Annotated in this window: 60 protein-coding genes (2 of these 60 only partly in view); 39 read left to right on the forward strand and 21 right to left on the reverse strand. The window is 62.4% G+C overall.

Going from position 1 to position 55,477, the window contains the following annotated elements; all coding sequences use genetic code 11:
- A protein-coding gene (locus BLS60_RS09495) for an aspartate carbamoyltransferase catalytic subunit (protein WP_070880347.1) crosses the window boundary here: on the forward strand, positions 1-817 show its 3' portion. 188 nt of this gene lie to the left of the window's left edge; only the last 817 of its 1,005 coding nucleotides appear in the window; the start codon falls outside the window, past its left edge; the stop codon is at positions 815-817.
- Entirely contained in the window at positions 817-2,088 is a 1,272-nt protein-coding gene (locus tag BLS60_RS09500) for a dihydroorotase (protein WP_092367257.1), read from the forward strand. Before BLS60_RS09495 ends, BLS60_RS09500 begins: the two co-directional genes overlap by 1 nt.
- A 79-nt stretch (positions 2,089-2,167) precedes the next feature.
- Here BLS60_RS09500 and BLS60_RS09505 read toward each other — a convergent pair whose 3' ends face one another.
- Positions 2,168-2,569: an NINE protein gene (locus BLS60_RS09505; protein ID WP_092367260.1), complete on the reverse strand. Its 402-nt coding sequence runs from the start codon at positions 2,567-2,569 to the stop codon at positions 2,168-2,170.
- 139 nt (positions 2,570-2,708) lie between these two features.
- Here BLS60_RS09505 and BLS60_RS09510 point away from each other — a divergent pair, with 139 nt between their 5' ends.
- Both BLS60_RS09510 and BLS60_RS09515 read left to right on the forward strand, forming a co-directional pair.
- Positions 2,709-3,920: a putative DNA modification/repair radical SAM protein gene (locus BLS60_RS09510; RefSeq protein WP_070880350.1), complete on the forward strand. Its 1,212-nt coding sequence runs from the start codon at positions 2,709-2,711 to the stop codon at positions 3,918-3,920.
- The gene (locus BLS60_RS09515; RefSeq protein ID WP_092367263.1) at positions 3,920-4,780 is read left to right on the forward strand and encodes a TIGR03915 family putative DNA repair protein; all 861 of its coding nucleotides are present in this window, start codon (positions 3,920-3,922) and stop codon (positions 4,778-4,780) included. Before BLS60_RS09510 ends, BLS60_RS09515 begins: the two co-directional genes overlap by 1 nt.
- 43 nt (positions 4,781-4,823) lie before the next feature.
- On the opposite strand, the gene BLS60_RS09520 is transcribed toward BLS60_RS09515, so the two are convergent.
- Positions 4,824-5,969, reverse strand: coding sequence for a PilT/PilU family type 4a pilus ATPase (locus tag BLS60_RS09520; RefSeq protein WP_070880352.1), 1,146 nt, complete (start codon positions 5,967-5,969; stop codon positions 4,824-4,826).
- A 239-nt stretch (positions 5,970-6,208) separates the two neighbouring features.
- Positions 6,209-7,243: a type IV pilus twitching motility protein PilT gene (locus tag BLS60_RS09525; protein ID WP_070880353.1), complete on the reverse strand. Its 1,035-nt coding sequence runs from the start codon at positions 7,241-7,243 to the stop codon at positions 6,209-6,211.
- Between the two features lie 136 nt (positions 7,244-7,379).
- On the opposite strand from BLS60_RS09525, the gene BLS60_RS09530 reads away from it, so the two are divergent.
- From BLS60_RS09530 to BLS60_RS09580, 11 genes are all read left to right on the forward strand, one after another.
- Positions 7,380-8,066 carry a YggS family pyridoxal phosphate-dependent enzyme gene (locus tag BLS60_RS09530; protein ID WP_070880354.1) on the forward strand — a complete coding sequence of 229 codons (687 nt, stop codon included), beginning with the start codon at positions 7,380-7,382 and terminating at the stop codon, positions 8,064-8,066.
- Positions 8,067-8,102: 36 nt separating this feature from the next.
- Positions 8,103-8,921: a pyrroline-5-carboxylate reductase gene (gene proC, locus BLS60_RS09535; RefSeq protein ID WP_092367266.1), complete on the forward strand. Its 819-nt coding sequence runs from the start codon at positions 8,103-8,105 to the stop codon at positions 8,919-8,921.
- Between the two features lie 11 nt (positions 8,922-8,932).
- On the forward strand, positions 8,933-9,523 hold the full coding sequence (locus BLS60_RS09540) for a YggT family protein (RefSeq protein ID WP_092367269.1): 591 nt from the start codon (positions 8,933-8,935) through the stop codon (positions 9,521-9,523).
- 6 nt (positions 9,524-9,529) lie between these two features.
- Positions 9,530-9,826, forward strand: coding sequence for a DUF167 domain-containing protein (locus tag BLS60_RS09545; protein WP_092367272.1), 297 nt, complete (start codon positions 9,530-9,532; stop codon positions 9,824-9,826).
- 108 nt (positions 9,827-9,934) lie between these two features.
- Positions 9,935-11,917: a dynamin-like GTPase family protein gene (locus BLS60_RS09550; protein ID WP_092367275.1), complete on the forward strand. Its 1,983-nt coding sequence runs from the start codon at positions 9,935-9,937 to the stop codon at positions 11,915-11,917.
- Positions 11,918-12,061: 144 nt separating this feature from the next.
- Positions 12,062-13,201, forward strand: coding sequence for a homoserine O-succinyltransferase MetX (metX, locus tag BLS60_RS09555; protein WP_092367278.1), 1,140 nt, complete (start codon positions 12,062-12,064; stop codon positions 13,199-13,201).
- Between the two features lie 2 nt (positions 13,202-13,203).
- Complete coding sequence (metW, locus tag BLS60_RS09560) at positions 13,204-13,824, forward strand: methionine biosynthesis protein MetW (RefSeq protein WP_070880360.1); 621 nt, start codon at positions 13,204-13,206, stop codon at positions 13,822-13,824.
- Positions 13,825-13,838: 14 nt separating this feature from the next.
- On the forward strand, positions 13,839-14,243 hold the full coding sequence (locus BLS60_RS09565) for a DUF4426 domain-containing protein (RefSeq protein WP_070880361.1): 405 nt from the start codon (positions 13,839-13,841) through the stop codon (positions 14,241-14,243).
- Positions 14,240-14,833, forward strand: a complete 594-nt coding sequence (gene rdgB / locus BLS60_RS09570; RefSeq protein ID WP_092367281.1) for an RdgB/HAM1 family non-canonical purine NTP pyrophosphatase — start codon at positions 14,240-14,242, stop codon at positions 14,831-14,833. Before BLS60_RS09565 ends, rdgB begins: the two co-directional genes overlap by 4 nt.
- Positions 14,834-14,887: 54 nt before the next feature.
- Positions 14,888-16,084, forward strand: coding sequence for a radical SAM family heme chaperone HemW (gene hemW / locus BLS60_RS09575; RefSeq protein WP_208597290.1), 1,197 nt, complete (start codon positions 14,888-14,890; stop codon positions 16,082-16,084).
- Between the two features lie 78 nt (positions 16,085-16,162).
- Complete coding sequence (locus BLS60_RS09580; protein WP_092367287.1) at positions 16,163-16,486, forward strand: DUF3392 domain-containing protein; 324 nt, start codon at positions 16,163-16,165, stop codon at positions 16,484-16,486.
- A 60-nt stretch (positions 16,487-16,546) separates the two neighbouring features.
- Here BLS60_RS09580 and BLS60_RS09585 read toward each other — a convergent pair whose 3' ends face one another.
- Both BLS60_RS09585 and rph read right to left on the reverse strand, forming a co-directional pair.
- Complete coding sequence (locus tag BLS60_RS09585) at positions 16,547-16,921, reverse strand: DUF4870 domain-containing protein (RefSeq protein ID WP_070880365.1); 375 nt, start codon at positions 16,919-16,921, stop codon at positions 16,547-16,549.
- 26 nt (positions 16,922-16,947) lie between these two features.
- Positions 16,948-17,670, reverse strand: a complete 723-nt coding sequence (rph, locus tag BLS60_RS09590) for a ribonuclease PH (RefSeq protein ID WP_070880366.1) — start codon at positions 17,668-17,670, stop codon at positions 16,948-16,950.
- A gap of 184 nt (positions 17,671-17,854) precedes the next feature.
- Between rph and BLS60_RS09595 the strand changes: the two genes are divergently transcribed.
- The 5 genes from BLS60_RS09595 (at position 17,855) to BLS60_RS09615 (ending at position 22,465) form a co-directional block, all read left to right on the forward strand.
- Positions 17,855-18,718, forward strand: a complete 864-nt coding sequence (locus tag BLS60_RS09595; protein WP_092367450.1) for a YicC/YloC family endoribonuclease — start codon at positions 17,855-17,857, stop codon at positions 18,716-18,718.
- Between the two features lie 55 nt (positions 18,719-18,773).
- Positions 18,774-19,394: a guanylate kinase gene (gene gmk / locus BLS60_RS09600; RefSeq protein ID WP_070880367.1), complete on the forward strand. Its 621-nt coding sequence runs from the start codon at positions 18,774-18,776 to the stop codon at positions 19,392-19,394.
- Between the two features lie 197 nt (positions 19,395-19,591).
- Positions 19,592-19,855 (forward strand): DNA-directed RNA polymerase subunit omega, encoded by a 264-nt coding sequence (rpoZ, locus tag BLS60_RS09605; protein WP_070880368.1) that lies wholly within the window; start codon positions 19,592-19,594, stop codon positions 19,853-19,855.
- 60 nt (positions 19,856-19,915) lie between these two features.
- Positions 19,916-22,024 (forward strand): bifunctional GTP diphosphokinase/guanosine-3',5'-bis pyrophosphate 3'-pyrophosphohydrolase, encoded by a 2,109-nt coding sequence (gene spoT, locus BLS60_RS09610; protein WP_070880369.1) that lies wholly within the window; start codon positions 19,916-19,918, stop codon positions 22,022-22,024.
- Positions 22,025-22,084: 60 nt separating this feature from the next.
- On the forward strand, positions 22,085-22,465 hold the full coding sequence (locus tag BLS60_RS09615) for a RidA family protein (protein ID WP_070880370.1): 381 nt from the start codon (positions 22,085-22,087) through the stop codon (positions 22,463-22,465).
- Positions 22,466-22,505: 40 nt separating this feature from the next.
- Here the strand turns inward: BLS60_RS09615 and BLS60_RS09620 are convergent, their stop codons facing one another.
- Positions 22,506-23,363, reverse strand: a complete 858-nt coding sequence (locus BLS60_RS09620; protein ID WP_092367290.1) for an SDR family oxidoreductase — start codon at positions 23,361-23,363, stop codon at positions 22,506-22,508.
- A 167-nt stretch (positions 23,364-23,530) separates the two neighbouring features.
- On the opposite strand from BLS60_RS09620, the gene exbB reads away from it, so the two are divergent.
- The 6 genes from exbB (at position 23,531) to BLS60_RS09650 (ending at position 30,508) form a co-directional block, all read left to right on the forward strand.
- Positions 23,531-24,676, forward strand: coding sequence for a tonB-system energizer ExbB (gene exbB, locus BLS60_RS09625; RefSeq protein ID WP_092367292.1), 1,146 nt, complete (start codon positions 23,531-23,533; stop codon positions 24,674-24,676).
- Positions 24,677-24,680: 4 nt separating this feature from the next.
- Entirely contained in the window at positions 24,681-25,106 is a 426-nt protein-coding gene (gene exbD / locus BLS60_RS09630; RefSeq protein WP_092367295.1) for a TonB system transport protein ExbD, read from the forward strand.
- The gene (locus BLS60_RS09635; RefSeq protein WP_070880374.1) at positions 25,103-25,849 is read left to right on the forward strand and encodes an energy transducer TonB; all 747 of its coding nucleotides are present in this window, start codon (positions 25,103-25,105) and stop codon (positions 25,847-25,849) included. Before exbD ends, BLS60_RS09635 begins: the two co-directional genes overlap by 4 nt.
- Positions 25,850-25,998: 149 nt before the next feature.
- Complete coding sequence (locus BLS60_RS09640; RefSeq protein ID WP_070880375.1) at positions 25,999-26,922, forward strand: hydrogen peroxide-inducible genes activator; 924 nt, start codon at positions 25,999-26,001, stop codon at positions 26,920-26,922.
- A gap of 8 nt (positions 26,923-26,930) precedes the next feature.
- Complete coding sequence (gene recG / locus BLS60_RS09645; protein WP_092367298.1) at positions 26,931-29,006, forward strand: ATP-dependent DNA helicase RecG; 2,076 nt, start codon at positions 26,931-26,933, stop codon at positions 29,004-29,006.
- Between the two features lie 92 nt (positions 29,007-29,098).
- Entirely contained in the window at positions 29,099-30,508 is a 1,410-nt protein-coding gene (locus tag BLS60_RS09650; protein ID WP_070880377.1) for an aminoacyl-tRNA deacylase and HDOD domain-containing protein, read from the forward strand.
- 48 nt (positions 30,509-30,556) lie between these two features.
- Here the strand turns inward: BLS60_RS09650 and BLS60_RS09655 are convergent, their stop codons facing one another.
- From BLS60_RS09655 to BLS60_RS09670, 4 genes are all read right to left on the reverse strand, one after another.
- Positions 30,557-30,949, reverse strand: a complete 393-nt coding sequence (locus BLS60_RS09655; RefSeq protein ID WP_070880378.1) for an SCP2 sterol-binding domain-containing protein — start codon at positions 30,947-30,949, stop codon at positions 30,557-30,559.
- 174 nt (positions 30,950-31,123) lie between these two features.
- Positions 31,124-31,396, reverse strand: coding sequence for an HU family DNA-binding protein (locus BLS60_RS09660; RefSeq protein WP_042552490.1), 273 nt, complete (start codon positions 31,394-31,396; stop codon positions 31,124-31,126).
- A gap of 168 nt (positions 31,397-31,564) precedes the next feature.
- Positions 31,565-32,713 (reverse strand): NAD(P)/FAD-dependent oxidoreductase, encoded by a 1,149-nt coding sequence (locus BLS60_RS09665; RefSeq protein ID WP_092367301.1) that lies wholly within the window; start codon positions 32,711-32,713, stop codon positions 31,565-31,567.
- A gap of 37 nt (positions 32,714-32,750) precedes the next feature.
- Complete coding sequence (locus BLS60_RS09670; RefSeq protein ID WP_070880380.1) at positions 32,751-32,918, reverse strand: rubredoxin; 168 nt, start codon at positions 32,916-32,918, stop codon at positions 32,751-32,753.
- Between the two features lie 154 nt (positions 32,919-33,072).
- Here BLS60_RS09670 and BLS60_RS09675 point away from each other — a divergent pair, with 154 nt between their 5' ends.
- From BLS60_RS09675 to BLS60_RS09705, 7 genes are all read left to right on the forward strand, one after another.
- The gene (locus BLS60_RS09675; protein ID WP_092367305.1) at positions 33,073-33,621 is read left to right on the forward strand and encodes a chorismate--pyruvate lyase family protein; all 549 of its coding nucleotides are present in this window, start codon (positions 33,073-33,075) and stop codon (positions 33,619-33,621) included.
- 45 nt (positions 33,622-33,666) lie between these two features.
- Positions 33,667-34,557 (forward strand): 4-hydroxybenzoate octaprenyltransferase, encoded by an 891-nt coding sequence (ubiA, locus tag BLS60_RS09680; RefSeq protein WP_092367308.1) that lies wholly within the window; start codon positions 33,667-33,669, stop codon positions 34,555-34,557.
- An 89-nt stretch (positions 34,558-34,646) separates the two neighbouring features.
- On the forward strand, positions 34,647-35,336 hold the full coding sequence (gene phoB / locus BLS60_RS09685) for a phosphate regulon transcriptional regulator PhoB (protein ID WP_070880383.1): 690 nt from the start codon (positions 34,647-34,649) through the stop codon (positions 35,334-35,336).
- Between the two features lie 52 nt (positions 35,337-35,388).
- The gene (phoR, locus tag BLS60_RS09690) at positions 35,389-36,696 is read left to right on the forward strand and encodes a phosphate regulon sensor histidine kinase PhoR (protein ID WP_092367311.1); all 1,308 of its coding nucleotides are present in this window, start codon (positions 35,389-35,391) and stop codon (positions 36,694-36,696) included.
- A gap of 80 nt (positions 36,697-36,776) precedes the next feature.
- Positions 36,777-38,117, forward strand: a complete 1,341-nt coding sequence (locus BLS60_RS09695) for a hemolysin family protein (RefSeq protein ID WP_092367314.1) — start codon at positions 36,777-36,779, stop codon at positions 38,115-38,117.
- A gap of 233 nt (positions 38,118-38,350) precedes the next feature.
- On the forward strand, positions 38,351-39,109 hold the full coding sequence (locus BLS60_RS09700) for a porin family protein (RefSeq protein ID WP_070880386.1): 759 nt from the start codon (positions 38,351-38,353) through the stop codon (positions 39,107-39,109).
- Between the two features lie 171 nt (positions 39,110-39,280).
- On the forward strand, positions 39,281-40,024 hold the full coding sequence (locus BLS60_RS09705; RefSeq protein ID WP_092367317.1) for an endonuclease/exonuclease/phosphatase family protein: 744 nt from the start codon (positions 39,281-39,283) through the stop codon (positions 40,022-40,024).
- A 56-nt stretch (positions 40,025-40,080) separates the two neighbouring features.
- Here BLS60_RS09705 and BLS60_RS09710 read toward each other — a convergent pair whose 3' ends face one another.
- The 5 genes from BLS60_RS09710 to BLS60_RS09730 all read right to left on the reverse strand — a co-directional run bounded on the left by BLS60_RS09710 (position 40,081) and on the right by BLS60_RS09730 (position 45,522).
- A complete protein-coding gene (locus tag BLS60_RS09710; RefSeq protein ID WP_070880388.1) occupies positions 40,081-40,977 on the reverse strand; it encodes a peptidoglycan DD-metalloendopeptidase family protein in 897 nt (298 codons plus the stop codon).
- 245 nt (positions 40,978-41,222) lie between these two features.
- Entirely contained in the window at positions 41,223-43,244 is a 2,022-nt protein-coding gene (locus BLS60_RS09715) for a diguanylate cyclase (RefSeq protein WP_092367320.1), read from the reverse strand.
- Positions 43,245-43,246: 2 nt separating this feature from the next.
- Positions 43,247-44,110: an endonuclease/exonuclease/phosphatase family protein gene (locus tag BLS60_RS09720; protein ID WP_167357661.1), complete on the reverse strand. Its 864-nt coding sequence runs from the start codon at positions 44,108-44,110 to the stop codon at positions 43,247-43,249.
- Positions 44,111-44,134: 24 nt separating this feature from the next.
- Positions 44,135-44,764, reverse strand: coding sequence for a thiol:disulfide interchange protein DsbA/DsbL (locus BLS60_RS09725; RefSeq protein ID WP_070880391.1), 630 nt, complete (start codon positions 44,762-44,764; stop codon positions 44,135-44,137).
- A gap of 152 nt (positions 44,765-44,916) precedes the next feature.
- Positions 44,917-45,522, reverse strand: coding sequence for a c-type cytochrome (locus BLS60_RS09730; protein ID WP_092367323.1), 606 nt, complete (start codon positions 45,520-45,522; stop codon positions 44,917-44,919).
- Positions 45,523-45,923: 401 nt separating this feature from the next.
- Here BLS60_RS09730 and BLS60_RS09735 point away from each other — a divergent pair, with 401 nt between their 5' ends.
- The gene (locus BLS60_RS09735; protein WP_092367326.1) at positions 45,924-46,571 is read left to right on the forward strand and encodes an HAD family hydrolase; all 648 of its coding nucleotides are present in this window, start codon (positions 45,924-45,926) and stop codon (positions 46,569-46,571) included.
- A gap of 18 nt (positions 46,572-46,589) precedes the next feature.
- Here the strand turns inward: BLS60_RS09735 and BLS60_RS09740 are convergent, their stop codons facing one another.
- Both BLS60_RS09740 and BLS60_RS09745 read right to left on the reverse strand, forming a co-directional pair.
- Positions 46,590-46,841, reverse strand: a complete 252-nt coding sequence (locus tag BLS60_RS09740) for a DUF1161 domain-containing protein (RefSeq protein WP_070880394.1) — start codon at positions 46,839-46,841, stop codon at positions 46,590-46,592.
- Between the two features lie 77 nt (positions 46,842-46,918).
- A complete protein-coding gene (locus tag BLS60_RS09745) occupies positions 46,919-47,995 on the reverse strand; it encodes an aminopeptidase (RefSeq protein WP_092367329.1) in 1,077 nt (358 codons plus the stop codon).
- A 104-nt stretch (positions 47,996-48,099) separates the two neighbouring features.
- On the opposite strand from BLS60_RS09745, the gene BLS60_RS09750 reads away from it, so the two are divergent.
- Complete coding sequence (locus BLS60_RS09750) at positions 48,100-48,519, forward strand: PA0061/PA0062 family lipoprotein (protein WP_070880396.1); 420 nt, start codon at positions 48,100-48,102, stop codon at positions 48,517-48,519.
- A 63-nt stretch (positions 48,520-48,582) separates the two neighbouring features.
- Here BLS60_RS09750 and BLS60_RS09755 read toward each other — a convergent pair whose 3' ends face one another.
- From BLS60_RS09755 to BLS60_RS09770, 4 genes are all read right to left on the reverse strand, one after another.
- On the reverse strand, positions 48,583-49,008 hold the full coding sequence (locus BLS60_RS09755; RefSeq protein ID WP_070880397.1) for an OsmC family protein: 426 nt from the start codon (positions 49,006-49,008) through the stop codon (positions 48,583-48,585).
- Positions 49,009-49,102: 94 nt separating this feature from the next.
- Positions 49,103-50,098 carry an LLM class flavin-dependent oxidoreductase gene (locus tag BLS60_RS09760; RefSeq protein ID WP_092367332.1) on the reverse strand — a complete coding sequence of 332 codons (996 nt, stop codon included), beginning with the start codon at positions 50,096-50,098 and terminating at the stop codon, positions 49,103-49,105.
- Between the two features lie 150 nt (positions 50,099-50,248).
- The gene (locus BLS60_RS09765) at positions 50,249-50,470 is read right to left on the reverse strand and encodes a DUF1161 domain-containing protein (protein ID WP_070880399.1); all 222 of its coding nucleotides are present in this window, start codon (positions 50,468-50,470) and stop codon (positions 50,249-50,251) included.
- A 113-nt stretch (positions 50,471-50,583) separates the two neighbouring features.
- Positions 50,584-50,799 (reverse strand): dodecin, encoded by a 216-nt coding sequence (locus BLS60_RS09770; protein ID WP_070880400.1) that lies wholly within the window; start codon positions 50,797-50,799, stop codon positions 50,584-50,586.
- 132 nt (positions 50,800-50,931) lie between these two features.
- On the opposite strand from BLS60_RS09770, the gene BLS60_RS09775 reads away from it, so the two are divergent.
- From BLS60_RS09775 to BLS60_RS09790, 4 genes are all read left to right on the forward strand, one after another.
- The gene (locus BLS60_RS09775; RefSeq protein WP_092367335.1) at positions 50,932-51,474 is read left to right on the forward strand and encodes a sigma-70 family RNA polymerase sigma factor; all 543 of its coding nucleotides are present in this window, start codon (positions 50,932-50,934) and stop codon (positions 51,472-51,474) included.
- Entirely contained in the window at positions 51,471-52,439 is a 969-nt protein-coding gene (locus BLS60_RS09780; RefSeq protein WP_092367339.1) for a FecR family protein, read from the forward strand. Before BLS60_RS09775 ends, BLS60_RS09780 begins: the two co-directional genes overlap by 4 nt.
- Positions 52,440-52,546: 107 nt before the next feature.
- Positions 52,547-54,907: a TonB-dependent siderophore receptor gene (locus BLS60_RS09785; RefSeq protein WP_244153390.1), complete on the forward strand. Its 2,361-nt coding sequence runs from the start codon at positions 52,547-52,549 to the stop codon at positions 54,905-54,907.
- A gap of 357 nt (positions 54,908-55,264) precedes the next feature.
- Positions 55,265-55,477 carry the start of a sigma-70 family RNA polymerase sigma factor gene (locus BLS60_RS09790; RefSeq protein WP_092367342.1) on the forward strand. It continues 303 nt past the right edge of the window, so only the first 213 of its 516 coding nucleotides appear in the window; it begins with the start codon at positions 55,265-55,267; its stop codon lies beyond the right edge, outside the window.

The following is a 55,477-nucleotide window of genomic DNA, read 5'->3' on the forward strand; positions in this document are numbered from 1 at the left end:
CGTGTTCTTCGAGAACTCCACGCGTACCCGCACCACCTTCGAACTGGCGGCTCAGCGCCTGTCAGCCGACGTGATCAGCCTCAACGTATCGACCAGCTCGACCAGCAAAGGCGAGACGCTGTTCGACACCCTGCGAAACCTCGAGGCCATGGCTGCCGACATCTTCGTGGTGCGCCACGCTGATTCGGGTGCTGCGCACTTCATCGCCGAACATGTGTGCCCGAACCTGGCGATCATCAACGGCGGTGACGGACGCCACGCGCACCCGACGCAGGGCATGCTCGACATGCTGACCATCCGCCGCCACAAGGGCAGCTTCGAAAACCTGTCGGTGGCCATCGTCGGCGACATCCTGCATTCGCGGGTCGCACGCTCGAACATGCTTGCGCTAAAAACCCTCGGCTGCCCGGACATCCGCGTGATTGCGCCAAAAACCCTGCTGCCGGTGGGCATCGAGCAGTACGGCGTGACCGTCTACAGCGACATGGCCGCAGGCCTCAAGGATGTCGACGTGGTGATCATGCTGCGTCTGCAGCGTGAGCGCATGACCGGCGGCCTGTTGCCTAGCGAAGGCGAGTTCTACCGCCTGTTCGGCCTCACCGAACAACGCCTCGCCCTGGCCAAGCCGGACGCGCTGGTCATGCACCCGGGGCCGATCAACCGCGGCGTCGAGATCGAGTCGGCGGTTGCTGACGGCCCGCAATCGGTGATTCTCAATCAGGTCACCTACGGCATCGCCATCCGCATGGCCGTGCTGTCCATGGCCATGAGCGGCCAGAACGCGCAACGACAACTCAACTCCGAGGAGCACAACTGATGCGTACCCGTATCCTCGGCGCCCGCGTCATCGACCCGAGCAGCGGCCTCGATCAGGTCGCGGATCTCTATGTAGAAGGCGGCAAGCTGAGCGCCATCGGCCAAGCGCCTGCCGGCTTCGAAGCTGACCAGACGCTGGATGCTCAAGGCCTGATCGCCGCGCCCGGCCTGGTCGATCTGTCGGTGGCCTTGCGCGAACCCGGCTACAGCCGCAAAGGCAGCATCGCCAGCGAAACCCTGGCAGCCGCTGCCGGCGGCGTTACCAGCCTGTGTTGCCCACCGATCACCAAGCCGGTGCTGGACACCTCGGCGGTCGCCGAACTGATCCTCGACCGCGCTCGTGAAGCCGGCCACACCAAGGTGTTTCCCATCGGCGCGCTGAGCAAGGGGCTCGATGGTGAACAGCTCGCCGAACTGGTTGCCCTGCGCGATGCCGGCTGCGTGGCGTTCGGTAACGGCCTGAACAACTTCCGCAATGCACGCGCCCTGCGCCGCGCGCTGGAGTACGCAGCGACGTTCGATCTCACGGTAATTTTTCACTCCCAGGATCATGACCTCGCCGAAGGTGGTTTAGCCCACGAAGGCGCGACAGCCAGCTTCCTCGGCCTGTCAGGCATTCCGGAAACCGCCGAAACCGTGGCCTTGGCCCGCGATCTGCTGCTGGTCGAGCAGAGCGGTGTGCGCGCGCACTTCAGCCAGCTCACCAGCGCACGCGGCGCCCAATTGATCGCCGAGGCTCAGGCCCGTGGCCTGCCGGTGACCGCCGACGTGGCGCTGTATCAGTTGATCCTCACCGACGAGGCGCTGATCGACTTCTCCAGCCTCTATCACGTGCAACCGCCGCTGCGCACCCGCGCTGACCGCGAAGGCCTGCGCGAGGCGGTGAAAAGCGGCGTGATCAGCACCATCTCCAGCCATCACCAGCCCCATGAGCGCGACGCCAAGCTAGCGCCCTTCGGCGAGACCGAGCCGGGCATGAGTGGCGTTCAGTTGCTGTTGCCGCTGGCCATGACGCTGGTGCAGGACGGCCTGCTCGACCTGCCCACCCTGCTCGCCCGCTTGAGCAGCGGCCCGGCCGAGGCGCTACGCCTGCCAGCTGGAAAGCTGCAGGTAGGTGGCGCGGCGGACATCCTGCTGTTTGACCCGCAGGCTTCCACCGTGGCCGGTGACAGCTGGCATTCGAAAGGCCGCAATAGCCCATTCCTCGGCCACTGCTTACCGGCGCAAGTGCGTTACACGCTGGTCGACGGGCACGTAAGCTTCAAGGCCTAAATAGCCAACCTGCACAGCCCCGAAATCTCTTGCCTGATCAAGCCGCCGATACCCCGCACCGGGTATCGGCGGCTTCGCCTTAATAGCGCTCCCGCGCATTCTTGATCGACACCTGGTTGTTAAGCGTCCAGAAGTCATAGAGCACGCCAACCAGAAACAGCCCGCCGGTGAACAGGTAGATGATTCCGGTGATCCACTTGCCCTGGTACATCCGGTGCACGCCGAAAATCCCAAGGAAGGTCAGCAGTAACCAGGCGATATTGAAATCCGTCCGCCCTGCGGTGAAGCGCAGATCCGCTTCGCGATCCATCGCCGGGATCAGCAGCAGGTCGATGATCCAGCCGATGAAGAACAGCCCCAGCGTAAAGAACCAGATGGTGCCGGTCACCGGCTTGCCGTAATAGAAGCGGTGCGCGCCGAGGAAACCGAATATCCATAACAGATAGCCGATGATCTTGCTGTGGGTGTCGGGACGCTGCATCAAATTCTCCAGAATAAACTTACTCATGGGTTGGAGCTGCATCCAGGCCGCAGGTTTCCCTAAACGGCGACGAGACGACCTTGCATGTGCAGCGGGCATACCGAATACTGTACATAAATACAGCTATCGAATCGTACCCATGGAATTGATCGACAAGCTTACGGTACTCGCCGATGCCGCCAAATACGATGTGTCCTGCGCCAGCAGTGGCGCACCCAAGCGCAGCTCCAAAGGCCAGAGCGGCATGGGCGCCACCGACGGCATGGGCATTTGCCACAGCTTCACGCCGGATGGCCGCTGCGTCGCGCTGTTGAAAGTTCTGTTGACCAATTTCTGCCTGTACGACTGCCAATACTGCGTCAACCGCCGCTCCAGCGATGTACCGCGAGCACGCTTCACGCCCGAGGAAGTGGTCACGTTGACCTTGGATTTCTACCGGCGCAACTGCATCAGCGGGCTGTTCCTCAGCTCCGGCATCATCCGTTCTGCCGACTACACCATGGAGCAGTTGGTGCGTGTCGCCAAGCTGCTGCGCGAAGAGCACGAGTTTCGCGGTTATATCCACCTCAAGACGATCCCCGATGCGTCACCGGAATTGATTGCCGAAGCAGGCCGGTACGCCGATCGCCTCAGCGTCAATATCGAACTGCCCACCGAAAGCAGCCTGATCCGTCTGGCGCCGGAAAAAAGCGTGGCGCCAATCAAACTAGCCATGGGCACCATCCGCAATGGGGTTGAAGAAGCCAGCAGCGAGAAGCGCGCACCGGCCTTCGCGCCAGCCGGTCAGAGCACGCAGATGATCGTCGGCGCTGATGCCACCGACGACAGCACCATCCTGCACACCGCGCAGTCGCTGTATGGCGACTTCCGCCTCAAGCGCGTCTATTACTCGGCGTTCAGCCCGATCCCGCAAAGCCCCAAAAGCGTACCCTTCGAGGCGCCGCCACTGCTACGCGAGCATCGCCTGTACCAGGCGGATTTCCTGATGCGTGGTTACGGCTTCAAGGCCTCGGAACTGCTCGATGGCCCCGGCAATCTGGCCCTGGATATCGACCCGAAACTGGCCTGGGCACTGAACAACCGCCAGCATTTTCCCGTTGACCTGAATCGCGCCGACGTCAGCCTGATCGCGCGCATCCCCGGTATCGGCGTGCTCAGCGCCCAGCGCCTGGTGGCCCTGCGCCGGCAGAAACGCATACGCTTTGCGGACGTCAGCCGCCTGCGCTGTGCTCTGGAAAAGGCCAAGCCGTTCATCGTCACCCAGGATTACCGCCCCGTTCAGGCGACTCGCGAATCGTTAGTGATCCGTCAGCAACTGAGCGAGGCGCCGCGCCAGATGGGGCTGTGGTGATGTACCCGGTTCGCTTCGATGGCAGCTTCGCCGGCTGGCGCGAGGCTGCTCGCCACCAACTGCAGCGCGGCCTCGCGCCTCATCAATTGAGCTGGGAGGACGGCCGCCAGGAAGCGGACCTGTTCGGCCAGTTGGACACGATAGAGCCACCTGCCGCGAACGAATGCTCAGTTCGGGTACCGCGCGCGTTGCTTGACCAGCTGGAACGTGCCGCGCGCTTTCGTTGCAACGGCCGCTGGGCCTTGCTGTATCGCATTCTATGGCGCGTTGCACAGGGTGATCACGCAGCCATGATGGCCGGCGATGTCGACGGCAGCGAACTGCACATGCGCCTAAAGGCCGTGCGCCGCGAAGCCCATCATCTGCACGCGTTTTTACGATTCAAACCACGCGATGCAACGGCAGGCGGGCCGGAACTCGTGGCCTGGCATGAGCCGGCTCACGACATTCTAGCCAGCGCGTCGGGCCATTTCGCCGAACGGCTGGGCCGCCAGACCTGGATGATCGCGACACCAGACGATGGCGTGTACTGGGACGGTGAAAACCTGCACCACATCAACCCCTGCCCACCCGAATGGAAACAGTTGGCGCAGGGTACCGATGACCGAAACGAAGCGATGTGGCTGGCCTACTACGGCAGCACCTTCAACCCGGCGCGGCTCAACCGCAGTGTGCTGGAAACCAACATGCCGGTACGCTTCTGGCGCAACCTGCCGGAAGGTCCGATGATTCCCAGGTTGATGAGCCAGGCCAGAGCAGGCGCCCAAGCCGACGGGCAGGCGCAGGCTGTCTCTGTCCGGCCTGGAAAGCGCATCCAGGCCGAAGCGGAGCAGGTACTGCCTGTTCGGCCACCGGCCTGAATCGCTTCACGCCGCCTATCTCAGCCAAACAGGCTAGCTGAGTTCAGCGGAAACGCCGACCTGGATCTTCGTCGGTGACCTCCAGGGCCAGGCCCTGGGCCATGCTGGTCAGGTGTTCGCCGTCGGTTTCCGAGCCCAGCTTGATCATCAGGCGCAGATCGTTCGCCGAGTCGGCATACAGCAGGGCGTCTTCGTAGGTGATTTCACCCTGGCTGTAGAGGTTGTACAGCGCCTGGTCGAAGGTCTGCATGCCATGCTCGGTCGAGCGCTTCATCAGGCTTTTTAGCTCGTGCACTTCGCCCTTGCGGATCAGGTCCGCTGCCAATGGCGTGTTGATCAACACCTCGATCACCGCGCGACGGCCTTTGCCGTCTGGCGTGGGGATCAGTTGCTGGGCGACGATGGCCTTGAGGTTCAGGGAAAGGTCCATCCACACCTGGTTCTGCCGGTCAGCCGGGAAGAAGTTGATGATCCGGTCCAGCGCCTGGTTGGCGTTGTTGGCGTGCAGGGTGGCCAGGCACAGGTGCCCGGTTTCGGCGAAGGCCACGGCGTGATCCATGGTTTCGCGGGTGCGCACCTCACCGATGAGGATCACGTCCGGCGCCTGGCGCAGGGTGTTCTTCAGCGCTACCTCGAAGGAATCGGTGTCGATACCCACTTCACGTTGGGTGACGATGCAATTCTGGTGCTGGTGGATGTATTCGATCGGGTCTTCGATGGAGATGATATGGCCGCTGCTGTTCTTGTTACGGAAGCCGATCATCGCCGCCAGCGAGGTGGACTTGCCGGTGCCCGTGGCGCCCACGAACAGCACCAGGCCGCGCTTGGTCATGGCCAGTTTCTTGAGGATTTCCGGCAGCTTCAGGTCATCCAGCGTCGGGATGTTGGTTTCGATGCGGCGCAGCACCATGCCCGCCAGGTTGCGCTGGTAGAAGGCACTGACACGGAAACGGCCGATGCCGCGGGCGCTGATGGCGAAGTTGCACTCGTGGTTCTCGGCGAATTCACGACGCTGCTGCTCGTTCATCACACCGTGTACGGTTTCGCGAGTCATCTCCGGCGACAGCGGCGTCTTGGTCACCGGCATGATCTTGCCGTTGACCTTCATCGACGGTGGCACGCCGGCAGTGATAAACAGATCGGAACCGCCCTTTTCGACCATCAGGCGCAACAGTTTTTCGAATTCCATGGGTGCCTACCTACAATGCGCTGGAGCGACGTTCAGCTACCGGGCGGGTGCGCCGGCGACCAGGAGCGCGGACGATTGAGCATCGTCCGGCTTAATCTTGAACCTGTTCACGGTCTCGCGAGCTAGACCCTGCAAGGCCTAAACAGATGAGAAAGCGCGCAGTTTACGACTGTAAATGAGCACTTCGCGTCTGTTTTTAATGCAGCAGTGACGAAGCGCAGCAGGTTGTGAACTGGCTCTCAGAAGTTCTCTGGGGTTTTGGCCTTTTCGCGCGCGCTCTCACGGCTGACCAAACCTTTGGAAACCAGGGTTTTCAGGCACGCATCCAACGTCTGCATGCCCAGCGCACCGCCGGTCTGGATAGCCGAGTACATCTGCGCCACTTTGTCTTCGCGGATCAGGTTACGGATTGCCGGGGTGCCGATCATGATTTCGTGGGCAGCCACACGGCCACCGCCGATCTTCTTCAGCAGCGTCTGGGAAATCACCGCTTGCAGCGATTCGGAGAGCATGGAGCGCACCATGGATTTCTCTTCGGCAGGAAACACGTCGACCACGCGGTCGATGGTCTTGGCCGCCGAGGTAGTGTGCAGAGTGCCGAACACCAAGTGACCGGTTTCCGCAGCGGTCAGCGCCAGGCGGATGGTCTCCAGGTCGCGCATCTCGCCGACCAGGATGATGTCCGGGTCTTCGCGCAGTGCCGAGCGCAGGGCTTCGGAGAAGCCCAGCGTGTCGCGGTGAACCTCGCGCTGGTTGATCAGGCACTTCTTCGATTCGTGGACGAATTCGATGGGGTCTTCGACGGTGAGGATGTGGTGATACTTGTTGCTGTTTATATAGTCGAGCATCGCCGCCAGGGTGGTCGACTTGCCCGAACCGGTCGGCCCGGTCACCAGCACCAGCCCACGTGGCACGTCGGAGACCTTCTTGAAGATCTCGCCCATGCCGAGGTCTTCCATGCTCAGCACCTTGGACGGAATGGTCCGGAATACCGCACCGCTGCCGCGGTTCTGGTTGAAGGCGTTGACCCGGAAGCGCGCCACACCCGGTACTTCGAACGAGAAGTCGGTCTCGAGGAATTCCTCGAAGTCCTTGCGCTGCTTGTCGTTCATGATGTCGTAGATCAGCGCGTGCACCTGCTTATGATCCAGGGCAGGCAGGTTGATCCGGCGCACGTCGCCGTCGACCCGAATCATCGGCGGCAAGCCTGCCGAGAGGTGCAGATCCGACGCGCCTTGCTTGGCGCTGAAGGCGAGCAGCTCGGTGATATCCATGGGACTCCCTAATGACGGTAGAATGCCGCGTAACTCAGGATAGGGGGCCTTGCGGGATCACCATGCGGCTGCGCTAGCACGCCCTTCGGAGACCACCGTCAAGCCCGCAGAAACGCTCAGGCGGCAGGCGCAGGTAATGTCCACGATAGCAGAGAATATTGCAAAGGTCGGTGTGCGTATCCGTGAGGCGGCGCAAGCCTCGCAGCGAGATTTCGCGACAATTGGCCTACTCGCGGTGAGCAAGACCAAGCCCGCCGAAGCCATCCGCGAAGCGTTCGCAGCCGGCGTGCGTGACGTTGGCGAGAACTACCTGCAGGAAGCCCTCGACAAGCAGCAGGAGCTGGCTGACCTGGCGCTGACCTGGCATTTCATCGGCCCGATCCAGTCGAACAAGACCCGCCCCATTGCCGAACACTTCGCCTGGGTGCACTCAGTGGATCGCCTGAAGATCGCCGAACGCCTGAGCGATCAGCGCCCGCCCGAACTGCCGCCATTGAACATCTGCCTGCAGGTCAACGTCAGCGGTGAGGACAGTAAATCCGGCTGCCACCCTGACGAACTCGCAGCGCTGGCACAGGCAGTTACACAACTGCCCAACCTGCGCCTGCGCGGATTGATGACAATTCCCGAGCCTACCGATGACGTCAGCGCGCAACGTGCCGCCTTTGCCCGCTTGCGCGCGCTGCGGGACGCCCTGGACCTCGATCTCGACACCCTGTCCATGGGCATGAGCCACGACCTCGAAGCGGCCATCGCCGAAGGCGCGACCTGGGTGCGCATTGGCACGGCACTGTTCGGCGCGCGAGACTACCGCACCTCCTGAATGCCCGATCTCGACTCCCCAGATAGGAAACTCACCATGACCACTCCCCGCATCGCCTTTATCGGCGCCGGCAACATGGCGGCCAGCCTGATCGGCGGCATGCTCGCCCAGGGGCTGCCGACCAGCGCGATCCGCGCCAGTGACCGCGGCGCCGAACAACGCGAGAAAATCGCCCGGGAACATGGCATCGAGGTGCTGGCCAGCAATGCCGAGGCCTGCCGCGAGGCCGATGTGATCGTCCTGGCCGTCAAGCCACAAGTAATCAAAGACGTCTGCCTCGACCTGGCGCCACACCTGCAGGCCGGCCAGCTGATCGTCTCCATCGCCGCCGGCATCACCAGCGCCAGCCTGGAAAACTGGCTCGGCCCGCGTGCCGTGGTGCGCTGCATGCCCAACACGCCGTCGCTGCTGCGCCTCGGCGCCAGCGGCCTGTACGCCAACGCGCGGGTCAGCGCCGAACAGCGCCAGCAAGCCGAACAACTGCTCAGCGCGGTCGGCCTGGCCGTCTGGCTGGACGAAGAGAAACTGATCGATGCGGTGACGGCTGTCTCCGGCAGCGGCCCGGCCTACTTCTTTCTGCTGATCGAGGCGATGACCGCCAGTGGCGAAAAGCTCGGCCTGCCGCGCGACGTCGCCGCCAAACTCACCCTGCAGACCGCACTCGGTGCGGCGCAGATGGCATTGAACAGCGACGTGGATGCCGCCGAACTGCGCCGCCGCGTCACCTCCCCGGCCGGCACCACCGAAGCGGCCATCAAGACATTTCAGGCTGGCGGCTTCGACGCGCTGGTCGAGCAGGCCGTCAAAGCCGCCGACCATCGTTCGGCCGAGCTGGCCGAACAACTGGGTCAATAAGGAGACAATCAATGATCGGTCTGAACACCGCAGCCGTTTACATCCTGCAGACCATCGGCAGCTTCTACCTGCTGATCGTGCTGCTGCGCTTCATCCTGCAACTGGTGCGGGCGGACTTCTACAACCCGCTCAGCCAGTTCATCGTGCGCGCCACCCACCCGCTGCTCAAGCCGCTGCGCCGGATCATCCCGAGCCTTGGCGGCCTCGACCTGGCGTCGCTGGTGCTGGCGCTGATCGTGCAGTACGTGCTGATGGCGCTGACCTTGATGCTGATGGGCGTCGGCGTTGGCGATCCGCTGCTGATTCTGGTCTGGTCGCTCATTGGCGTCACCGCCCTGCTGCTCAAGGTGTTTTTCTTCGCGCTGATCATCAGCGTGATCCTTTCCTGGGTCGCCCAGGGCACGCACAACCCGGCGGCGCTGCTGGTCAACCAGATCTGCGAACCGCTGTTGATGCCGATCCGCCGCATCCTGCCAAACCTGGGCGGCCTGGACCTGTCGCCGATCGTGGCGTTCCTGATCCTCAACCTGCTCGACATGCTGGTGATCCGCAACCTGGCGGTCAGTACCGGCATGTTCAGCGGCCTGAGCCTGGCGATCTAAGCACGCATGAGCTTCCATCGCTGGGACGGCGATGCGCTGATTCTCGATGTGCACCTGCAGCCCAAGGCGAGCAACGACATGTTCGCCGGGCTGCACGGTGAGCGCCTGAAAGTCCGCCTAACCGCCCCGCCGGTGGACGGCAAAGCCAACGCCCACCTGCTGGCCTTCCTGGCCGAGGCGTTCGGCGTTGCCAAGAGCCAGGTGATACTGGAAAGCGGCCAGCAGAGCCGGCAGAAACGCGTGCGGATACAGGCCCCCAGGCAGCTACCTGCCGATCTCGGCCTGACCGTTCGACCTGCCTGAGCGACCATCAGCGCCATTGCCGCGCGCCTCCCATTGACGCCGACGGCGCCCTTCGCATAATGCTCGGCAGCCCGCATCGTCGCCCGATGCCTTGTCTGGGAATTGTCCATGAGCATGGAACGCCTCAGTGAACAGGTCGATATCTACGTCGACTGGAAGCGCCAACTGGTTCGCGAGATCACTCGTTACCGCAGCTGGTTGGCTCACAACCGGCTGAGCAGCGAGGGGGTTGAAGCCCGACTAGAGCGGGCGTTGCGCCTGCTGCGTACCGATCACATCACCCTGGCGTTCGTCGGCGAGTTTTCCCGTGGCAAGACCGAGCTGATCAACGGCCTGTTCTTTTCCGAATACGGCCAACGCATGCTGCCCTCCCAGGCCGGGCGCACCACCATGTGCCCCACCGAGATTCTTTTCGACCCTGGCGCCGAAGGCTCCTACATTCGCCTGCTGCCGATCGAAACGCGTGTCGCCGCGGCCAGCGTCGCGCAGTTCAAGCGCACGCCGCGCCATTGGGTGAACATTGCGCTGGATACCAGCGATCCGGACAACATGGCCAAGGCCTTCGCCCAGGTGGCGGCCAGCAGGAGCATGCCGGTGGAGAAAGCCATTGGCCTGGGTTTCCACCCAGACAATCTGGAGACTGCCGACGCATCCGGCCACGTGCTGGTGCCGGCCTGGCGCCACGCCATCGTCAACTTCGATCACCCGCTGCTGCGCCAGGGCCTGCGTATTCTCGACACGCCGGGCTTGAACGCCCTGGGTTGCGAGCCGGAACTGACCCTGTCGATGCTGCCCAGCGCCCAGGCGATCATCTTTCTGCTGTCCGCCGACACCGGCGTGACCGCCAGCGATCTCGACATCTGGCAGCAGCATGTGCAACCCCTCGACGACGAGACGAAAAGTTGCCTGTTCGCCGTCATGAACAAGATCGACGTACTCTGGGACGACCTCGCCGGTGATGCATTCGCCGCCAGCGCCATCGAGCGCGTGCGTGTTCAGGCAGCCCGCCATCTGGGCATCGACAGCGACGCCATACTGCCGCTGTCGGCCAAGCAGGCATTGCTCGCCAAGGTGCGTAAAGACCCGGCCTTGCTCGCCCGCAGTCAGCTGGCCACTCTGGAAACACTGCTCTGCGAGCGTATCGTCGCGCAGAAGGAGCAACTGCTCGAAGAGCGCGTGGTGCGCCAGGTACTGGCCATGCTCAACAACAGCCAGCACACGCTCGGTCTGCGTTTGGGCAAGGTCAATGAGCAACTGGAGCTGCTCGACGGCCGCCGCCAGGACAACGGGCAGATGCTGATGGAGCTGACAGCCCGCACCAAGGATGATCACACCCTGCACCACAAGCGCCTGCTGGCCCTGAAGACCAACCAGCGCCTGCTGCGCAATCAGGGCGAACGTTTGAAGGCTGCGGCAACACCGGAAAAGCTGGACACCCACCTCAACCGGCTTCGTCGTCAGCTCACCGGCAGCTGGACGACCCTGGGCATCAATCAATCCATCCTGCAATTTTTCACGGCTGTCGAGGACGATCTGCACAGCCTCTCCCACGACGCCGAAATGGCCAACCGCATGGTTGACGCCATCTACCGCCGGCACAACCAGGAGAATCCGCTGCAGGCCGTTGACGCCCCGAGCTTCGAGCTCGCTCGGTACGTGCGCGAACTGCGCCACCTGCAGAGCAAGGCTGATCGCTTCCGCCTGGGCCTCAAAACCCTGCTCACCGAGCAACGCACCCTCAGCCGACGCTTCTTCGCCACCCTGGTGCAGGAAGTCATCGGCATGCACCGCCGTCTGCGCCGGGACGCCGAGCAATGGGCCGACGAAGCGCTGATGCCGTTGATGCAACACAGCCTGGAACACAAGCAGTTGCTGGAAGGCCACATGCTGCGCCTCAAGGCCCTGGCGCAGGACACTCAGCACGGCCGCCAGCGCCGTCAGCAATTGGCGCAGTACAGCGAGGAGTTGCAGCAGCAACTGGTGCAGGCGGCCGACATGTTGCGCATCATGCGCCGCCCCGCGCCGATCCAGCGCCAGGGCAAGGTGGTGACACTGCCCGGCATGCCAATGCCGCAAGGCAACGCTGAATAGCCGGCGGCGCCCCTCGCCGACGGCTTCTCGCGGTACGGGGCGCCCGAGCAGCACGGCGACGAACGCGCTTACCTTGCCGCTGACAGGCGCGCTCTTTAGACTGCTGCTCTTTCTTTCGCACCTTTCATTATCCGAGCAGGGTCGATGTCGACTGCCTTTCCTGAAGATTCCGTTGGCCTGGTCACGCCGCAGATCGCCCGTTTCGCCGAGCCCCTGGCGCTGGCCTGCGGACGTAGCCTGGCCGATTACCAACTGACCTATGAAACCTATGGCGAGCTGAACGCCAGCGCCAGCAACGCGGTGCTGATCTGCCATGCGCTATCCGGCCATCACCATGCCGCTGGCTATCACAGTGTGGACGACCGTAAACCGGGCTGGTGGGACAGCTGCATCGGCCCCGGCAAGCCGCTCGATACCAACCGTTTCTTCGTCGTCAGCCTCAACAACCTCGGCGGCTGCAACGGCTCGACCGGGCCGTCCGACACCAACCCGGCGACCGGCAAGCCGTTTGGCGCCGACTTCCCGGTGATGACCGTGGAAGACTGGGTCAACAGCCAGGCACGCCTGGCCGATCTGCTCGGCATCACGCAATGGGCGGCAGTGGTTGGCGGCAGCCTCGGCGGCATGCAAGCCATGCAGTGGACGATCAGTTACCCGGAGCGCGTGCGGCATTGCCTGGCCATCGCCTCGGCGCCCAAGCTGTCGGCGCAGAACATTGCTTTCAACGAGGTCGCCCGCCAGGCGATCCTCACCGACCCGGAATTTCACGGCGGCCACTTTCAGGATCAGGGCGTGATTCCCAAGCGCGGGCTGATGCTGGCGCGCATGGTCGGCCACATCACCTACCTGTCGGATGACGCCATGGGCGAGAAATTCGGCCGTGGCCTGAAGAACGAGAAGCTCAACTACGACTTCCACAGCGTGGAGTTTCAGGTCGAGAGCTACCTGCGCTATCAGGGCGAGGAGTTCTCCGGGCGCTTCGATGCCAACACTTACCTGCTGATGACCAAGGCGCTGGATTACTTCGACCCGGCGGCCGAGCATGGTGGTGATCTGGCGAAAACCCTGGCCCAGGTCAAGGCGGATTTCTGCGTGATGTCGTTCACCACCGACTGGCGCTTCTCGCCTGCTCGCTCCCGGGAAATCGTCGATGCGCTGATCGCCGCGCGCAAGAACGTCTGCTACCTGGAAATCGATGCGCCGCAGGGCCACGATGCTTTCCTGATGCCAATTCCGCGCTACCTGCAGGGCTTTGCCAGTTACATGAAACGGATCGAGGTATAAGCATGCGAGCCGACCTAGAGATCATCCAGGAATGGATTCCCGCCGGTAGCCGCGTGCTCGACCTTGGCTGCGGTGATGGCGAACTGCTCGCTTGGCTGGGCGCCAACCGGCAGGTGACTGGCTACGGCCTGGAAATCGACCCGGACAAGATTGCCCAGTGCATTGGCAAGGGCGTCAACGTCATCGAGCAAAACCTCGACGAAGGCCTGGGCAACTTTGCCAGCGACAGCTTCGACGTAGTGGTCATGACCCAATCGCTGCAGGCGCTGCACTTTCCCGACAAGGTGTTGGCGGAAATGCTGCGCGTCGGCAAGACATGCATCATCACCTTCCCCAATTTTGGCCACTGGCGCTGCCGCTGGTACCTGGCGAGCAAGGGTCGCATGCCGGTGTCGGATTTCCTGCCGTACACCTGGTACAACACGCCGAATATCCACTTCTGCACCTTCGAAGACTTCGAGCGCCTGTGCCACCAGCAGAGTGCCCGAGTGCTCAACCGCCTGGCAGTCGACCATGAACACCGGCACGGCTGGGCCAGTCGCGCGTGGCCGAACCTGCTGGGCGAGATCGGCATCTACCGCATCAGCGGGCACAATGCGCGCGACGTGCGCGTCGCCAGCTGAGCGCGGAGCCAAGCATGCGCCTGATCCTGTTGCTGATCGCTCTGTGCCTGAGCCTGCCGGCCAGTGCCGCAGAGCGCATGCAGCGCCTCGGCGATCTGCAGGTGCATTACAGCGCGTTCAACGCCAGCTACCTGCAACCACAGATCGCCAACGCCAGCGGCCTGGTACGCAGCGGCAAGCAGGGCGTGCTCAACATCAGCGTGCTGCGCGGCGGCACCTCCTCTGCAGCCAATGTCAGCGGCACAGTGAAAAACGTGCTCGGCCAAGGCAAGACGCTAACCTTTATCGAGCAGCGTGAGGGCGAATTCATCTCGTACCTGGCGCAGTTTCCCATCACCTCGCGTGAGGTGCTGCTGTTCAACCTGCAGGTGAACGGCCAGCGCCTGGACTTCAACCAAGAACTCTTTCCGGAGCCATGATGCTTTTCCCAGAACTCGTCCTCGCCAGCCACAACGCCGGCAAACTCAAGGAACTGCAAGCCATGCTCGGCGCCAACGTGCGCCTGCGTTCGGTCGGTGAATTCAGCCAGGTGGAGCCCGAAGAAACCGGCCTGTCATTTGTCGAGAATGCCATTCTCAAGGCCCGCAACGCAGCAAGGCTGTCCGGCCTGCCGGCGCTCGCCGACGACTCCGGCCTGGCGGTCGACTGCCTTGGCGGCGCGCCGGGCATCTACTCTGCCCGCTACGCCGATGGCCTGGGTGATGCCGCCAATAATGCCAAGCTGCTGGCGGCCCTCAAGGAGGTACCCGACGCCGAGCGCGGCGCCCAGTTCGTCTGCTGCCTGGCCCTGGTGCGGCACGCCGACGACCCGCTGCCGATCCTCTGCGAAGGCCTGTGGCACGGCAGTATTTTGCATGAGGCCCGCGGCGAACACGGTTTCGGCTACGACCCGCTGTTCTGGGTCGAGGAGCGCCAGTGCTCCAGCGCCGAGCTGTCCCCGGCGGACAAGAATCAGCTCAGCCACCGCGCGATTGCGATGGAACTGCTCAAGCAGCGCCTGGGCCTCTAAGAACCTGCTCTAACAACACGCTAGCGGGGCGTTTCGTCCACGAAGATTGGCGCTTTGCCCAACTCGTGCCACGATAGCGCCCCGCAATTACCCTGCCGTGACCCAACGCCTGTGTTCCAGCTGCCTCCTCTGGCCCTGTACGTCCATATTCCCTGGTGCGTGCGCAAGTGCCCCTACTGCGACTTCAACTCCCACGCCGCCGGGCCGAATCTGCCGGAAGAGGCGTATGTCGACGCGCTGCTTGCCGACCTCGATAGCGATCTGCCGCATGCTCATGGCCGCCCGCTGACCTCGATTTTCTTCGGCGGCGGCACACCCAGCCTGTTTTCCGCCAAGGCGCTCGGCCGGCTGCTGGAAGGCGTGGAGCGCCGAATCCCGTTCGCCAGCGACATCGAGATCACCCTGGAAGCCAACCCGGGCACCTTCGAGCAGGAGAAGTTCGCGGCTTATCGGCGCCTGGGTATCAATCGCCTGTCGATCGGCGTGCAGAGCTTCCAGGCGGAGAAACTCAAGGCCCTGGGGCGTATCCATGATGGCGACGAAGCGATTCGCGCCGCCGACATGGCCCGTGCCGCCGGCTTCGACAACTTCAACTTGGATCTCATGCACGGCTTGCCGGATCAGTCCGTGGACGACGCCCTCGGCGACCTGCGCATCGCCATCGCCCAGGCACCCACGCACCTGTCCTGGTACCAGCTGACGGTGGAGCCGAACACGGTGTTCTGGAACCAGCCGCCCGTGCTGCCGGAAGACGACACCCTGTGGGACATTCAGGAAGCCGGCCAGGCCCTGCTCGCCGAACACGGCTACGCCCAGTACGAGGTCTCGGCCTACGCGCAACCTGGTCGCGCTGCCCGGCACAACCTCAATTACTGGACCTTCGGCGACTTCCTCGGCATCGGCGCCGGCGCCCATGGCAAGTTGAGCACGCCGGACGGCCGCATCAGTCGCACCTGGAAAACCCGCCTGCCCAAGGACTACCTGGACCCCGCCAAGCACTACAGCGCGGGCGAACGCATCCTCAGCGTCGATGAGCTGCCGTTCGAGTTTCTGATGAACGTGCTGCGCCTGAGTGATGGCTGCGCCGCCGAGCTGTTCAGCCAGCGCACCGGCCTGCCTCTGGACCAACTGGCCGCCGCACGCGAGCAGGCGCAGCGCCGTGGCCTGTTGCAGAAAGACCCAACTCGCCTGACCGCTACCCGCAAAGGCCAGCTGTTTCTCAATGATCTGCTGCAGTACTTCCTGCCCTGAGTCACGGGTGCCATCGAACAAACGGCACACCGCGTGATCCCAGGCAGCAGGATTAATCGTCATGCCCAAGGAGCAACCATGGATTTTCTGCTGGACCTGATCGCCACCGTTTCACGCTGGAGTCGCGGCCACCTCGGCGAGATTTCCCTCGGGCTCATGGCCACCCTGCTGGTGCTGTTCGGCCCGGCCATCAACGCCTGGGTACAAGGCCGCATCGGCAGCCTCAACTTCGTGCTGCGCACCTTGATCTTCGTGGTGGTCTGCGTGGTCGGTTATGGCCTGGCGCTGGTCTACCTGACGCCCTTACTGACCCAGGTGCTCGGCCACTTCAACAATTACACCCTGGCGCCGGTGCTGCTGGTGGTGATGTTCCTGATCGGCGTGCTGGCCGACCGCAGCTGAAATCGTCGACCTGCAGGCATAAAAAAGCCGGCTCGAATGCCGGCTTTCTTGTTTAGGCGATCACTTCACCAATCGCAGGCAGAAGGGATACCGATACGGCCGTCCTTCCCCTGCCTTGATGCCCGCGATGATGGTTAGCACCAGCGTGCCGATGCACAGCAGGCCCATCAGCACGAAACCGATCAGCACCAACATCAATATGATGCAGACGATAGCGGCGATGCACGCCGTCAGCTGGAAGTTGAGTGCTTCCTTGCCCTGCTCATCGATGAAGGCGTCCTGATCCTTCTTGATCTGCCAGACAATCAGCGGACCGATCAGATTGCCGAAGGGAAAGATGAAGCCGAGGGCGGCAGCGAAGTGACAGATCATCGCCCACTGGCGCGCTTCCTTGCTGGGCTCGGGCGCGGGTGTCAACGGGTTGCTCTCATGCATCGCAGCTCTCCTCGGTCAGTCAACGGTCACTCGGCCAGAGCGGCCTTTTGCAGCGCGAACAGCTCGGTCATGCCGTGCTGCGCCAAGGCCAACATGGCGTTCAGCTCGGCCGGCTGGAAGGGCGCACCCTCGGCGGTGCCCTGCACTTCGATGAAACCGCCGGTGCTGGTCATCACCACGTTCAGGTCGGTCTCGGCAGCGGAATCTTCCAGGTAATCCAGGTCGAGTACCGGCTCGCCCTGATAGATGCCCACCGAGACCGCAGCGATCATTTGCTTGAGCGGGTCGCCGCCTTTCAGGCCGCCACGCTTCTTCATGACCTTGAGGGCATCGACCAGCGCGACCATGGCACCGGTGATCGATGCGGTGCGGGTACCGCCATCGGCCTGGATCACGTCGCAGTCGACGTACAGGGTGTTCTCGCCCAGCTTGCTCATGTCCAGCGCGGCGCGCAGCGAGCGGCCGATCAGGCGCTGGATCTCCAGGGTACGGCCGCCCTGCTTGCCCTTGCTCGCTTCACGCTGGTTACGGTCGCCGGTAGCGCGCGGCAGCATGCCGTACTCGGCGGTCACCCAGCCCTGGCCTTGACCCTTGAGGAAGCGCGGTACGCCCTGCTCGACGCTGACGGTGCAAATCACCTTGGTATCGCCGAATTCCACCAGTACCGAACCCTCGGCGTGCTTGGTGTAGTTGCGGGTGATGCGAATCGAGCGCAACTGATCGGCCGCGCGGCCACTGGGACGTTTCATCAAGGAATACCTGCTCGTGCTCTATAGAATCGGAAATCTGGCGCGCATTATAGGGGCTGTTGCCGTCCCGCCGCGACCGCGCCCGTCCAACGGCCACGGTGGGTGATTGGGAGCCATCGCCGCACTGCGCTACAATCGCCGCCTTTGGCTGGTGCCAAGCCGGCAAATTCACGAGGTAAGCAGCATGATCCACAGCATGACAGCCTTCGCCCGCACCGAGCAGGCAGGTGCCAACGGCACCCTGAGCTGGGAGCTGCGCTCGGTCAACCACCGCTACCTCGAGCCCCACCTGCGCCTGCCGGAAGCCTTCCGTGACCTTGAAGGTGCGGTGCGCGAAGCCCTGCGCCAGGGCCTGTCGCGCGGCAAGGTGGAGTGCACCCTGCGCTCTACCGAAGACAGCGCCGGTAAGCCGCTGCAGGTCGACCGCGACAAGGCCACGCAACTGATCACCGCCGCGGAAAGCGTCGCTGCATTGATCAAGCAACCGGCCCCGCTCAACCCGCTGGAGGTGTTGGCTTGGCCCGGCGTACTGGTAGCCGACAGCAGCGACCCTCAGGCCCTTAACAAGGCAGCACTGGCCCTGTTTGCCAGCGCGCTGGACGAACTGAAGCAGGGCCGCAGCCGTGAAGGCGCCGAGCTGGCCAAGCTGCTCAATGAACGTCTCGACAGCATGCTCGGTGAAGTGGCCGCCCTGCGCGAGCTGGTGCCGCAGATGCTCGACGTGCAGCGTCAGAAGATTCTCGAGCGTTGCCGTGAGATGCAGGCTGAGCTGGACCCGCAGCGCCTCGAGCAGGAACTGGTGATGCTCGCGCAGAAGAGCGACGTCGCCGAAGAGCTGGATCGCCTGAACACCCATGTCAGCGAAGTGCGCCGCGTGCTCAAGGCCGGTGGCGCAGCTGGCCGCCGCCTGGATTTCCTGATGCAGGAGCTCAACCGCGAAGCCAACACTTTGGGCTCCAAGGCGTTTGACCCGCGCAGCACGCAGGCCGCGGTGAACCTAAAGGTGCTGATCGAGCAGATGCGCGAACAGGTACAGAACATCGAATAATCGCCGCCCGGCCCTTCCGCGCGACCTCCCGACCCAATCGTTTCAGGACAGATCCATGAGCACCACCACCGGCACGCTCTACATTATTTCCGCCCCCTCCGGCGCAGGCAAAAGCAGCCTGGTAAAAGCACTGATCGACAGCGAGCCGCATGTGCGCGTGTCGGTGTCGCACACCACCCGCGCCATGCGTCCGGGCGAGAGTGACGGCGTGCACTACCACTTCGTTGATCACGCGCAGTTCACCGGCATGCTCGAACAGAACGAATTCCTCGAGCACGCTCAGGTCTTCGGCAACTACTACGGCACCTCGCAACGCGCGCTGGAAAAGACCCTGGCCGAAGGCATCGACCTGATCCTGGAGATCGACTGGCAGGGCGCCCAGCAAGTACGCCGCCTGATGCCGCAGTCGAAATCCATCTTCATCCTGCCACCGACCCTCGAAGCGCTGCGTCACCGCCTGACCAGCCGCGGCCAGGACAGCGGTGAAGTGATCGAGCAGCGCATGCGTGAAGCGGTGAGTGAGATGAGTCACTATGTCGAGTACGACTACATCGTGATCAACGATGATTTCTCTCATGCCCTCAGCGACCTGAAGGCGATCTTTCGCGCCAATCAGCTGCTGCAACCGGCCCAGCAACAGCGCCACCTTGGCCTGCTCAACGAGCTGCTGGCCTGATGCCAGGCGTGGCGGATCGCTGCGCCTGACCAGCCAGCCCGCCACGGCTCGTGCAGCAGCGAAAATCACCTCCAGCGTTGCGAACTTGAGCCTTCCAGCGACTTTCGCTTCCCTTAATGCTGGCGTTTTTCTAGACTATCCAGTCCGCTCGCCCTTTTTGGGCCCAGCTTATTTTTGCATTCGCTACGAGGAACACCATGGCTCGCGTTACCGTTGAAGATTGCCTGGACAACGTCGATAACCGCTTCGAGCTGGTCATGCTTGCCACCAAGCGTGCCCGTCAACTCGCTACCGGCGGCAAAGAGCCCAAGGTTGCCTGGGAAAACGACAAGCCAACCGTGGTTGCCTTGCGCGAAATCGCCAGTGGCCTGGTTGACTATGACGTCATCGCCCAAGAAGAAATCGTCGAAGAAGAGCCGCTGTTCGCTGCCTTCGATGAAGAGGCGAACGAGCCTCTGTAAGCCTATGCCTGGTCGAAAACGTTCATCGCAGGTGCACAAGGCCTGGCAAGGGAGCTTCCCATGCCGAGCATAGACGCCCTCGCCGATCGACTTTCGACCTACCTCGGTGATGACCAGGTCAACCTGGTCCGCCGCGCCTACTTCTATGCCGAACAGGCGCACGACGGGCAACGCCGCCGCAGTGGCGAAGCCTACGTCACCCATCCGCTGGCCGTGGCCAGCATCCTTGCCGACATGCACATGGACCATCAGAGCCTGATGGCCGCGATGCTGCATGACGTCATCGAGGACACCGGCATCGCCAAGGAAGCGCTGCACGCGCAGTTCGGCGAGTCGGTGGCGGAGCTGGTGGACGGGGTCAGCAAGCTGACCCAGATGAATTTCGAGACCAAGGCCGAAGCCCAAGCCGAAAACTTCCAAAAGATGGCCATGGCCATGGCGCGCGACATTCGCGTGATCCTGGTCAAGCTGGCCGACCGCCTGCACAACATGCGCACTCTGGAAGTGTTGTCCGGCGAGAAGCGCCGGCGCATCGCCAAGGAAACTCTGGAAATTTACGCTCCCATCGCCAACCGGCTGGGCATGCACAGCATGCGCGTGGAATTCGAGGATCTCGGCTTCAAGGCCATGCACCCGATGCGCTCCGAACGCATCCGCGCCGCCGTACGTCGCGCCCGCGGCAACCGCAAGGAAATCGTCACCCGCATCGAAGAATCATTGCTGCACTGCCTCGAGCTCGAAGGCATGAGTGGCGAGGTGATGGGCCGCGAGAAGCACCTGTACAGCATCTACCAGAAGATGCGCGGCAAACGCCGGGCCTTCAACGAGATCATGGACGTCTACGCCTTCCGCATCGTGGTCGACAAGGTCGACACCTGCTACCGCGTGCTCGGCGCCGTGCACAACCTGTACAAACCGCTACCCGGCCGCTTCAAGGATTACATCGCGATTCCCAAGGCCAACGGCTATCAGTCCCTGCACACCACGCTGTTCGGCATGCACGGCGTGCCCATCGAAATTCAGATCCGCACCCGCGAAATGGAAGAAATGGCCAACAACGGCATCGCCGCGCATTGGCTGTATAAATCCAACGAAGACGAAGCGCCAAAGGGCAACCACGCCCGCGCGCGCCAGTGGGTCAAGGGTGTGCTGGAGATGCAGCAGCGCGCCGGTAACTCGCTGGAATTCATCGAAAGCGTGAAGATCGACCTGTTCCCGGACGAGGTCTACGTGTTCACGCCCAAGGGCCGCATCATGGAGCTGCCCAAGGGCTCGACGGCGGTGGATTTCGCCTACGCGGTGCACACCGATGTCGGCAACACCTGCATCGCCTGCCGCATCAACCGGCGCCTGGCGCCGTTGTCCCAGGCTCTGGAAAGCGGCTCGACCGTGGAAATCGTCAGCGCACCGGGCGCGCGTCCCAATCCGGCCTGGCTGAATTTTGTGGTCAGCGGTAAGGCGCGCACGCACATTCGTCACGCCCTCAAGCAACAGCGCCGCTCGGAGTCGATCAGTCTCGGCGAGCGCCTGCTCAACAAGGTGCTGACCAGCTTCGAGAGCCATCTGGACAAGGTGCAACCCGAACGGCAGCAGGCGGTACTCGACGAGTACCGGATGGAGACGTTCGAGGACCTGCTCGAGGACATCGGCCTGGGCAATCGCATGGCTTATGTGGTGGCGCGCCGCTTGCTGGCTGGCGAGGGAGAGGAACTGCCCAATGCCGAAGGCCCACTGGCGATTCGCGGTACCGAAGGTCTGGTGCTCAGCTACGCCAAGTGTTGCACACCGATTCCGGGCGACCCGATCGTCGGCCACCTGTCGGCGGGCAAGGGCATGGTGGTGCACATGGACACCTGCCGCAATATCAGCGAAGTGCGCCACAACCCGGAAAAATGCATCCAGCTGTCTTGGGCCAAGGACGTCACAGGCGAGTTCAACGTTGAACTGCGTGTCGAACTGGAACACCAGCGCGGCCTGATCGCCCTGCTGGCCGGCAGCGTCAATGCCGCCGACGGCAACATCGAAAAGATCAGCATGGACGAACGTGACGGGCGCGTCAGCGTGGTACAACTGGTGGTCAGCGTGCATGACCGCGTCCACCTGGCCCGCGTGATCAAGAAGCTGCGCACCCTGCCCGGCGTCATGCGCATTACTCGCGTCAAGGCCTGACCGAATCGCTCAGGCCACCCATGATCGGTGCGCTCCGCGCATCTTCAACCAGGAGCCTTTATGAGCAAGAGCGTTATCAACAGCGACAAAGCCCCCGCCGCCATCGGCACCTATTCCCAAGCAATCAAGGCCGGCAATACCGTCTACCTGTCCGGGCAAATTCCGTTGGATCCGCAGACGATGGAGCTGGTAGAAGGTTTCGAAGCGCAGACCGTGCAGGTCTTCGAAAACCTCAAATCGGTCATCGAAGCGGCCGGCGGCTCATTCAAGGACGTGGTCAAGCTGAACATCTTCCTCACCGACCTCTCGCACTTCGCCACCGTCAACGAAGTCATGGGCCGCTACTTCCAGCAGCCTTACCCGGCCCGCGCCGCCATCGGCGTTGCTGCCCTGCCGAAGGGCGCGCAGGTCGAGATGGACGGCATCCTGGTCATCGACTGATCCGGCCAGCGCCCGGAGCCAAGCTCCGGGCGACTCGCTCTCAACGCTCGCGCAACACCGCGGCGTAGCCCTCGCGATAGCTCGGGTATTGCGGCGTCCAGCCCAAGGCACGCGCCCGCGCATTGCTACAACGCTTGCTGCCGGAACGGCGCACAGCCGATTCTTCAGCCCAATGCTCGATACCAAGGCGTTGGCGCAACCAACCCACCACCTCATGCAGCGGCGCCGGCTCGTCATCGACACCGATGTAGCAGTCCTGCAGAGGTTGCCCGGCAGAATCCGCCTGCAGCAGAAAGGCTAGCAGCCCGGCCGCGTCATCGGCGTGAATACGATTGCCATACAACGGCGGGTCGACCGACACGCGATAGCCCATGCGCACCTGCTTGAGCAGCCACTCACGGCCAGGACCATAGATGCCGGTCAGGCGCACCACGGTCGCCGGGACACCACTGTTCCAAGCTAACTGCTCTGCCTCACGGATCACCTGCCCTGAAAAACGCTGCGCATCGGCCGGCGAGGTTTCGTCGATCCACTCGCCATCCGCCTGGGCATAAACACCGCTGCTCGACACGAACAGCAGACGCTTGGGTCTTTGCCCACGCGACTGTAGCCAGCTGAGTACATGCCGCAGACCGTCGACGTACGCCTGGCGGTAACCTGGCTCGTCGTGCTGGGTAGCAGCGGCGCTGTACACCAGATAATCCAGCTCGCCGTGGGGCCATTGGTCCGGACAGCCGGGCTCATGCAGATCCGCGGCCACCGGCAGGATACCGCTCGGCAATTGCGACACCGTCCGGCGCAGGCCGTAGACCTGCCAAGCGGCGTCGCGCAGACGCACCGCCAAACGCCCACCGACATCACCACAGCCAGCAATCATCACGCTTGTAACTCTATTCATCACAGTCCTCTTCTAACGCGGCGGACGCTCTAGCACGACGACCAACGTGTAATACAGTTACGCGAACGCTTTCATAAACAAGAATTACTTGCAATAATGTTCAACCTTTTTGCCGCGCGGCGTTTCGCCAGCGCAGGTCACCGTCCTCACTTTTAGGTCCGGCAAGCATGAACTCTACCGCCCATAGCGCTAAGCCAACCACCCTCACCGCTCGGCCGCAACGCCGCCTCGGCGCGCTGCTCGCTCTGCTGCTCAGCCTGTCACTGGCGCCGACCGCGAGCTTCGCTGATCAATCGGTCAGTGCACCAGCCGAATCTGCTACCGCCCAACAGGCTCCGACCGACGCGGCTCAGCCGGCCGCCAATCCTCAGGCGCAGGCCGCGCCGCTGTCGCCGGAAGCTGCCGCACAGGTCGATGCGCTGAGTGACCGCCTCGAGGCTCTGGGCCCGCAAGCCACTCCTGAGCAGCTCAATGAAGCCCGTCAGCAGTTCTTCAACGAAAACAACATTGCTGCGCAGGATGCCGAAGTCCTGCAGCAGGCACTCGCGGCCCAGCAGAACGCTGATACCCAGGCAATGAACAGCGACGCCGCCGAGGCGGAAGCGGTGTTTCATGATCTGTCCCCATGGGGCATGTACCAGGGCGCCGACGTGGTGGTCAAAACCGTGATGATCGGCCTGGTGCTGGCGTCGATCCTGACCTGGACGATCTGGATCGCCAAGACCATCGAGCTGGTATCCGCACGCCGCCGCCTGCGTCGTGAAATCGTCGAGCTGAAAGGTGCGCGTACCCTGGCCCAGGCCAGCGATCAAGCCCGTGCCAAGCACAGCTTCAGCGAAATCCTCATCGAAGACGCCCGTGAAGAACTGAAACTGTCGGCCACCAGCCGGGAGAAGGAAGGCATCAAAGAGCGTGTCAGCTTCCGCCTCGAGCGCCTGGTTGGTGCCTGCGGCCGCGACATGAGCAAGGGCACCGGTGTGCTTGCCACGATCGGTTCTACCGCTCCTTTCATCGGCCTGTTCGGTACCGTATGGGGCATCATGAACAGCTTTATCGGCATTGCCAAAACCCAGACCACCAACCTCGCCGTGGTCGCTCCCGGTATTGCCGAGGCTTTGCTGGCCACCGCGCTGGGCCTGGTTGCAGCGATTCCGGCGGTGATCATCTACAACGCCTTCTCGCGCTCGATCAGTGCTTACAAAGCGCAGGTCGCCGATGCATCTGCCCAGGTACTGCTGCTGGTCAGCCGCGATCTGGACATGCTGCCCGGCAGCGATCGCACCCAACAGCCTCACATGGTCAAGGTAGGTTAAGACCATGGGTCTTCATCTGAACGATAACGGCGACGATCTCCAGGAAAACCACGAGATCAACGTCACGCCATTTATCGACGTGATGCTGGTGCTGCTGATCATTTTCATGGTCGCCGCGCCGCTGGCCACGGTCGATGTGAAGATCGACCTGCCCGCCTCCAGCGCCAAACCAGCGCCGCGGCCGGACAAGCCGATCTATCTGAGCATCAAGGAAGACAACAAGCTGTTCCTCGACAATGACGAGGTGCAGCCGGCCATGCTCGGTGCAATGCTGGACAAGCTGACCCGGAACGACAAGGAAAAGACCATTTTCGTGCGCGGTGACAAAGGCGTCGAATATGGCGATCTGATGGAAGTCATGGACAGGCTGCGCGGCACCGGCTACCTGAAGATTGGCCTGGTAGGCCTGGAGACGGTCGGCGCGCAATGAAGAAATCCAGCCGCACGTTCTCCTGGTTCGCAAGCCTGGTCATCGTGGTTGGGCTGCACATCGGCCTGTTCCTCTGGGCCATGTATTGGCAGCCCCAGGCGACACCCATCGAACTGCCGCCAGCAGCGATGATCGTCGAACTGGAACCGTTGCCTCCAGCCCCGCCCAAGCCTGCGCCGCCACCACCACCGGAAGTCGTTCCAGAGGAGCCAGAGCCGCAGCCGAAATTGGTCGAAGCGCCCAAGCCGACGCTGGCGGTCACCCCGCCAAAGCCCAAGCCGAAGCCAAAACCCAAGCCGCCGAAGCCCAAGCCTCCCGAGCCCAAACCTCCGGAGCCTCAGGACGAGCCACCAGAAGACGCACCGCCTGCGCCTCCCGCACCGGCCGAAGCCAAACCGGCTGCGCCGCAGCAGGCACCGGTCAGCGCGCCGAGCAAGGCGCAAGCCACCTGGCAAAGTCAGTTGCTGACCCACCTGGCGAAGTACAAGCGCTACCCGGAAGATGCGCGTCGTCGTGGTCTTGAAGGCGTTAACCGTTTGCGCTTCGTGGTCGATGCCAATGGCATGGTGTTGTCGTACACGCTGGTCGGCAAATCCAGCAGCGCGTCCCTGGATCGGGCAACGCTGCAGATGATCCGCCGTGCGCAGCCGCTGCCTAAGCCGCCAGCGGACATGCTCAAAGATGGCAGCGTGGAAATCGTCGCGCCGTTCATCTACTCCCTGGAGCGTGGCCGCGGTCGCTGACCGACTCGATGCGCCCTGCCCAACGCAGGGCGCATCGAAGGATCGCTAGAGAGACGATTCTGTTCCATACCGTGTTTCAGATCCGCCTCAGTGGTTGGTTACATTGAAGACAGCCGCTATGCTTGGCTGCATCTCAATGGACTAAAACTATGACCCTTACTGAACTGCGCTATATCGTGACGCTCGCTCAGGAGCAGCATTTCGGCCGAGCTGCGGAGCGCTGCCACGTTAGCCAGCCCACCCTCTCGGTCGGCGTCAAGAAACTCGAAGACGAGCTTGGCGTGCTGATCTTCGAGCGTAGCAAGAGCGCAGTGCGGCTGACCCCGGTCGGCGAAGGCATCGTCACCCAGGCGCAAAAGGTCCTGGAGCAGGCCCAGGGTATCCGTGAACTGGCACAGGCCGGCAAGAACCAACTGGCCGCACCGCTGAAAATCGGCGCCATCTACACCGTCGGCCCGTACCTGTTTCCCCACCTGATTCCGCAGCTGCACCGCGTGGCCACGCAGATGCCGCTATATATCGAAGAGAACTTCACTCACGTACTGCGCGACAAGCTGCGCACCGGCGAGCTGGACGCGATCATCGTCGCCCTACCGTTCCAGGAAGCCGACGTGCTGACCCTGCCGCTGTATGACGAGCCGTTCTACGCCTTGCTGCCCGCCGATCATCCGTGGACGGCAATGAAGACCATCGACACCAAGCTGCTCAATGACAAGAGCCTGTTGCTGCTCGGTGAAGGCCACTGCTTTCGTGACCAGGTGCTGGAAGCCTGCCCGACCCTGCGCAAGGGCGAGGAACAGGCCAAGCACACCACGGTGGAATCCAGCTCCCTGGAAACCATCCGCCACATGGTTGCCTCCGGGCTTGGCGTGTCGATCCTGCCGTTCTCGGCCGTAGACAGCCATCACTACGCGCCCGGTGTGATCGAAGTCCGCCCGCTCAGCCCGCCGGCACCGTTCCGTACCGTAGCGATCGCCTGGCGCGCCAGCTTCCCGCGGCCCAAGGCCATTGAAGTGCTGGCTGACTCGATCCGCCTGTGCTCCGTCGCCAAACCGCTGCCTCGTAGCGTCTGAGGACAGCGATGAGCGAGCTGTCGACGGTCTCCGTCACCGAACTCAAAGGCGTCGGCGCGGCTCTGGCGGAAAAGCTCGCCAAGGTGGGCCTGGAAACCCTGCAGGACATTCTGTTCCATCTGCCGCTGCGCTATCAGGACCGCACCCGTATCGTGCCGATCGGCGCCCTGCGGCCGGGCCAGGACGCAGTGGTCGAGGGCACGGTGTCCGGCGCCGACGTGGTCATGGGCAAACGCCGCAGCCTGCTGGTGCGCCTGAATGACGGCAGCGGCACGCTCAGCCTGCGCTTCTACCACTTCAGCAATGCACAAAAAGAAGGCCTCAAACGCGGCACTCAGGTGCGCTGTTATGGCGAAGTGCGTCCAGGCTCGTCCGGCCTGGAAATCTATCACCCCGAGTACCGCGCACTGGCCGGCGACGAACCCGCGGCGGTGGAGCAGACCCTGACGCCGATTTACCCGACTACTGAGGGGTTGACGCAACAGCGCTTGCGCCAGCTCAGCGAACAGGCGTTGGCGCGTCTGGGCCCGCGCAGCCTGCCGGACTGGTTGCCCCGCGAGCTTGCCGATGACTATCAGTTGGCGCCGCTGGATGAGGCGATTCGCTACCTGCATCGGCCGCCCCCAGATGCAGATGTCGAGGAGCTTGCCGAGGGCCGTCACTGGGCGCAGCATCGGCTGGCCTTCGAAGAGCTGCTTACCCACCAGCTGTCGATGCAGCGCCTGCGAGAAAGCGCGCGTGCACAACAGGCACCTGCGCTGCCGGTAGCGAAAAAGCTCCCCCAGCAATTTCTTGCCAACCTCGGCTTCGCGCCCACCGGCGCGCAGCAGCGGGTGGGCGCGGAAATCGCCTACGACCTGAGCCACAGCGAGCCAATGCTGCGCCTGGTGCAGGGCGATGTCGGCGCGGGCAAGACCGTGGTTGCGGCCTTCGCCGCCCTGCAGGCCATCGAAGCCGGCTATCAGGTGGCACTGATGGCGCCCACGGAAATCCTCGCCGAACAGCACTTCATCAACTTCACCCGCTGGTTGCAGCCGCTGGGCCTGGAAACCGCCTGGCTGGCCGGCAAGCTCAAGGGCAAAGCGCGCGTCGCCGCGTTGGAGCAGATCGCCTCGGGTGCGCCAATGGTCGTTGGCACCCACGCGCTGTTCCAGGAAGAGGTGCGCTTTCGCAACCTGGCCTTGGCAATCATCGACGAGCAGCATCGCTTCGGCGTTCAGCAGCGCCTGGCCTTGCGCCAGAAGGGCGTGGGCGGCCGGCTCGCCCCGCACCAGTTGATCATGACCGCAACACCGATCCCGCGCACCCTGGCGATGAGCGCGTATGCCGATCTGGATACCTCGATCCTCGATGAGCTGCCGCCAGGCCGCACGCCGGTAAACACCGTACTGGTCGCCGACAGTCGCCGCTTCGAGGTCGTCGAGCGGGTGCGCTCGGCCTGCAACGAAGGCCGGCAGGCCTATTGGGTCTGCACGTTGATCGAGGAATCCGAGGAGCTGACCTGCCAGGCAGCGCAAACCACCTATGAGGACCTGGCAGCGGCTCTGGTCGGCCAGCAGGTCGGGTTGATCCACGGGCGCATGAAGCCTGCCGAAAAAGCCGCGGTAATGGATCAGTTCAAGCAGGGTCACCTGCAGCTACTGGTGGCAACCACGGTGATTGAAGTGGGCGTGGACGTGCCCAATGCCAGCCTGATGATCATCGAGAACCCCGAACGCCTTGGCCTGGCTCAGCTTCACCAACTGCGTGGCCGGGTGGGCCGTGGCAGCGCGGCCAGCCACTGCGTGCTGCTCTATCACCCGCCGTTGTCACAGATCGGCCGAGAGCGACTGGGCATCATGCGGGAAACCAGCGATGGCTTCATCATCGCGGAAAAGGACCTGGAATTGCGTGGCCCAGGCGAAATGCTCGGCACTCGACAAACCGGTCTGCTGCAGTTCAAGGTAGCTGACCTGATGCGTGATGCCGACCTGCTGCCAGCGGTACGCGACGCGGCGCAGGCACTGCTCGAACACTGGCCGCAGCATGTCAGCCCGCTACTGGAACGCTGGCTGCGCCATGGTCAACAATATGGACAAGTGTGAGCGTACCCGGACGTTAGTGCTCTGATGGGCAATGCCTCCAGCTTGCTGGTTATACTTGGGGAGCTGCATCCCCCTTTACGACGGAACACGTCATGACTGAAGTAGCCATCGCCGACATCTCCCCCCAACCGCCTCTGGTGATTCGTCAGTTGCTGGACAAGCTTGGTCTGAGCTACCAAGTGCGCGCTGAGCAGCCTGGGCTGCCGACGGCTCAGCGGGTGCAGACCGTGCTCCTCGAGGACGCGGTGGGCGCGTTACTGGTGCTGTTTCCGCAGAGCCAGTTGCTTGATCTCAATCGCCTGGCGGAACTGACCGGGCGCAAGCTCACCGCGGTCAAACCCGAGCGCCTGGATCGCATGCTCGGCAAGCATGAACTGGTGGTGTTGCCTGGCATTCCCGCGCTGACCAGCTCGCCGTGTCTCTACGAAGAACGTCTGCTCGACGCCCCCGCTCTGTACATTCAATCGGGCGAGCCCGGTGTGCTGCTTGAGTTGACCACGGACACCTTCAAAGGCTTGCTCGGCAAGGCCAGTGCTGCTCGTTTTGGCGAGCCCGTCAGCAAGCTCCGGCTCAACCTGAGCCGCCCTGAAGACGACCGCAGCGAGATCACTCAAGCGGTTCAAGCCTTCACGGCACGGCGTATTCAGCAACGCCTGGAAGAAACCATCGAGATTCCGCCCCTGGCGGAAACCGCACAAAAAATCATCAAACTGCGCGTGGACCCCAACGCCACGGTCGATGATATTACTGGTGTGGTAGAGACCGACCCGGCACTGGCCGCGCAGGTGGTTAGCTGGGCCGCATCACCGTATTACGCGGCGCCCGGCAAGATTCGCTCGGTAGAAGATGCGATCGTCCGCGTGCTGGGCTTCGACCTGGTGATCAACCTGGCGCTGGGCCTGGCTCTGGGCAAGACCTTGAGCCTGCCCAAAGACCAGCCACAGCAAACCACGCCTTATTGGCAGCAGGCGATCTATACCGCCGCGGTGATCGAAGGGCTGACCCGCGCGATGCCGCGCGCACAGCGCCCCGAAGCCGGCCTCACTTACCTGGCCGGCCTGCTACATAATTTCGGCAATCTGGTGTTGGCGCATGTATTTCCGCCGCACTTTTCGCTGATCTGCCGTCACCTGGAAGTCAACCAGCACCTGCCGCACAGCTACATCGAGCAGCACCTGCTGGGCATCAGCCGCGAGCAGATCGGCTCCTGGCTGATGCGCTATTGGGACATGCCCGAGGAGCTGGCGGTCGCCCTGCGCTTCCAGCACGACGCAAGCTACAGCGGCAATCACGCCACCTACCCGAATCTGGTGTATCTGGCCGTCAGCCTGCTGCGCAACCGTGGCATCGGCAGCAGTTCGGGGCCCGAGCGGGAAATTCCGCAGAGTCTGCTCGACAACCTGGGCATCACCCGGGATAAGGCTGACGAAGCGCTGAACAAGGTATTGGCCGCCGAGGTCGCCTTGCGCGACCTGGCCTCGCAGTTCGGCTCACCGAACTGACACCCGGGGCGTGGCTACTCGCTTGACGCGAGGCCACGCACTGCCCGATTAGGCGGCTTTCTTTTCAGCCGTGCGCTTCTTGGGGCGCAGGTACTTGGTAAGGCCCTGGAACCACATCACCAGCGCCGTATTGCCCTGGATCTGGATGTCTCGGCTCTGAATGCCCTGCATGAATGCCAGCTGCTTGTTCTTTGCCGTCAGGGTAGCGTAACCGCTTGCTGCATCCTTGAAGCCGATCGCAAACGCGGGCTCGCTGGCCACACCACGCTTGCTGCTGACCCGCTGATCCTTGACGATGAAGTGACGCGCAATCCTGCCGTCCAGCGTGTGCAGTTGGAATACCAGATCGCGCCCTTCGAGTTGCTGGCGGAACGCCGGGTTTTCACGACTCGCTTTGGCCATGAGACGGCCCAGCATCCACAGCAGAAAACGAAATTTCATGACATGCCTATTGGCTGAATAAGAGGGTCGCGCATTGTAGCGGCTTGCTGGAAGCCTGGCAGCCGTCTGGACGACGATGCCGCGCCGGCAAGGGAACGAGGGTCTGCTGAGATTTCAAGACGGCCGCGCCCAGTGGCTGACCGGTTGCGCTGAAACCTCAGCAGACCACGTGACTCAGTTGACCGAGTCCTTGAGGGCTTTGCCGGGTTTGAAGGCAACGGTGTTGCTGGCCTTGATCTTCACCGGCTCTCCGGTTTGCGGGTTCTTCCCGGTGCGGGCCCCGCGGTGGCGCTGTACGAAAGTGCCGAAGCCGACCAGTGTCACACTGTCCTTGCGGTTCAGTGCCCCGGTGATTTCTTCGAGAACGGCATTGAGTACACGATTGGCCTGATCTTTGGTCAGATCAGCTTTTTCCGCGATAGCAGCGGCGAGTTCCGGTTTGCGCATAATTGCCTCATTTACGGTTTGTTGTTGTTGTGTCCGTGCCGTGCAGCGCCAAAGCGCCGCGACAGCTCTACGCTGCGGCAGGCTCGGGGAGAATGGCACGCTCTAGGAGGCACCGCCAGCCCTCCCTCCGGCTAAATCCGGCATTTTGTCGAGCAGACAACAGAACGCTCAGGGCAGCAAGGGCGGCAACTGACGGTTCAACACCAGCTTTTCCTGCACGGCCGCACCGGTCAGCGCGTAGCCCAGCAAGGCGCCGGAAGGGTCATGACACAACGCCTTGATGTCGGCGCCGCTGCCCTCGATGGTCCAGCTGCCTTGGGTACCACGCGGCGGCGGTGAGACGATCAACGGGCATGCGGGAGTTTTCACCGTGACCGGCATGGCCCCGTAGACCACGCCGCCGGGCGTGCCGCTCAGCGTCTTGGCCAGGGCACGCGCGCAGGCCATCAGCGGCATCACGTAGAGCAGGTTGAGCCCGTCGACTTCGGCGCAGTCGCCCAGCGCGTAGATGTTGGCGTGCGAAGCACGCAGCTCGCGATCGACCATGATGCCGCGGTTGATTGCCAGCCCGGCAGCGGCAGCCAGGTCGGTGCGCGGGCGCAAGCCAACCGCCGAGATGACCGCATCACAGGCGATCACCTGGCCATCGGACAGGTGTGCTTCAAGGCCGTCCTCGGCATATTCCAGGCGACTCAACACCGGGCCGAGATGAAAGCGCACGCCGAGGCTTTCCAGGCCGCCACGCACGGCGGCTGCCGCTTCGGCCGGGAGCAAGGCAGGCATCAGCTGTTCGCAAGGCGCCACCAGATCCACCTCCAGGCCACCCAGCGACAGATCGTTGGCAAATTCACAGCCTATCAGCCCGGCGCCGAGTATCAGCACCCGCCGCTTGCCCTGCACGGCCAGGCGGAAGCGCCCATAGCCCTCTAGGTCGTTGACCGTGAACAGCTCATCACGCGCCTCACCTTCGATAGGCACACGTATCACCTCGGCGCCCCAGGCGAGTACCAGATCACGATAGGACACCGCCTCTTCACCAATCCACAGGCGCTTGTGGCCAGGATCGATGCCAGTAACCCGCGTATGCGTCCACACCTGGGCGTCCAGCTGCTCGGCCATCGCCCCGGGCTCAGCCATGCACAGGCCGTCGGCGTCCTTGCTTTTGGCGAAGCCGGTGGACAGCATCGGCTTCGAGTAGGAGCGGCCATCATCGGCGGTAATCAGCAGCAGCGGCGTTTCGCTGTCCAGTTTGCGAAACTCGCGCGCCAGGTTGTAGCCCGCCAGGCCGGTACCGATGATTACCACGGGGTCGCTCATTGCTCTGTCCTGCTGCTGATGGGTTGTGCGATTCAACTCAGTTGATTTCGATCATCTCGAAATCCATCTTGCCCACGCCACAGTCAGGGCACAGCCAGTCTTCCGGCACATCCTCCCAGCGCGTGCCGGGCGCAATGCCGTCGTCGGGCCAGCCGTCACGTTCGTCATAGATCAGTCCACAGACCACACATTGCCATTTCTTCATAAACGCTCTCCGGCGTAGCTCACGGTTATTGCGCGGGCACGCTACCGCAAATGCAGGGGTGCGCCAAGCAGCCGCGACGAACGCCACGGGCGGCGCCAATCTGCGCCAAGGCCCATGGTAGACTCAGCCTTCCTTCATACCGCGAATCCGCACTGTGACCTGCTCCGCCTCCCAGACGCCAGATTGGTTTTTCCGTGATCAGTTGCAACAGGCCCCGTCGCCTGCCGTCTGCGATTGGCTGTTCGACGAGGGCTCGCTGACCCGGCGGCTGACCGCGCTGTCCGACGATGGCTTCAGCGTCACCCCGCTACGCGAGGGCTGGTTCGAGTTGCGTGGCGATGAATGCGCCGCACTCGATGCGCCGCCTGGCAGTCTCGGCTGGGTGCGCGAAGTCTATTTGCGCGGCAACGGCGAGCCCTGGGTATTCGCCCGCAGCGTAGCGGCGCAACGAGCCCTGAACGGCTCTGGCCTGGATTTGCAGCAGCTCGGCAGCCGCTCCCTGGGCGAGTTGCTGTTCAGCGACCAGGCCTTCACCCGCGGCGTGCTGCAGGTCTGCCGTTACCCCAATGCGTGGATGCCGGCCAGCGACGAACACAAGCAGCTGTGGGCGCGGCGCTCCTGTTTTCGTCGCGAGGGGCTGGCGGTGCTAGTCGCCGAAGTATTCCTGCCGGCGTTCTGGCGCATTGCCGACCCCGCAGCCTGAAGCCCAATTCGCCTGATCCGCACACCCCGTCTGGAGAACCGTACGATGTACACCCGCCTGCTGCACTCGCTCAATCGCCTGCATCCGCGCGCCTGGGACTTCGTGCAGTTGACACGCCTGGACAAGCCAATCGGCATTTATCTACTGCTGTGGCCAACGTTGTGGGCCCTGTGGATCGCTGCTGAGGGCGTGCCGAGCGCCAAGAACCTGGTGATTTTCGTGGCCGGGGTGATCCTGATGCGTGCGGCCGGCTGCGTGATCAATGACTACGCCGACCGCAATTTCGACGGCCACGTCAGCCGTACCAAGGCCCGTCCGTTGGCCAGCGGGCGGGTCAGCGCCCGCGAGGCGTTGATTCTGTTTGCCGTGCTGATCGCCCTCAGCTTCGCTCTGGTGCTGCTGACCAATGCCACCACTGTTTGGCTGTCGTTCGGCGCGCTGGCCGTCGCCGCGCTCTACCCATTCATGAAGCGCTACACCTATTACCCGCAGGTGGTGCTGGGCACCGCATTTTCCTGGGGCATGCCGATGGCATTCACCGCCGAGACCGGCGAGCTGCCTGCCGCGGCCTGGCTACTGCTACTGGCCAACGTGATCTGGACGGTCGCCTATGACACGTATTACGCCATGGCCGACCGCGAAGATGACTTGAAGATCGGCGTAAAATCCACCGCCATCCTGTTCGGCGACGCCGATCGGGTGATCATCCTTGGCCTGCAAGGGCTGGCGCTGCTGTGTCTGCTGCTGGCAGGCGCCCGCTTCGAGCTCGGCCTGTATTTCTACCTCGGCCTGGCGGTTGCGGCCGCCTGTTTCGCCTGGCAATTCCATATGACGCGCGGGCGCGAACCACAAATCTGCTTCCGCGCCTTCCTGCATAACCACTGGGCCGGCCTGGCGATCTTCATCGGTATCGTGCTGGATTACGCCTTGCGCTAGAGGCCATCCGCCGCACAGCTGTCATATCACTGCAATAATTCCGTTATCTAATGCGCCGCATGACAGTTGAATGAACCGAGGCAGGACCCATGGTTGGCAAGAACATCCTGATCGTCGATGACGAAGCGCCGATCCGCGAAATGATCGTGGTGGCGCTGGAAATGGCCGGTTACGAGTGCCTTGAAGCGGAAAATACCCAACAGGCCCACGCCATCATCGTCGACCGCAAACCCGATCTGATCCTGCTCGACTGGATGCTCCCCGGCACCTCCGGCATCGAGCTGGCGCGACGCCTGAAGCGCGACGAGCTGACCGGTGACATCCCGATCATCATGCTCACCGCCAAGGGTGAAGAGGACAACAAGATCCAGGGCCTGGAAGTGGGTGCCGACGACTACATCACCAAACCCTTCTCGCCGCGTGAACTGGTGGCCCGCCTGAAAGCCGTGCTGCGCCGTGCAGGCCCGGCCGACAGCGAGGGACCGATCGAAGTGGGCGGCCTGCTGCTCGACCCAATCAGCCACCGCGTGACCATCGACGGCAAACCGGCAGAAATGGGCCCAACGGAATACCGGCTGCTGCAGTTCTTCATGACCCACCAGGAACGCGCCTATACCCGCGGCCAGCTGCTCGACCAGGTGTGGGGCGGCAACGTCTACGTCGAGGAACGAACCGTCGACGTGCATATCCGCCGCCTGCGCAAAGCACTCGGCGAAGCGTACGAAAATCTGGTGCAGACGGTGCGCGGCACCGGTTATCGTTTCTCCACCAAAGGCTGACCAGCAGCCTGCAACGTAACCCAACAGGGATAGGCTGACGGATGAGCGCACTGTGACGAGCAATTGGCGTGGCGCCATTACCCGCCGTTTGCTGCTGCTGATCGCAGCCTGCCTGTTTCTTGGCGTGATCACTGGCCACTACGCCTGGGCACTCGCCCTGGGGTTGGCCATCCACCTGGCATGGACGCTCAGCCAATTGCTGCGCCTGCACGCCTGGCTCAAGGATCACCAGCCTGATGAACCACCGCCCGATGGCTACGGTTTGTGGGGCGAAGTATTCGATAGCATCTACCACCTGCAGCGTCGCAACCAACGCGCACGCGGGCGCCTGCAAGCGGTGATCGACCGGGTTCAGGAGTCCACCGCCGCCCTGCGTGATGCGGTGATCATGCTCGACAGCCACGGCAACCTGGAATGGTGGAACAATGCCTCGGAGACCCTGCTGGGTCTGAAGACGCCACAGGACAGCGGTCAGTCGATCACCAACCTGGTGCGCGACCCTCGCTTCAAGGAATATTTCGAGCGCGGCAATTACCTCGAGCCGCTGGAATTGCCCTCGCCGATCAACCCGCGCAAACAACTTCAGCTGAATATCACCCGCTACGGCAATCAGGAGCATCTGATGCTGGTGCGTGATGTGACCCGGCTTCACCAGCTTGAACAGATGCGCAAAGACTTCGTCGCCAACGTCTCCCACGAGCTGCGCACGCCGCTCACGGTGATTTCCGGCTACATCGAGACCCTGCAAGACAACGTCGACGAGATCAACCCGCGCTGGCGCCGCGCGCTACAGCAGATGCAACAGCAAGGCTCGCGCATGCAGTGCCTGCTCAACGACCTGCTGCTGCTGGCCAAGCTGGAAGCCACCGACTACCCCTCAGACAACCAGCCAGTGGCGGTCGAGCAGATGCTCAGGTCGATCAAGACCGACGCCCATGCACTGTCGGCGGAAAACAACCACCGTATCAGCCTGGAGGCCGATGCCGGGCTGAAACTCAAAGGCAGCGAGGCCGAGCTGCGCAGCGCCTTTTCCAACCTGGTGTTCAACGCTGTCAAATACACCCCTGCCGGCGGCGAGATTCGCATCCGCTGGTGGCAGGACGAACAGGGCGCGCACCTCTCCGTGCAAGACACCGGCCCAGGTATCGAGGCGAAACACCTGCCGCGCCTGACCGAACGCTTCTACCGAGTCGACGCAAGCCGCGCCAGCAACACGGGCGGTACCGGGTTGGGCCTGGCTATCGCCAAACATGTGCTGCTGCGTCATCGGGGCCAGCTGGATATCACCAGCGTGGTCGGCAAAGGCAGCCTCTTTACCTGCCATTTTCAGCCGGCCCAAATCGCCCACCGTGACCGCTGAGCGCGCCGGGATTCCCGGCCTATTGCAAAGCACCGTTCGAGGCCCCACCCTTTAGCAATATCTGGTCACACGAACTCCCCATGGATCCCTCTACGAGCGTCTCTTTCTCTAGTTACTTCGCCGATTTCGGCCTCGTTTTGTTCGCCCTTTTTCTGGTTCTGCTCAACGGCTTTTTCGTTGCGGCCGAATTTGCGATGGTCAAGCTACGCGCCACAAAGGTCGAAAGCCTGGCGGCCAAGAACGGCTGGCGTGGTCATATCCTGCGCACCGTGCACAGTCAGTTGGACGCTTACTTGTCCGCCTGCCAGTTGGGCATCACGCTGGCCTCTCTCGGCCTCGGCTGGGTGGGCGAGCCGGCCTTTGCCCACCTCCTGGAACCGCTGTTGATTTCAGTCGGCATCGAGTCGCCAAAGCTGATTCACGGCATCGCCTTCTTTACCGCGTTCTTCATGATTTCCTACCTGCACATCGTGATCGGCGAGCTGGCACCCAAATCCTGGGCGATCCGCAAACCCGAGCTGCTGTCGCTGTGGACGGCCGTGCCGCTGTACCTGTTCTATTGGGCCATGTATCCGGCGATCTTCCTGCTCAATGCCAGCGCCAACGCTATCCTGCGCATCGCCGGCCAGGGCGAGCCGGGTGCGCACCACGATCACCATTACAGCCGCGACGAACTCAAGCTGATCCTGCACTCGAGCCGCGCCAGTGACCCGACCGACCAGGACATGCGCGTGCTCGCCTCGGCCGTGGAGCTCGGTGAGCTGGAAGTGGTCGACTGGGCCAACTCACGGGAAGACCTGATTTACCTCGAGCTGCACGCCGCGCTGGACGAAGTGTTCAGCGTGTTCCGCCGCCACAAGTACAGCCGCTACCCCATCTACGATGAAGCCGCCGGCGAGTTCGTTGGCGTGTTGCATATCAAGGATCTGCTACTGCACCTGTCGCTGCTGGAAATGCTGCCGTCTACCCTGCGCCTCAGCGAGCTGATGCATCCGCTGGAAAGGGTTCACCGCAACATGCCGCTGTCCGAGCTGCTGGAGCAGTTCCGCAAGGGAGGTGCGCACTTCGCCCTCGTCGAGGAGGCCGATGGCAAGGTGATCGGCTACCTGACCATGGAAGACGTACTCGAGGCGCTGGTCGGCGACATTCAGGACGAGCACCGCAAAGCCGAGCGCGGCATTCTTGCCTATCAGCCCGGCAAGCTGCTGGTACGTGGCGACACGCCACTGTTCAAACTGGAGCGTCTGCTCGGTGTCGATCTCGACCACATCGAGGCGGAGACCCTGGCCGGCCTGATCTACGAAACGCTCAAGCGCGTGCCCGAAGAAGAAGAGTCGCTGGAGGTCGCTGGCCTACGCCTGATCGTCAAGAAAATGAAGGGCCCGAAAATCGTTCTGGCCAAGGTCATCAAACTGGATTGATGCGCGCAAAACCCCAGGCGCTCATGCGCCTGGGCACTTCTCTCCAAGGCCTGCGGCAAGCTGACCGATCGGTCATTTATGCCCTGCTGGCGCTTCGACTCATTCCTTCCGAAACAATCACTTACGACCGTTCGTCGGGCTTCTCGAATAGTCACCGACGCCTGGTAGTCCACCGCGTGCACCGATTGAACCGGTGCATGCCTTCATATGAACCGACTGCCAAGGATTCAGCCATGCAACTCAATGGAATTACCTCGAAAACCGCTCTCGCCCTGTGCCTCGCTGGTGCATCTCATGCCTACGCCGACTCCATCACTGACCCGATCTCGACCGTCGGTGTGATCGGCTCGCACAACCAGTACAAGATGAGCACCTTTGGCGAAAGCGACAAGGAGCGTCTGAATCAGGGCGGTCTGTTCTACAACTTCGGCAACAAGCTGACCGGCCACGAAGGCTTCATCTACCAGGCGGGCATCGAAGCCCAGTATCGCGAAAAAGACGATGACGAGTACAAAGCGGCCCGCGCAGACCTCGACCTGGGCCTGCGTGCCGCGCTGAGCACCAATAACTACATCGACTTCATCGTGGGCGGCGGCTACGACTGGGGCCGTATCGAGCAAGACGATGTCGGCCCGTTCGACACCAACGTCAAGCTGACCAGCAAGGCGCCTTTCGCCAAAGCTGGCATCGGCTACAACTACCTGACCCCGGATTACACCGTGCGTCTGGAGGCCGGCGCGCGCTACTCGCTCGACGCCGAAGCCGAGCTGAAAGTCAGCGGCGAAGGCCGCGACACCGTTGACCTGAAGGACAAAGCCAACCCGTACGCCGAACTGACCGTGCTGTGGAACAAGGGCATCAACAACCTGCCGATCAGCACCAGCCTGTACTACACCCGCACCAACTACAAAGTCGACAGCGACAGCGTGTTGGCTGAAAACAGCAAGCTCAAGCAAGAGCAGGTCGGCCTGAAAGTCGGTCTGGCGTTCTAAACACGCTGCTGTAATCAAATCGCCCGGTTTGCCGGGCGATTTGCATTCTGGTGGCGAGGTTGCCAGGCGCCGCGGCTCTCGCTGGCAGGCCTCAGGTATACTGCGTGTCCGCTTTATAAGCGGCCTTGCGCTCGATGCGCCCTATCTCCACCGCAATCATCGATTACCTTCATGTCCCTTAACATCGCCTCCATCAATATCGAACGCTCCAGGCACTTGGCGCGCGTCGAAGCCTTCATCACTCGTCAACGCCCGGATCTGCTCTGCCTGCAGGAACTCTGCGAGCGCGATATCCCGTTCTTCGAAGCGCTGATGGGCGGTCCCATGTTCTTCGCGCCCATGGCGCGCTACCCGGAAGAGGGCCCTGCCAACATTGTTGGCGTCGGCATGATCGCCCGCGATGATGCGTTGCTCGACGTGGCCGCCGAATATTACTCGGGCAGCCCCGAGCGCATTCAGGAGATGGCCTTTATCACTGCCGAGGGCAAGCGTATGGCTGACCCGCTGAGCATTGCCGAAGTGATGCTCAGCGCCACGGTTCGCGGTTTGCGTGTCGCCGTCACCCACCTAAACGTGACCCCGCTCGGCACCTCCACGCCGTACCAGCGCGAAAGCGCAGGCAAGGTGATCCAGCTGGCCCAGGCGCAAGCCCAGCGCAATGGCGACCTGCTGCTGACCGGCGACTTCAATGCCCCGCGCGGCCGCGCCACCTTCGACCTGATTGCCGAGCACTTCATCGACGGCGTACCGCCGCACTACACCAGCAGCATCGACGGCTCGCTACACCGCGCCGGTGATATTCCGTTCATGGTCGACGGGTTGTTCCACACGCCAGGCTACCGGCTGGAGAACGTCAGAATGAGCACCGGTGTTTCCGACCACTGCGCGCTCAGCTGCCGCTTGAGCAAAACCTGATGCCGTAAATTCCGGCTAGAGACGCAAAGGCGGGATAAACCGAAGCGCTGGGCGGCTTACTCGCCGCCCACGGCGAAATTCGGCAGGCTGTCCACTGGCTGACTGAACTGGAAAGGAATCGACTCGAGCGCCATGCCCACGTTGCGCTGTACCACGAAGTGCAGATGCGGGCCGGTGCTGTTGCCGGTGTTGCCAGAGCGGGCAATGGATGCACCTGCGGCGATGCGCTGACCCTCGCGTACGCTCACCGAGCCCTGCATCAAGTGCAGATAAACGCCCATGGTGCCGTCATCATGGAGGACACGCACGAAGTTGCCCGACGGGTTGTTACCACGCCCGCTCTGCGCGTTTTCGGTTTTCACCACCATACCGCCGCGAGCGGCAACGATGGGCGTGCCTTCGGGCATGGCGATGTCCATCGCGTAGCGCCCTTTCGGCGTGAAATGGCTGTACTGGCCGTTGGCGCCCTGAGTCAGGCGAAACGGCCCGCCGCGCCACGGCAGCGGGTAGCTGTTCTGTATCGGCAGCAAGCGCGGGTCACCCAGCGCGTACTTCAGCTTGGGCGTATAACGCAGCGGCTTGGAAGGGTCGAGCGGTGCCAGGGTAGCTAGACGAATTTCACTGCGCGGCGGTAGTACCCAATTGATCGGCTTGTCCGGCGCGCCACTGGCATTGGCGACCTGCTCCAGCTTGAGCTCCACCTGAACGGGTGCATACAGGTCGTTGCGCACCAGCAACGTCTCACCGGCGGCATGCTTGCGGGTTTCCAGCTTTACCTGGTTATCGAGTTTTTCGACCATGCGGTCGCTGAACACGAACACCTTCGCACCGGGCGCAGCCTGATCACTGTAAGTGACCACGCCATTGGCATCGGTGTATTTGTAAACGGTCACCGCATTGGCCTGACAGGCGAACGCAAAGAGGCCCAGGAGAAGTGAGAAACGCCCTAGCATATCGAGTCGATCTGGTTATTAAGTGTTCGGCGAGGCAAGACTAGCAGCGTCTCGCTGACCGAGCGACTGTCACTGCCGCGCTTTGCGACAACCGGCACAGCCTTGCCATCGCCAGCACGGTATCTGCAGGGGCAGCACGCTACGGGGGGAGGTGAGCCGGTCGGCTCATCGAGTCGGCCAGACTGATGCCCAGAAGTACCGGGCTTTCATTCGCAGGCGTGATACGCGAGGGCTGCGCTGCCGGCTTAACCCTGCTCGATATGGTTGCGGCCACTGCGTTTGGCGCGATAGAGCGCCTGGTCGGCGCGTTCGAACACCTGCTCGCTGCGCTCTGCCGCCACAAACGCGCTGATGCCGCCAGACAGTGTGATGGTCACGCGTTCGCCCTTGAAGTGGAACGGGCAGCTTTCGATCGCCGTGCGCAGCGTTTCGAGCAACTTCAAGCCGCCTTCCATGGGCGTGGAGGGGATCAGCAGCACGAACTCCTCGCCGCCGAAGCGGGCGATGAAATCGGTCTTGCGCAGACGTTTGAACAGCTCGCCGGCGATGATCTTCAGCACCTTGTCGCCGGCCAGGTGGCCGAAGTCATCGTTGATGCGCTTGAAGTGATCAATATCCAGCACCGCCAGCAGCAAGTCGCCGCCGTAACGCTGCCAGCGCGCCAGTTCGAGATCCAGGCGTTCCGTCCAGGCGGCTCGGTTGGGCAAACCGGTCAGGGGGTCTAACAGCGCCTTTTGCCGCTGCTCTTCCAGATGGTCGCGAAAGCCCTTGGCCTCCAATTCCATGCTCGCTACCCGCTCGACCAGCGTCTGCAGCCGCTCACCGACTTGCTGCTCACGCTCGTCGCGCTGGTGCTGATATTGCGCCATGGTGCCGAGCAGACCGCTGAGACGGTCCTCGACCAGGCTTTTCAGGCTGTCGAGATCGCTCGCTTCCTGCACGCTGCTGTGCAACCCGTCGACCTGCTGACGCAGCTCGATGTCCAGGCTGCGCGCGGCATCGGCCGAGTCGACATAGTTGGTATGCACCTCCTGCAGGCTGCCCTGGAAAGCCGCCAGGCGCTCGTTGAGCTGCTTGAGGTAGCCTTCGAATTCACGCTGGCCCACATCGGCGATCGCCAGCATCAGCACGCCGAAATCATCCAGTACGGGCACCAGCTCATACATGTTCAGGCCAGCTGTGATGCGCTGGCGCAGCACATCGGCCTGAGCCTGATGCCGTTCGGGCAGCGGCAGCTCTTCCAGCAAGCCCAGCAGGCTGCTTTCGACGTGGCTGGCGATGGCGCTGTAACCAGGCTCCGGCGCAGGCGGCAGGGCATAGTCGGGATCAGCCTGCAGAAGCGCCTCTGAGACTGCAGGCTCTTCTACCGTAACCGTAACCGTATCCGGTGCGGTTGCTTCTGTTTCTACTGCTATCTCTTCTGCGGTGTCTGTCTCTGCGCCTGGAGTGACGAGCTTAAGCGCTGGCTTCTCTACAGCGGTCGGCATCAATAACGACGACGGCAATGGCAGGCTATCCAGCAACACCGCACCGTTGGCAGCCGCCGGGCTGGTCGCGGTGCAGGCAGGCTCGAGCAGCGGCGGCTGCGGCAAGGGCTCGGCGACTGCGCCAAGGGCCGATTCCGGTGCCGTCGGCTGCTCCGCCACTACAGTGGGCGCGTTGTAGGGCTCGAGCGTTTCCGCTGCGGGTAGCGTTTCTACAGCTGCCTCTGCGGCCGAATCCGCAGGCGTAGGCGAATTCGCTGGATCGCGGCTGCCAAATAGGCGCTCGATAAAGCCTGGCCGCTCCACCTGCTCCGCTCCCAGCACAGCCAGCGCCTGCTGCTGCAACTGGCTCAGTTCGGCTAATAGAGCGGGCAACTCGCGCGACTGCCGCGAGCGCTCATCGACCTGTTTGGCGTAGCGTTTCAGCGGTTTGCGCACGTCGCTCGGCAAGTCCATTTTCAGCAACTGCGCGACCAGATTCGACAGACCGCTGGCTACCTGCTCGACCCGCTGCTGGCGACGCTGCTCGGAGTCCAGCACGGTTTTTTCCAGACGCGGAATCAGCGCACTGAGGCCCGCGTCCATATCGTCACGGCGAAGAATTTCGCGCAGGTCGTGCATGCACTGATCGACCGCCTTGTCCGCACCCTCGGCCGCCAGGCTGCTGCGCACCAAGCCTCGTCGCAGCAAGTCGATGCGCGCATCGAAGCGGCGCTCCAGTTTCTCCTGCTGCTCAAGGTTGGAGAGGTATTTCTCGCGCCAGCGCTGGGCGTCGTCGGCCATGCTCAGGGTTCCTGTACAAGGGGCGGCAACGGCGGTGCGAAGGAGTTGGGCAGACGGATTTCCACGGCCACCGGCAGGTGATCCGAGATCGGCTGGGCCAGCACCTGAAAGCGCTCGAGCTCCAGGCCAGGGCTGAGCAGAATATGATCGAGACAGCGCTGTGGACGCCAGCTCGGAAAGGTCGCTTCGACCTGTGGCGCAATCAGGCCAAGGTCGCGCAGCGGCGAATTTTCCAGCAGATCGTTGGCGTGAGTGTTCATGTCACCCATGAGGATCTGGTGGCGGTAGCCACTGATCAGCTCGCGGATGTAGGCCAATTGCCGGGTGCGCGTACGCGGCCCGAGCGCCAGGTGCATCATCACCACGGCAATGGCATCGTCGCCTTCACCGATGCGCAGCAGAATCGCGCCGCGGCCGGCAGGACCTGGCAGCGGGTGATCCTCCAGCTGCGTCGGTCGCAGGCGGCTGAGCAGCCCGTTGCTGTGCTGGCCGAAACGGCCGAGATTGCGGTTGAGCTGTTGATACCAGTAGGGGAATGCACCCAGGCGGGCCAGGTGTTCGATCTGGTTGACGAAACCGGAGCGCACGCTGCCGCCATCGGCTTCCTGCAGGGCGACAATATCGTAGTCACCGAGCAGATCACCGATGCGCTGCAAATTACCGGCACGCCCCTGGTGCGGCAGCAGATGTTGCCAGCCGCGGGTCAGATAATGGTGATAGCGCTCGGTGCTGATGCCGACTTGAATGTTGAAACTGAGCAGACGCAGGCGCCCGTTTTCCGGCCAGTCGCCTTGCGGGGTGCAGTCCGGGTTGACCTGTGGATCACACAGGCCAGCCTGACGAGGCATTGAACGGCGGCGCAACATGGCAAGGCGCTCCGTAAGGGCCGTTTACTTGGCTTCGCGCTCTTTGGCGATCAGGTGGTCGGCGACTTGCAGTGTCTGCTCCGGGCCGCCCGAGCTGGAGATATCGAAACGGTATTTGCCGTTGACGATCATCACCGGTACGCCATTGATCTGGTAGGCCATGGCCAGCTTTTTGGCTTTTTCCATCTGGCTCTTCACGCCAAAGGAATTGAAGGCCTTGAGGAAGGCATCGCGGTCGATATCCTGGGTGACCAGGAAATCTGCCATTTCTTCTGGAGTGGCCAGCTTGCGGCCTTCCTGGTGAATGGCGCGGAATACCGCGTCGTGCACCTTGTGCTCGACTTTCATGCTTTCCAGAGTGATGAACATCTGACCGTGGGCGTTCCATACGCCGCCGAACAAGGCAGGGATGCGCACGAAGTTGACATCACTCGGCAGCTTCTCGACCCACGGGTTCAGCGTAGGTTCGAACTGGTAGCAATGCGGGCAGCCATACCAGAACAGCTCCACGACTTCGATCTTGCCGGGTTTGGAAATCGGTACTGGATTGCTCAGCTCGACATACTGCTTGCCGGCTTCGATCTCGGCGGCATGAGCTGCAACACCGAACAGGCTGGCACCGGCCAGAACCGCGGAAAGGATCAGATTACGCATGCATGACTCCTAGCTATGATGGTGCTGCGGACAGCTTCGGTTCGACTGAGTCGCTACCCGGCAGGTTCCCTCCATTGTAGCGGGCTCGCCAACGAAAAAGGGTGGCCACGCCACCCTTTTTCGTTTCCGGTATGCAGAGGCCGATCGACGAGTCAATGCAGGCCTTGGATGTACGCCGCCAGCGCTTCGATATCCTTGTTGCTGAGCTTGGCGGCGATGTCGCGCATGATCATGCTGTCGCCGTCATTACTGCGCTCGCCCTCACGAAAGGCGGTCAACTGCTTGGCGGTGTAGTCCGCGTGCTGACCACCCAGATGGGGATAGCCGGCAGTCGCAATGCCGCTGCCATCGGGTGAATGGCAACCCATGCAAGCCGGCATGCCCTCCGCCAGTTTACCGCCCCGGAACAAGTCTTCACCGCGCTCGACCAGCGTCGGGTCAGCAGCACCGATGATGGTTTTTTGAGCGGCATAGTAAGCAGCGATATCGGCCATATCCTGATCACTGAGCGGATCGAGCATGCCGGTCATCTCCACCACCGGCCGCGCGCCGGATTTGATGTCCTGCATCTGCTTGAGCAGATAGCGCTCCCCCTGGCCGGCGAGCTTGGGAAAGTTCGCCACCGGGCTGTTGCCATCCACGCCATGACACGCGCCGCAAACGATGGTCTTCGCCTGCCCTGCCGCAGGGTCACCAGCGGCCTGGACAGCGCCGATGAGGCCCAGGCACAACAGCAGACTCACGATTATTTTGTTCATCAGCTAATCCAAGTACGGCCAAGAAAAGAGTTCTGAGCGAGGTATCCCCATCGCGACGAGCCCGCCGTAAACGTACCCCGCGTACCCGCAATCGGGCCGAGGCGTCGACCGGGTATTCCATGATTGCTCAGCACAGCGGCGCCGATAATGACTGGCATCAATCCCTTGGCAGATCGCAAGCAATACGCTGCCCCAGGCAGAGCCGAGGCTGGCGGCACGCGCTGCGGGCGCCACGTTAACGCAGCAAGGGCGCGTTAATACATCGATAAAAGGAGCCCATCGTATCTGCGCGTTACCCGCCTGCCTACTTGGCCAGGCCGCTTCGACAGGCTGCGCGGATTGCCAGGCCGGGCGACGCTGCGGGACAATCCGCGCCGATTCAAGCCAGCGGACCGCACGCCATGCAGCAGAACACCGTACTTTTCGATCTCGACGGCACCCTGACCGACCCGCGCGAGGGCATCACCCGTTCGGTGCAGTACGCGCTGGCGCAACTGGATATCCATGAGCCCGATCTGGTCGCGCTCGAACACTTCATCGGCCCGCCGCTTTTGCAATGCTTCATGCAGACCTACAGCCTGAGCGAGCCCCGCGCCTGGGACGCCGTCAACCATTACCGGGTGCGTTTTCGCGAGGTAGGCCTGTACGAGAATCAGCTCTTCGAAGGCATCATCGAGCTGTTGCAGTTGCTGGGCGAACAAGGCCGCACCTTGTATATCGCGACCAGCAAACCGACGGTGTTCGCCGTGGAGATCGCCCGGCACTTCGACTTCGGGCGCTACTTCAAGGGCATTTACGGCAGTGAACTGGATGGCACCCGCACCAACAAGGTCGAGCTGATCAAGCACCTGCTCGAGCAGGAAGGCCTTGAGCCCAGCGACACATTGATGATCGGCGACCGTAAGCACGACCTGATCGGCGCCCACAGCAACGGCCTGAACGCGGTAGCGGTGGGATATGGTTTCGGTAGCCTGGAAGAGCTCAGCGGCGAGCGGCCGGCCCACCATTTTCAGACCCTGACGCAGCTGCGTCACGCCTTCGCGCGCTAGCTGCAGCGGCGCTTGCCGCTACATCATCCGCGAACCGATTAGGTCGTTGCGCTGATAGATCACCTTGCGGCTAGCGTTGTCGCACGTGCCGATGACCATGCTGTCGTCCTCGACTTCCTCGTTCGGCACGATTTCCAGGGTATAGCTGGTCACGCCGGCTGCCTGGATCTTCACCTCGATTTCCTGCTTGAGCTCCTCGCACGACTTGGGCGCGGCCCAGGCATTACTCATCAGGCCGAGCACCAGCATCACCGCCGTCAAACCTTTCATCACGACTTCCTCTGTGTGTTGTTAATAGCGACTGTTGGCTTGCAGCAACACAGCTTGCGCCGTCGTGTCACCAGCCTCTAGTTTCGGACAGCGTCCAGCGCTTGCAGTTGTATAAGCCGTTTCGCTTCTGGCAGGGCGCCCAGCTCGGCCACTCGCAGGTAGAAGGTTGGCCAGTCGCCGCCAACCTCGTCGAACAGCGTGGCGAATGCCGCCACCCAGCGGTCATAGAGGCCGAAGGGCAGCATTTTGGCGTTGTTAAGCGGCCCGTTTATCCAGCCATCGTAGTAGCCCACGCCCTGCCAGTGCGTGGCCTTTAGCTGTTGGTAGTCGCGGCGCAGACGGTCGAACTCGGCCTGCTTGCCGGCACGCATTGCTTCGTCGCTCAGGCCGCTGGCGTACAGCGCTTCCAGGCGTGCGCGGCTGGCCAGCACCAGTTCGCTGAACTGCTCGCGCGGCCTTGGGCCCGCCTCGGTAGACGCAGGCGAACCGCGTGCGGCATGCCATTCGCGCAGGCCCTGCTGCTCGACGAAGGTGGCGTAAGACTCGTTGAACGCGGTGTCGCCCGCCAAGTAATACTGCTGGTGCGCCAACTCGTGGAAGATCACGGCGACCAGGCGCTCATCACTCCAGCGCAGCATGGTGTTGAGGATCGGATCATCGAACCAGCCCAGCGTCGAGTAAGCCTCAACGCCGCCCAGATAGGTATCCAACCCTTGCGCGTTTAGCAACGCCGCCGCCCCGCGGGCACGGCCCTGCTCATAGAACCCGCGATAAGCCACGCACCCGGCAATCGGGAAGCAGTGCAGCTGCGGCTTGAGGGAAAACTCCGGCGTGGCGAACAGGTTCCAGACCACAAATGGCCGTTGCAGGTCGGCATACACGCGGTAACTGCGATTGTCCGGCAGCCCCAGCTGCTCACTGGCAAAACGGCGCGCCTGCTGTGATAGCGCCAGGCGCTGGCGCAATTGCGGCGCTGTCGAGGGATCGTCGATCACCGCCTGCACTGGCTGCCGCGCCTGCAAGAGCTGCAGTTGCCCGCGGGCCAGTTGCCCGTAGTAATCCACGGTGCTACAGCCCGTCAGCAGCAGACAGAACAGGGGAACCGCCGCGCGGCGCGTCAGGTCGACAAGAAAGGAGGTGCAAGACTCGTGCATGGCATCGTCATGTGAGGGGTCAACGCCTCATCCTACCGCGAAGTCGCGGCTGCTTTGCGCGATACTGCAGCACCTTCAGTATGCGCTTCATGGGAGATATCACGATGCGCCAGCCCCTTATGCTCGCCAGCCTGCTGATGCTCGGCGCATGCGCCTCGCCGCTGCCCGCCGTCGACCCGAACATGGCATGGGTCGACCTCAAAGGTGAAGGCATCGACCTGTTGATGGCCGAGCGCCTGGACCGCAAGCGCGTCAACGACGGACGTTACTTTCAGGTCACGCCTGGCGCGCATGAGCTGGAGATGCGTTTCAGCTTCGAAATCAGTGGTGGAGGTGGCGCGTCACTGATGTCCGAGCCCCAGCAGCTGACCTGTGACATTCGCATTCGCTACGATGATTTCAAGGCGGGAGAACGCTACAGCATCGAGGCTCGCCCGGTCACGATGCGCGGCCACGCGACGCTCTACGACGCCGAGCGCAATGTGCTGGCGCGCGGCAAGAACCTGCGCTGCGGCAGTTTCTGATCAGAGGGGGAAACCAAACCGCCGCGACGGGCGTCGCGGCGGCAAAGCTTTTCTAGAAGCCGATCAGGCCTCCAGCACTACTTCCAGGGTGATTTCCGCGTTCAGCACCTTGGAAACCGGGCAGCCGGTTTTGGCCGTTTCCACGGCTTTCTCGAACGCCGCACGATCGGCGCCAGGCACCTTGGCCTTCAGGGACAAGTGAACGGCAGTGATGGCAAAACCGCCATCCTGCTTGTCGAGGGTGACCTCGGCCTTGGTGTCGATGCTCTCGGCAGTCATGCCCGCCTCGCCCAGCTCCTTGGACAGCGCCATAGAGAAACAACCGGCGTGCGCAGCGCCAATCAGCTCTTCCGGGTTGGTACCCGGCTCGTTTTCAAACCGGGTATTGAAGCCATAAGGCTGCGCGGAAAGTGCACCGCTCTGGGTGGAGATTGTGCCTTTGCCGTCTTTGATGCCGCCCTGCCAATGGGCCGATGCTGTCTTCTTCATCTCATGCTCCTGTTGATGAGGGGTACAGAGTTCAGAGAGACAGCGGCCCGGCAAGTTCGAGTTTTTTGGAAATCACAGCGGCGCAGCAGCGAAATCAGCGCAGCCCGGCGAGAATGTCGAAGGCATGCAAACGGTCAGCGAAATCGTAATGGTCGCAGGTGAAGATCAGCTCGTCGGCCTGGGTCTGCTCGAGCAGCACCTCCAACCGTGCACGAATCTTCTCCGGCCCGCCGATTACCGCCATACCGAGGAAGCTGCCGACCGCATCGCGCTCGTGAGGCAACCACAATCCTTCCATCGACTCCACCGGTGGGCGCTGTACCAGGCTCTGGCCGCGGATCAGCGAGAGAATGCGCTGGTAAGCCGAGGTCGCCAGATGCTGAGCCTGCTCGTCTGTGTCGGCGGCCATCAGCGGTACGCCAAGCATTACATAGGGCTTGTCGAGCACCTCGGACGGCTTGAAGGCATTGCGGTAGACGCGAATGGCCTCGTGCACGTAGCGCGGTGCGAAATGCGAGGCGAAGGCGTAAGGCAAGCCACGTTCACCGGCCAGCTGGGCGCTGAACAGGCTGGAGCCCAGCAGCCAGATCGGTACATTGGTGCCGGTACCGGGCACGGCGAGCACGCGTTGATCCGGCGTGCGCGGGCCAAGGTAACGCTGCAGCTCGGCGACGTCCTGTGGAAAGTCGTCAGCACTCCCGGAGCGTTCGCGACGCAGCGCCTGAGCGGTGAACTGATCGGCACCGGGTGCACGACCAAGGCCCAGCTCAATGCGCCCCGGATACAAGGTCGCCAGGGTGCCGAACTGCTCGGCAACCACCAAAGGCGCGTGGTTGGGCAGCATCACCCCGCCAGAGCCCAGGCGAATGCGCGAGGTGCCGGCAGCCAGATAGCCCAGCAACACCGCAGTTGCGGAACTGGCGATACCGTCCATGTTGTGGTGTTCAGCGACCCAGAAGCGATTGAAGTTCAACGACTCGACATGCTGGGCCAGCGCCAGCGAATTGTGCAGCGCCTGCTGTGCGCTACCAGTGTCGCGGATTGGCGCCAGGTCAAGAACGGAAAAGGGAAGTTTCGCGAGTGCAGTCATGAGAAAAAACCTTGGCTGTGGATAGGGCCGGAGCTATACCCGAGTAAAACAGTAGGTCTTACTCTACGCCTCCCGACACCTCGTGCCAAACGCCGCGCATCAAAAAGCCGGCGGCAGACAGGCTGCGCGCCGGCTTAGCGACCATCGGCGTCAGTTGCGCTGATAGACGATTTCCTTGGTGTCTCCATTGCAGCTGCCAACCACTTGACGGTCAGTCACGCTGCCCTTGTCGACAACCTCAAGGGTGTAGGACGACACGCCATTGGCCTGGATTTTCGCGTCGATTTCACCTTTCAACTCTTCGCAGTCTTTAGCCGCGAACGCCGAACCGGCCAGAGCCATCAGCCCCACCGCAAACAACACTTTTTTCATCACAAACGCTCCCTCGTTACTAATGAATAATCCGGACGCCATGGATAGAGCCCGTTTCAATAAAGCCGTAAATCGCCGCAATGACACGCGAGCACGGCTGTAGTTTTCCGCCGTCAGCTATTCGCGACGCGGAACCCGACCTTCAGGGTGACCTGATAGTGAGCCACCGCACCATCGGCGATGTGGCCACGGGTTTCGGTGATCTCGAACCACTCCAGATGGCGAATGCTCTTGCTGGCCTCGGCCAGGGCATTGTTGATGGCCTCTTCGATGCTCGACGTGGACGAGCCAACCAGCTCGACCTTCTTGTAGGTGTGGTGATCTGACATATCCGCCTCCGGGCTGATTACACATGTGGGCCGATTGCCCTTAATCAATCAGTCCATGAGGCGTACCGCTAAGTTCAGGTTTTCGATTGTGGTGCCACTGGCGATTGCTCGGCTGGAGCGGCGCACAATAGAATGAGAAGTATTCATATCAACTCATGGAACGATCCCGCCGTGTCCAGCCCGTCCTCCGCACTGGGTTTTTTCTTCAGTGATCACCATCGCTGGCTGCTCCAACATGTGCAGCGCCGCCTGCGCAACCAGGCCGACGCCGAGGACACGGCTGCAGAAACCTTCTGCCAACTGCTTGCCGCCAGGATCGATCCCGGCAGTATCGAGCAACCACGAGCCTATCTCTCGACAATCGCCCGTCGCCTGATCTACGACCGCCATCGCCGTCGCCAGCTGGAACAGGCTTATCTGGCACGCCTCGCCGCCCTGCCGGAAGAACTCGCACCCTCGCCGGAGGAGCGTCACCTGCTGATTGAAGCACTGGCGGCTATCGACCGTGCCCTCGACGGCCTGCCGTTGGTGGTCAAGCGAGCGTTTCTCTACAGCCAGCTGGATGGCCTGACCTACGTCGACATCGCCATACGCCTGAACGTTTCCGAGCGCACGGTAGGCCGCTATATGACCCAGGCCCTGCGCCAGTGCTACCTGACGCAACTGGCATCATGAGGCAGACGCGCCTCGACCCGGCCGCCGAACAGGCCATCGACTGGATGGTCAAGCTGCGCGCCGGGCGTACCAGCCAGGCGCAGCAGGCGCGGTTCGAGCAGTGGCTGCACAGCGACGCGGCTCACGCCAACGCCTGGGCCACGCTGCAGCACAGCCTTGGCCAGCCCTACGACACCCTTCGTCAATTGAACAGCCGGCTCCCCAGCGGCACGGCGCAGGAGCTGCTGCTTCAACCGAGCTCATCACGACGCAACCTATTGCGCGGCCTGGCCGCATTCGGCCTGCTTGGCGGCGCAACCTGGTTAGGCGCGCGTAGCCAGCCTGGCCAGGCGCTGCTGGCGGACTTCAGTACCGGTACTGGCGAACGCCGCCATCTACAACTGAGTGACGGCAGCGGCCTCGACCTGAACGCCTCCAGCGCCATCGACCTGCGTTTCAGCAGCCGGCAGCGTCTGTTGCTGCTGCGTCACGGCGAGCTGGTGGTGCAAGTCGCGGCGGATGCCGGCCGCCCATTCATCGTGCGCAGCGCCCAGGGCAGCGTACAGGCGCTGGGCACCCGTTTTCTGGTTCGCCAGGAGGCGGATGCAACGCGTGTGGTGGTGCTCGAACACAGCGTGCGGCTGAGCCTGGCAAATGGTACCCAACGTGTGTTGCTACATGGCCATGGCGCCCTGCTGCGTGGTGACCGTATCGATCTGCTGACCGGTGAGCAGCCCTATCAGGCGGATTGGCTGAACGGCCGCCTCAGCGTTCTCGATGCACCGCTGGGTGACGTGATCGAGGCCTTGCGCCCCTATCGACGCGGGCTGATTCGTGTCAGCCCGCAGATCCGCCAACTGCGCGTACAAGGTGTATTTCCACTCGATGACACGCAACGCAGCCTCGCGGCGCTGGCGGAAACCCTGCCGATCAGCGTCGACCATTACGGCCCCTGGCTTACCCTGCTCGGCCCAAAAAATCAGTGAGCGCGTGACGATTGGCGTTTATTCATGAAAATCGTTCGCATCGCTGTCCGGTTTTTCCGTTTCGTTACACCTATCTCCTGACAGCCAACATAATCAGGAGCGTTTTCGTGTTCAGACCCTGGCCCCTCGCCGTTGCCATCGCCTTCGCTGGCCTCCCTTGCACGGTCGCCATGGCCGATCCGGCGGCCCAGCAGCAAACTTTGCAGTTCGACCTACCAGCCTCAAGCCTGGCCAGCACCCTCAACGCCATCGCCCGGCAGAGCGGGCAGGTCATTTCTCTCGACCCCGCACTGGTCAGTGGCAAACAGGCACCTGCCGTGCGTGGCGAGTTGAGCGTCGAACAAGCGCTGCATCAGGCATTGGCGGGAAGCGGCTTGCAACTAGTGGTCACGGGAAGCGGCAGCTTCAGCGTCACGCATGAAGTGAGCGCTAGCGGCGCACTGGAGCTTTCTTCGTTGAGCATTTCCGGCAAAGCGCCGGGGTCGATCACCGAAGGCACGGGGTCCTACACCACCGGTTCGACGAGCAGTTCCACGCGGCTCAACCTGTCGCTGCAGGAAACGCCTCAATCAATCACCGTACTGACCCGTCAGCGCCTCGATGATCAACGGCTCGATAATCTGCCCGACGCGCTGAGCGCGACCACCGGAGTTATCGTCAAACCCTTCTCTGTCGGCGGCGACGGCCCACAGATCTGGGCACGCGGCTCGACGATCAGGAACTACCAGATCGATGGCGTGCCCAGCTCGTCTTCTCTGTCGAACTATGTGCAAAGCACTGCCCTGTATGACCGGGTGGAGATCGTCAAAGGCGCCACCGGCATGATGAGCGGCCTGGGCAATCCCTCCGCTACCGTCAACATGATCCGTAAACGCCCGACCTACGAACCCCAGGCCAAGATCAGCCTAGAGGCTGGCAACTGGGATCGCTATGGCTCGATGGTGGACGTAGCCGGGCCACTGACCGAGAGCGGCAACCTGCGCGGCCGCTTCGTCGCGGACTACAAGCATCAGCATGGCTGGACCGACAACTTCGAGCAGGACTACCAGACGCTTTACGGCATCGTCGAAGCAGACCTGAGCGAGTCGACATTACTCACCCTGGGCTTCAGCCAGATAAACCGAGATACCAACTCGCAAACGACCATCTACCCAGCGCTCTACAGCAATGGCCAGCCGACTGGCGCCGACGCCTCCGACAACGACTCTCCGGCGTGGGGTTATTACAACCATGAGCTGAAAAACGTTTTCGCCTCCATCGAGCATCAATTCGACTCGGGCTGGAGCGTGAAGAGCGATCTCAGCCACGCCGTATACAACCACAATGCGACAGGCGCTGGGCTAAATGGCACGTTCAGCACAGGAACAGCCAGCGGAGGTAGTGTGCTGTTTCAGCGTTACAACGGGCACAGCGAGCAAGACAGCCTGGACACCTACGTAACCGGACCCTTTTCACTATTTGGCCGCGAGCATGAGTTGATTGGCGGCATCACCCTCTCACGGCTCGACAGTTACAGCCCGAGCGAGACACGAACTTCGGGCTTGTTTACCAACCCGAATTTGGGAACCTGGACCGACGATGTGTCCAAACCGACCTACATCAAGACAGGCAAATCGAATACTACCGAGGATCAACGCAGTGCCTACCTCAGTACTCGACTGCATCTGACCGAAGACACCAAGCTGCTGATTGGCAGCCGCGTAATGGACTGGAAAACAGATCGCGAGGCCGTCACTTATGCGACAGGTGCACGGAGCAAGAGCAGCGATAGCAGAAACGGAATCTTCATCCCCTACGCTGGCGTCGTGCATGACCTGGACGAAACCTGGGCGCTCTACGCGAGCTACACCAAAATCTTCCAGCCCCACGACTACCTGACCAACCTCTACTCGAACTCGACCATCGCGCCAACGGAAGGAACGAGCTACGAAACGGGTATCAAAGCCAACTTCAATGAAGGCCGGCTCAATGCCAGTCTTTCCCTGTTCAAGACCGATCAGGAAAACCTGGCCGTCTGGAGTGGCGCTCTTTATTCCTACGTCGGGGAAACGGCAACCACCGAAGGCGTCGAACTCGAACTCAGTGGTGAATTGGCTGAAGACTGGCAGTTCAGTAGCGGCTACGCCTACAGCGTGAGTCGCAACGACGACAACCAACGCATTCTGACGCGGGCGCCGTTGCACAGCCTGAAAACCTTCACCACCTATCGACTGCCAGGCACGCTGGACAAGTTCACGGTCGGCGGTGGCTTCAACTGGGAGAGTCGAACCCACGACGGCGCACAAACAGAACAGAACAGTTATGCACTGTTCAACCTGCTGGGCCGTTACGACATCAATGAAAACCTGTCTGCGTCGGTCAACGTCAACAACCTGTTCAACAAGGAGTACTACCTGTCCATCGCCGGAAACAACGTGAGCTACGGTGCGCCGCGCAATGTCATGACGTCGTTGACGTACAGCTACTAATCGCGCTGGCCGCCATGTAATGCGTGGCGGCTATTGGCGGATGCCTCGCACACGCCAGCATGGCAGTCAGACGCAGGAGCGCCGTTGCCCATGCGGGCAGGCCACGGCGTCAAAGAAAGGCAAGATATCCAGCAGAAGAGCGCATTGACCATCGGCAGCTTACGCCGCCTCAAATCAGTGCACTTACCTATAAAGACGGATGAGTGCGGCAAAACCCGCACGGCTTTTACCAACTTTTCAAACCTCTCACCCACGCTTGGCCCAGGCATTTTCCATCCCCCTGTTCCCAAACCTTCAACGCCCTCCTACAATCGCGATCAATTCTTATCCGCACTGGCGCACGCCAAGGGAGTGTCGGTGTCCAGCGCTCAGCCCCCATCACCGTTGCAAAGCGTCGCTACTCTCTACCGTGATCACCACGGCTGGCTGCATGGCTGGTTGCGCAAGCGCCTCGGCGACCGTGAGCAGGCGGCAGATATTGCTCAGGACACCTTCTTGCGTCTGTTGCTCGGTGGCCGCCTGCCCAGCCTTGATGAAAGTCGCAGCTACCTGGCCCAGATCGCCCGCAAT

Origin of the sequence: Phytopseudomonas seleniipraecipitans (assembly GCF_900102335.1) — a bacterium.
Lineage (GTDB): Bacteria > Pseudomonadota > Gammaproteobacteria > Pseudomonadales > Pseudomonadaceae > Aquipseudomonas > Aquipseudomonas seleniipraecipitans.

Coding starts and splice junctions, on each gene's coding strand:
- BLS60_RS09565 (WP_070880361.1), top strand. CDS start 13,839: ATGCGCCTGATCCTGTTGCTGATCGCTCTGTGCCTGAGCCTGCCGGCC.
- BLS60_RS09580 (WP_092367287.1), top strand. CDS start 16,163: ATGGATTTTCTGCTGGACCTGATCGCCACCGTTTCACGCTGGAGTCGC.
- spoT (WP_070880369.1), top strand. CDS start 19,916: ATGCCGAGCATAGACGCCCTCGCCGATCGACTTTCGACCTACCTCGGT.
- BLS60_RS09720 (WP_167357661.1), bottom strand. CDS start 44,110: ATGTTGCGCCGCCGTTCAATGCCTCGTCAGGCTGGCCTGTGTGATCCA.
- BLS60_RS09595 (WP_092367450.1), top strand. CDS start 17,855: ATGATCCACAGCATGACAGCCTTCGCCCGCACCGAGCAGGCAGGTGCC.
- BLS60_RS09700 (WP_070880386.1), top strand. CDS start 38,351: ATGCAACTCAATGGAATTACCTCGAAAACCGCTCTCGCCCTGTGCCTC.
- BLS60_RS09515 (WP_092367263.1), top strand. CDS start 3,920: ATGTACCCGGTTCGCTTCGATGGCAGCTTCGCCGGCTGGCGCGAGGCT.
- BLS60_RS09500 (WP_092367257.1), top strand. CDS start 817: ATGCGTACCCGTATCCTCGGCGCCCGCGTCATCGACCCGAGCAGCGGC.
- BLS60_RS09780 (WP_092367339.1), top strand. CDS start 51,471: ATGAGGCAGACGCGCCTCGACCCGGCCGCCGAACAGGCCATCGACTGG.
- BLS60_RS09670 (WP_070880380.1), bottom strand. CDS start 32,918: ATGAAGAAATGGCAATGTGTGGTCTGTGGACTGATCTATGACGAACGT.
- BLS60_RS09615 (WP_070880370.1), top strand. CDS start 22,085: ATGAGCAAGAGCGTTATCAACAGCGACAAAGCCCCCGCCGCCATCGGC.
- BLS60_RS09585 (WP_070880365.1), bottom strand. CDS start 16,921: ATGCATGAGAGCAACCCGTTGACACCCGCGCCCGAGCCCAGCAAGGAA.
- BLS60_RS09635 (WP_070880374.1), top strand. CDS start 25,103: ATGAAGAAATCCAGCCGCACGTTCTCCTGGTTCGCAAGCCTGGTCATC.
- BLS60_RS09715 (WP_092367320.1), bottom strand. CDS start 43,244: ATGGCCGACGACGCCCAGCGCTGGCGCGAGAAATACCTCTCCAACCTT.
- BLS60_RS09770 (WP_070880400.1), bottom strand. CDS start 50,799: ATGTCAGATCACCACACCTACAAGAAGGTCGAGCTGGTTGGCTCGTCC.
- BLS60_RS09545 (WP_092367272.1), top strand. CDS start 9,530: ATGAGCTTCCATCGCTGGGACGGCGATGCGCTGATTCTCGATGTGCAC.
- BLS60_RS09660 (WP_042552490.1), bottom strand. CDS start 31,396: ATGCGCAAACCGGAACTCGCCGCTGCTATCGCGGAAAAAGCTGATCTG.
- rph (WP_070880366.1), bottom strand. CDS start 17,670: ATGAAACGTCCCAGTGGCCGCGCGGCCGATCAGTTGCGCTCGATTCGC.
- BLS60_RS09530 (WP_070880354.1), top strand. CDS start 7,380: ATGTCCACGATAGCAGAGAATATTGCAAAGGTCGGTGTGCGTATCCGT.
- BLS60_RS09775 (WP_092367335.1), top strand. CDS start 50,932: ATGAGAAGTATTCATATCAACTCATGGAACGATCCCGCCGTGTCCAGC.
- recG (WP_092367298.1), top strand. CDS start 26,931: ATGAGCGAGCTGTCGACGGTCTCCGTCACCGAACTCAAAGGCGTCGGC.
- metW (WP_070880360.1), top strand. CDS start 13,204: ATGCGAGCCGACCTAGAGATCATCCAGGAATGGATTCCCGCCGGTAGC.
- BLS60_RS09620 (WP_092367290.1), bottom strand. CDS start 23,363: ATGAATAGAGTTACAAGCGTGATGATTGCTGGCTGTGGTGATGTCGGT.
- BLS60_RS09505 (WP_092367260.1), bottom strand. CDS start 2,569: ATGCAGCGTCCCGACACCCACAGCAAGATCATCGGCTATCTGTTATGG.
- BLS60_RS09705 (WP_092367317.1), top strand. CDS start 39,281: ATGTCCCTTAACATCGCCTCCATCAATATCGAACGCTCCAGGCACTTG.
- BLS60_RS09665 (WP_092367301.1), bottom strand. CDS start 32,713: ATGAGCGACCCCGTGGTAATCATCGGTACCGGCCTGGCGGGCTACAAC.
- BLS60_RS09730 (WP_092367323.1), bottom strand. CDS start 45,522: ATGAACAAAATAATCGTGAGTCTGCTGTTGTGCCTGGGCCTCATCGGC.
- BLS60_RS09650 (WP_070880377.1), top strand. CDS start 29,099: ATGACTGAAGTAGCCATCGCCGACATCTCCCCCCAACCGCCTCTGGTG.
- BLS60_RS09540 (WP_092367269.1), top strand. CDS start 8,933: ATGATCGGTCTGAACACCGCAGCCGTTTACATCCTGCAGACCATCGGC.
- gmk (WP_070880367.1), top strand. CDS start 18,774: ATGAGCACCACCACCGGCACGCTCTACATTATTTCCGCCCCCTCCGGC.
- BLS60_RS09765 (WP_070880399.1), bottom strand. CDS start 50,470: ATGAAAAAAGTGTTGTTTGCGGTGGGGCTGATGGCTCTGGCCGGTTCG.
- BLS60_RS09750 (WP_070880396.1), top strand. CDS start 48,100: ATGCGCCAGCCCCTTATGCTCGCCAGCCTGCTGATGCTCGGCGCATGC.
- BLS60_RS09520 (WP_070880352.1), bottom strand. CDS start 5,969: ATGGAATTCGAAAAACTGTTGCGCCTGATGGTCGAAAAGGGCGGTTCC.
- rpoZ (WP_070880368.1), top strand. CDS start 19,592: ATGGCTCGCGTTACCGTTGAAGATTGCCTGGACAACGTCGATAACCGC.
- BLS60_RS09640 (WP_070880375.1), top strand. CDS start 25,999: ATGACCCTTACTGAACTGCGCTATATCGTGACGCTCGCTCAGGAGCAG.
- metX (WP_092367278.1), top strand. CDS start 12,062: ATGTCGACTGCCTTTCCTGAAGATTCCGTTGGCCTGGTCACGCCGCAG.
- BLS60_RS09745 (WP_092367329.1), bottom strand. CDS start 47,995: ATGCACGAGTCTTGCACCTCCTTTCTTGTCGACCTGACGCGCCGCGCG.
- rdgB (WP_092367281.1), top strand. CDS start 14,240: ATGATGCTTTTCCCAGAACTCGTCCTCGCCAGCCACAACGCCGGCAAA.
- BLS60_RS09695 (WP_092367314.1), top strand. CDS start 36,777: ATGGATCCCTCTACGAGCGTCTCTTTCTCTAGTTACTTCGCCGATTTC.
- exbB (WP_092367292.1), top strand. CDS start 23,531: ATGAACTCTACCGCCCATAGCGCTAAGCCAACCACCCTCACCGCTCGG.
- BLS60_RS09525 (WP_070880353.1), bottom strand. CDS start 7,243: ATGGATATCACCGAGCTGCTCGCCTTCAGCGCCAAGCAAGGCGCGTCG.
- BLS60_RS09735 (WP_092367326.1), top strand. CDS start 45,924: ATGCAGCAGAACACCGTACTTTTCGATCTCGACGGCACCCTGACCGAC.
- BLS60_RS09760 (WP_092367332.1), bottom strand. CDS start 50,098: ATGACTGCACTCGCGAAACTTCCCTTTTCCGTTCTTGACCTGGCGCCA.
- BLS60_RS09725 (WP_070880391.1), bottom strand. CDS start 44,764: ATGCGTAATCTGATCCTTTCCGCGGTTCTGGCCGGTGCCAGCCTGTTC.
- BLS60_RS09510 (WP_070880350.1), top strand. CDS start 2,709: ATGGAATTGATCGACAAGCTTACGGTACTCGCCGATGCCGCCAAATAC.
- phoB (WP_070880383.1), top strand. CDS start 34,647: ATGGTTGGCAAGAACATCCTGATCGTCGATGACGAAGCGCCGATCCGC.
- BLS60_RS09550 (WP_092367275.1), top strand. CDS start 9,935: ATGAGCATGGAACGCCTCAGTGAACAGGTCGATATCTACGTCGACTGG.
- BLS60_RS09740 (WP_070880394.1), bottom strand. CDS start 46,841: ATGAAAGGTTTGACGGCGGTGATGCTGGTGCTCGGCCTGATGAGTAAT.
- BLS60_RS09755 (WP_070880397.1), bottom strand. CDS start 49,008: ATGAAGAAGACAGCATCGGCCCATTGGCAGGGCGGCATCAAAGACGGC.
- BLS60_RS09655 (WP_070880378.1), bottom strand. CDS start 30,949: ATGAAATTTCGTTTTCTGCTGTGGATGCTGGGCCGTCTCATGGCCAAA.
- ubiA (WP_092367308.1), top strand. CDS start 33,667: ATGTACACCCGCCTGCTGCACTCGCTCAATCGCCTGCATCCGCGCGCC.
- proC (WP_092367266.1), top strand. CDS start 8,103: ATGACCACTCCCCGCATCGCCTTTATCGGCGCCGGCAACATGGCGGCC.
- exbD (WP_092367295.1), top strand. CDS start 24,681: ATGGGTCTTCATCTGAACGATAACGGCGACGATCTCCAGGAAAACCAC.
- BLS60_RS09710 (WP_070880388.1), bottom strand. CDS start 40,977: ATGCTAGGGCGTTTCTCACTTCTCCTGGGCCTCTTTGCGTTCGCCTGT.